This window comes from Streptomyces sp. NPDC107559, from assembly GCF_055657365.1.
Map to the genome: position 1 here is coordinate 57,672 of NZ_JBVKBD010000021.1, position 55,960 is coordinate 113,631.

Here is a 55,960-nt window from a genome sequence, read left to right on the forward strand (position 1 = left end):
TCTCGGTCGGTTCCATTCCCGTCCCTCTCACAGCCGGCAGTGCCCACACCGCACGGCCCGATGCCCGACAACCTGCGACGGCGCCGGGCTGGAAAGCCCTTCCCCGTACCCACCAGGAGCAGGGGGATGCCCCGGCCGCAGCCGGGCACGGCAGGCGCACATCCCAACAGTAGGCCGCAGAAGGCATCCACGGGCAGCGGTCGTCGACGGTTGCCCGATTGAACCCCCGCCACCCCTATGCATCTGGTATGCGCCGATCGGGTGGCCTTCCACCGCTACTCCGCGGCCGGAAGGGCGACTTCGGCGGCCGCCTCCGGCCCTTGTTCCAGCAGCACACCGAAGCCGTCCTCGTCCAGGACGGGCACCTTCAGCTGCATCGCCTTGTCGTACTTCGATCCAGGGCTTTCACCCACAACGACGAACGACGTCTTCTTCGAGACCGAACCGGTCACCTTCGCACCCCGGCTCTGCAGCGCGTCCTTGGCACCGTCGCGGGTGAAGTTCTCCAGGGTGCCGGTGACCACGACCGTCAGTCCCTCCAGCGGGCGCGGGCCCTCGTCCTCGCCGGACGACTCCTCCTCGAGCGGGACTCCGGCCGCCTTCCACTTGCGGACGATCTCGCGGTGCCAGTCCTCGGCGAACCAGTCCTTGAGAGCTGCGGCAATGATGGGCCCGACGCCCTCGGTGGCGGCCAGCTCCTCCTCGGTGGCCTGTTCGATGCGTTCGACGGAGCGGAACTCGCGCGCGAGGGCCTGCGCCGCCACCGGACCGACGTGCCGGATGGACAGCCCGTTCAGGAAGCGGGCGAGCGGCCGCCCCTTGGCCTCCTCGACGTTGGCCAGCAGGGCAAGCGTGTTCTTCTTCGGCTCCCCCTTCTGGTTGGCGAAGACCGTGACGACCTTCTCCTCGCCCGTCTTGGGATCCCGCTTGGGCAGGCCGCTGTCCGCGTCGAGGACGTAGGCCCTGATGGGCAGCAGCTTCTCCACCGTCAGGTCGAACAGGTCACCCTCGTCCACGAGCGGCGGGGCGGTCGGCTCCAGCGGGCGGGTCAGCGCCGCGGCGGCCACCGCGCCGAAGTTCTCGATGTCCAGGCACTCACGGCCCGCGAGGTAGGCGACGCGCTCGCGCAACTGGGCCGGGCAGGTACGCGCGTTGGGGCAGCGGAGGTCGATGTCGCCCTCCTTCATGGGCCGCAGCGGCGTCCCGCACTCGGGGCACTCGGCCGGCATCACGAACTCCCGCTCGGTGCCGTCCCGCAGGTCGGCCACCGGGCCGAGGATCTCCGGGATGACGTCACCGGCCTTGCGGATCACCACGGTGTCGCCGATGAGCACGCCCTTGGCCTTGACGACCTCCTGGTTGTGCAGGGTGGCGAACTCGACCTCGCTGCCCGCGACCGTGACCGGCTCGACCTGCGCGTACGGCGTGACGCGGCCGGTGCGGCCGACACCCACCTTGATGTCGACGAGCTTGGTGTTGACCTCTTCCGGCGCGTACTTGTAGGCGATCGCCCAGCGCGGGGCCCGAGCGGTGGACCCGAGTCTGCCCTGGAGCCGGATCTCGTCCAGCTTGACGACGGCGCCGTCGATCTCGTGCTCCACGGAATGGCGGTTCTCACCGTCGTAGTGGGCGATGAACTCGCGTACGCCGTCCAGGCCGTCGACCACCCGGTTGTGCGTGGAGGTGGGCAGGCCCCAGGTCTTCAGCAGGTCGTAGGCCTGGGAGAGACGGGTCATGCCCGTGAAGCCCTCCAGGGCGCCGACGCCGTGGACGACCATGTGCAGCGGGCGGGTGGCGGTGACCCGCGGGTCCTTCTGGCGCAGCGAACCGGCTGCGGCGTTGCGGGGGTTGGCGAAGGGCTTGTCGCCGGCCGCGACCAGCCTGGCGTTCAGCTCCTCGAACTTCTCCATCGGGAAGTAGACCTCGCCGCGGATCTCCACCAGGTCGGGGACGTCATCGCCCCGGAGGCGGTCGGGGATCTCCGCGATCGTGCGCACGTTCGGGGTGATGTCCTCGCCGGTGCGGCCGTCGCCGCGGGTCGCCGCGCGGGTCAGGCGGCCCTGCTCGTAGGTGAGGTTGACGGCGAGGCCGTCGACCTTCAGCTCGCACAGGAAGTGGTACGCGGAGGCGCCCACGTCCCGGTGGACGCGCTCCGCCCAGGCGGCGAGCTCCAGGTCGTCGAAGGCGTTGTCCAGGGAGAGCATCCGCGAGCGGTGCTCGACCGCCGTGAACTCCGTCTCGTACGCCCCCGCGACCTTCTGCGTCGGCGAGTCGGGCGTGCGCAGCCCGGGGTGCTCCTCCTCCAGTGCCTCCAGCGCGCGCAGGAGTCGGTCGAACTCCGCGTCGCTGACGACGGGAGCGTCCTTCACGTAGTACCGGAAGCGGTGCTCCTCGATCTGCTCGGCGAGCTGCGCGTGCTGCTCCCGTGCCTCGGCGGGCACCGTCGTCTCCGCCTGCTGGTCGCCGGCCACCGTGTCGTCCTCCCGTTACTCTGGGTTGTCCGCGAGGGATCTCGCCGCCGAAACGCAGTGGGCGAGCGCCCTGCGGGCGTACGCGGGGGACGCCCCCGCGAGGCCGCAGGACGGAGTGACCGTCACCGCCTCCGCGAGCAGCCCCGGTTGCAGTCCCAGCCTGCGCCACAGCGTTCTGACACCCATGACGCTACCGGCAGGGTCCGACAATGCGGAGTCCGTGCCGGGCACGACACCGGCGAACAGCCGCGTGCCCGCCTCCACCGCCTCACCGATCACGTCGTCGTCACGCTCGGTGAGCAGCGAGAAGTCGAAGGACACGGCCGCCGCTCCGGCCCGGCGCAGCAGCGCGAACGGGACGTCCGGCGCGCAGGAGTGGACCACGACCGGGTCCTCGCCGTGCACCGCGACGACGTCGCGCAGGGTGGCCTCCACCAGCTGCCGGTCGACGGCGCGGTGGGTGCGGTAGCCGCTGGCCGACTTCACCTGGCCGCGCAGCACGGCGGTGAGGGAGGGCTCGTCGAGCTGGAGGACGAGCCGGGCGCCGGGGATACGGCGGCGCACCTCGGCGAGGTGCAGCCGCAGTCCCTCGGCGAGCGAGGCGGCCAGGTCGCGGCAGGCGCCGGGGTCGGAGAGCGCGACCTCGCCGTTCCTCAGCTCCAGCGCGGCGGCCAGCGTCCAGGGGCCCACCGCCTGCACCTTCAGCGGACCCGTGTACTCCTGGGTGAACTCCTCCAGCGCGTCCAGGTCCTCCCCCAGCCAGGACCTGGCCCGTCTGGTGTCCCGCCCGGGCCGGTCCCCGAGCCGCCAGCCGCTGGGCTCCACGCGCGCGTACAGCTCGACGAGCATCCCGGCGGTCCGCCCGATCATGTCCGCGCCGGGGCCGCGGGCCGGCAGCTCGGGCAGGAACGGGAAGTCCTCGAAGGACCCGGCGACGGTCTTGGCGGCCTCCCGGGCGTCACCGCCGGGCATCGAGCCGATCCCGGTCGCGGGGCCGAAGCCGGCCTGGCTGTTTTCGCTCACCCCGGAAGCCTACGTAACCCGCGGGCAGCCCCCGCCACCGCTGGTCGTCGCGCACCGCCGCCACCGGTCACCGCGCACCGTCACCGGTCACCGCGCACCGCCGCCGGTCACCGCGGGCTCACCGTCCCGGCCGTACCGTCAGGTCGTTGACCTCCGCGTCCCGGGGCAGGTCGAGGGCCATCAGGATCGCCGTCGCGACGGACTCGGGGTCGATCCACCGCTCCGGGTCGTACTCCTTGCCCTCCTGCTGGTGGACCTTGGCCTGCATCGGGCTGGCGGTGCGGCCGGGGTAGACGGAGGTGACCCGGACGCCGTTCGTGTGCTCCTCGTGGCGCAGGGAGTCGGCGAGGGCCTTCAGGCCGTGCTTGGAGGCCGCGTACGCCGACCAGTCGGCGTGGGCGTTGAGCCCGGCACCGGAGTTGACGAAGATCACGTGCCCCTGGGCGACCCGCAGCTGGGGCAGGAAGTGGCGGGTCAGCTCCGCGGGGGCGATCAGGTTGACGTTCAGCTGGTGGCGCCACGACTTGGGGGTCAGGTCGCCGACCGGCCCCAGGTCGACCACGCCCGCGATGTGCAGCAGGGAGTCCACCCGGTCCGGCAGGCTCTGGTGGGAGAACGCCCAGCTCAGCTTGTCGGGATCCGCCAGGTCACCGACCAGCGTCCGCGCCCCGTCGAACTCGGCCGCCAGTTCCTTCGCACGGCCGGCGTCGCGCGCGTGCAGCACGAGTTCGTCCCCGCGCGCGTGCAGACGGCGGGCGACGGCCGCGCCGATGCCCGACCCCGCCCCGGTGATCACATGAGTAGCCATGCCGCCATGCTCGCATCACTCCAGGTCGGCGCCCGCGGCGGGAGCCGCCGGTGTCGCCACCTCCAGGTAGGCCAGCGCGGCGAGCGGCTCCTGCGCGAAGAACACCAGTTCGGCGAGGGGGCGGGGCAGGAAGCCCTCGGCATCCATGCGCCGGAACTGCGTCTCCAGGCCGTCGTAGAAGCCCGCGGTGTTCAGCAGCACGACCGGCTTCTCGGTGTGCCCGTGCTTCTTCAGCTCCAGGATCTCGGTCGCCTCGTCCAGCGTCCCGGTCCCACCGACCATCACCACGACCGCGTCGGCCTTCTCCAGCAGCAGCCGCTTGCGCTCGGCGAGGTCGCGCGCGATCACCATCTCGTCGGCGCCCGGGCGGGTCTTGGCCGCCAGGAAGTCCACGGAGACCCCGACGAGCCGCCCGCCGGTCTCCTGCACGCCATCGGCGACCACCTTCATCAGACCGACGTCGGAGCCGCCCCACACCAGCGTGTGGCCGCCCTTGCCGAGCAGTTGCGCGAACTCGCGCGCGGGGCGGGTGTAGCGGTCGTCGAGGTCGGCGGCGGAGAGGAAGACACAGATACGCATACGGGACACGGTACGCGGGAAGAAGCGGCGCCCGGCGGGCGCTGTCCCCGGTATGGCTGAAGGACACACGATCACCATCGAGCAGGGCACGCAGCGCGTCCGGGTCGTCCACGACGGCCGGACCCTGGCGGAGAGCGACCGTCCCCTGGTGCTGCGCGAGACGGGCTGTCCCGCGCGGTACTACATCCCGGCCGAGGACGTCCGCCTCGACCTGCTGACCCCCTCCGACACGCACACGTACTGCCCCTTCAAGGGCACGGCCTCGTACTGGTCGCTGCCGGACGCGGCGGACGCCGTCTGGTTCTATCCCGACCCGAAGCCGGACGTCGCCGAGATCAAGGACCACCTCTGCTTCTACGAAGTGGAGGTGTTGTGAGCGACTAATCCGGTGCCGAGTGGCAGTCTCGTCAGACATGGACAACAAGACCATCTCGCGCGACGGGACCTCCCTCGCCTACGAACGCACCGGACAGGGCCCGGCGGTCGTCCTGGTGAGCGGTGCCATGTCCACGGGCGGCACGATGGCGCCCCTGGCCGCGGCCCTCTCGGACCGTTTCAGCGTCGTCGTGTACGACCGCCGGGGCCGCGGCGGCAGCGGTGACACCGCTCCGTACGCGGTGGACCGTGAGGTCGAGGACATCGCCGCGCTGATCGAGGCGGTGGGCGGCGAGGCGCGGCTGTGCGGTGTCTCCTCGGGTGGCGCGCTGGTCCTGGCGGCGGCCGCCGCCGGGGTGCCGGCGCGTCAGGTCGCGGTGTACGAGACGCCGTTCGCCGACTTCGGGGGCGGCGGTGCGAAGGAACGCGCCGAATACACCGAGAACCTGGACCGGGCACTGGCCGAGGGGCGGCGCGGGGACGCGGTCACGCTGTTCCTGCGGCTGACCGGCCTGGCCGAGGGGATGATCGACAGCGCCCGGCAGTCCCCCATGTGGCCCGCCATGGAGGCGGCCGCCCCGACCCTGGCCTACGACAACACCGTCATGGGCGACGGCCTGGTCCCCCGCGAGCGGCTGGCCTCGGTCGGCGTGCCGGTGCTGGCCGTCGCGGGCGGGGCCAGCCCGGCGTGGCTGCGCGAGGCGACCCGGGCGGTCGCCGAGTCCGTGCCCCGGGGCGCCTACCGCGTCCTGGAGGGCCAGACCCACATGGTGGACCCGACCGCGCTCGCGCCGGTGCTGGCTGAGTTCTTCGGCGAGTAGCCCGCGCCGAGTGGGCTCGCGCCGCCCTCGCGGTCCCGAGTGGGCTCGCGCCGCCGTCGCGGTCCCGAGTGGGCTCGCGCCGCCCTCGCGGTCCCGAGTGGGCTCCGGACGCCCGCGCGATGCCGAGTGGGCTCCGGACGCCCGCGCGATGCCCCGGGAGGGCTCGCGCCGCCCTCGCGCGCGCCGAGAAGGCTCAGGCCGCCCCGGCCGTCGCCCGTACCGTCGTCGCGATCGTGGCCGAGCCCACCACGCGGGTGCCGTCGTACAGCACGATCGCCTGGCCGGGCGCGACACCGCGGACCGGCTCGGTGAACGTGACCCGCAGCTCGCCGTCGACGAGGTGCGCGCTCACCTGCGTCTCGCCGCCGTGGGCGCGCAGCTGGGCGGTGTAGGTGCCGGGGCCGGCCGGGGCTGCGCCGCACCAGCGGGGCTTGATCGCGGTCAGGGCGGACACGTCGAGGGAGGCCGCCGGGCCGACCGTGACCGTGTTGTTCACCGGTGAGATGTCGAGGACGTAGCGCGGCTTGCCGTCCGCGGCCGGGACGCCGATGCGCAGTCCCTTGCGCTGGCCGATGGTGAAGCCGTACGCGCCCTCGTGGGTGCCCAGCTTGGCGCCGGACTCGTCGACGATGTCGCCCTCGGCCTTGCCCAGCCGGTCGGCCAGGAAGCCCTGGGTGTCGCCGTCGGCGATGAAGCAGATGTCGTGCGAGTCGGGCTTCTTGGCGACGGCCAGGCCCCGGCGCTCGGCCTCGGCGCGGATCTCGTCCTTCGTGGTGAGCGTGTCGCCGAGCGGGAAGAGGGCGTGCGCCAGCTGGCGGTCGTCCAGCACACCGAGGACGTACGACTGGTCCTTGGCCATGTCGGAGGCGCGGTGCAGTTCGCGGGTGCCGTCCTCGCGGACCAGCACCTTCGCGTAGTGGCCCGTGCACACCGCGTCGAAGCCCAGCGCCAGCGCCTTGTCCAGCAGGGCGGCGAACTTGATCTTCTCGTTGCAGCGCAGGCACGGGTTCGGGGTGCGTCCCGCCTCGTACTCGGCGACGAAGTCCTCGACCACGTCCTCGCGGAAGCGGTCGGCGAGGTCCCAGACGTAGAACGGGATACCGATGACGTCCGCCGCGCGCCGGGCGTCGCGCGAGTCCTCGATCGTGCAGCAGCCACGCGCGCCGGTACGGAAGGACTGCGGGTTGGCGGAGAGCGCGAGATGGACTCCGGTCACGTCGTGGCCCGCTTCGGCCGCGCGGGCGGCGGCGACTGCGGAGTCGACGCCACCGGACATGGCGGCGAGGACGCGGAGGGGGCGGGAGCGCGGGGTGTCAGTCATAGCGCTTCAAGGGTAAGGGGACGCGGGAACCGGAGCTCGCGGGTTTGCGTTGACGATCACATGGGGGAGAAGCGGGCGGGAGCGAAGAGCGGCGACGCGGATCAGCGGATCGGGCGGCGCGGGCTGCTGATCGGCGGGATCGTGGCCGCGGTGGGCACCGCCGCGCTCGCGCGCCGGGAGCTGGGGCACCTGTGGTGGCGGCTGCCCGGGGTGGAGAAGCCGCGGGTGGCGGGGGCGGTCGACTTCCGGGGTGCGCGGTGGGTGGCGGCCTCGCCGACGAACTACCGCCGGGCGGACCGGCCGGACGACTACGCGATCGACCGGGTGGTCGTCCATGTCACCCAGGGCGGTTTCGACAGCGCGGTGAAGGCGTTCCAGGATCCGCGGCACGGTGCGGCGGCCCACTACATCGTGCGCAAGGACGGGCACGTCACGCAGATGATCCGTGAGCTGGACGTGGCGTTCCACGCGGGCAACCGGTCGTACAACGAGCGCAGTGTCGGCATCGAGCACGAGGGCTTCGTGGAGCGGGCCTCGTCGTTCACCGAGGCGATGTACGAGGGCTCGGCCCGGCTGACGGCGGCGATATGCGCGCGGTACGGGATACCCGTCGACCGTGCGCACATCATCGGGCACGTGGAGGTGCCGGGGACGGACCACACGGATCCCGGGCCGCACTGGGACTGGCCGCGGTACCTGCGGCTGGTGCGGGCGGCGGGCGCCGCCTCGGCGCGGCCGCACGCGACGGCGTGAGCGTCCCGCGGCCCGGTCCGCGCGACAGCCCGGCCGAGGGTCACGTGACGCACATCACGCCCTGACGCCCGTGCGGCGGCCCCCTGGTGACGGCGGACCAGGTCCTCCCTGGGCTCTACGTCAGTCCTGGCCCTACGTCAGTCCCGCCGCCCGCGCGCGTTCGACCGCGGGCCCGATCACCTTGGCGACCGCGTCGACGTCCGCCTGGGTGGAGGTGTGGCCGAAGGAGAAGCGCAGGGTGCCGCGGGCCAGGTCCGGGTCGGTGCCGGTGGCGAGGAGGACATGGCTGGGCTGGGCCACGCCCGCGGTGCAGGCGGAGCCCGTGGAGCACTCGACGCCCTGGGCGTCCAGCAGCAGGAGCAGGGAGTCGCCCTCGCAGCCCGGGAAGGTGAAGTGCGCGTTGGCCGGGAGGCGGCCGGCCGGGTCGGGGTCGCCGCCCAGGATCGCGTCGGGCACCGCGGCGCGGACCCTGGTGACCAGGTCGTCCCGCAGGGCGCCGATCTCGCGCGCGAACCGCTCGCGCCCCTCGGCCGCCAGTCGGCCGGCCACGCCGAAGGAGGCGATCGCCGGGACGTCGAGGGTGCCGGAGCGGACATGACGCTCCTGGCCGCCGCCGTGCAGCACGGGTACGGGGGTGTACTCGCGGCCCAGGAGCAGGGCGCCGATGCCGTACGGGCCGCCGATCTTGTGACCCGAGACCGTCATCGCGGCGAGGCCGGAGGCGGCGAAGTCGACCGGGACCTGCCCGAAGGCCTGGACCGCGTCGGCGTGCAACGGGATGCCGGACTCCGCCGCCACTTCGGCGAGTTCACGGACCGGAAGGATCGTGCCGATCTCGTTGTTGGCCCACATCACGGTGGCCAGGGCGACGTCGTCCGGGTCGCGGGCGATGGCCTCGCGCAGGGCCTCGGGGTGGACCCGGCCATGGGAGTCGACCGGGAGGTACTCGACGGTGGCGCCCTCGTGCTCGGCCAGCCAGTGCACGGCGTCGAGGACCGCGTGGTGTTCGACGGGGCTGGCGAGGACGCGGGTCCGGCGCGGATCGGCGGCCCGCCTGGACCAGTACAGGCCCTTGACCGCGAGGTTGTCGGCCTCGGTGCCGCCGGCGGTGAAGACGACCTCGCTGGGGCGGGCGCCGAGCGCCTCCGCGAGGGTCTCGCGGGACTCCTCGACCGTACGGCGGGCTCTGCGGCCGGATGCGTGGAGGGAGGAGGCGTTGCCGGTGACACCCAGCTGGGCGGTCAGTGCCTCTGCCGCCTCCGGGAGCATCGGGGTGGTCGCGGCGTGGTCGAGGTATGCCATGGTGAGCCCGATTCTACGGGCCCTGCCGATCGGTACGTGGCTGCGGGCCCCCGCCCGCAGCCACGTCGGCGTCGACCGGTCCCCGGGCTCAGAAGCCCCACGACACCGTGCTGTCCGCCTGCATGAACGCCACCAGGAGCAACAGGTCGGCGACGCCCAGGGCCAGCCCCAGCCAGGCGCGGCCGCGACGGGCGGTGCCGCGCCACAGGGCGACCGCCGCCAGGGTGATGGCGATCGGGCCGAGGAAGAGGTTGAGGGCGAGGAGACCGAGCAGGCCGAGGACGAAGGACGCGACGGCCATGCCGTCGGTGTCACGGGTGCGGGTGCGGCGCGTGGCCGGTGCGGTGAGTTGCATGACGGTCAGCTCCCGGCGGTCGGACGGGCGGAGGTGGGCCGGTGGGCCGAGGCGCGGCGGCGGCCGTGCAGCTCGCGCAGGGCGAAGATGCCGAGCCAGGCCGCGACGAGGACGGCGACGGCGGCGGTGAAGGTCAGCGGCGCGTGGGCGACGGTGCCCATGACCACGCCGAGCAGCAGGAGTGCGGCGACGAGGAACAGCATGTGTTCGGATCCCCCTCCGGGATACCTCTCGCGGATGCGTCTTGCGGCTCGTGATACGCCTCAAGGCGGCTTGGTGAACGGTTGTGGTTACAGTTGTTCACTGACTCTTGAGTCTAACGTGCGCGACGGCTTTCCAATTCCAGAGAACAGTTGTTAACTAGGTGTCATGAGTCACACTCCCGGCATCCGGCAGGCGCAGAAGCAGAAGACCCGGCAGGCGCTGCTGGAAGCGGCTCTGGGCCTGCTGGAGGAGCAGAGCCTGAGCAGTCTCGGCCTGCGTGAGGTGACCCGCGCCGTCGGTGTCGCGCCGACGGCCTTCTACCGGCACTTCCGCTCCACCGCCGACCTGGGCGTGGCCCTGGTCGAGGAGGCGCTGGGCAGCCTGCACCCGATGATCCGCACGACGGTCACCGCCGCCGACACCGGTGACGAACGCATCGCGCGGGCCGTGCAGTTGATCGCCGGCCATGTTCAGGCCCATCCGGCGCACGTCCGCTTCATCGCGCGTGAGCGGCACGGCGGGGTGCAGCCGGTGCGGGAGGCGATCCGGGACCAACTGGTCCGGTTCGCCGAGGAGGTGCGGGACGAACTGGCCAAGGACCGCGTGTCCGAGGGGTGGAGCGACGCGGACCTGCTGATGCTCGCGCAGCTCTATGTCGACCAGATGCTCATCACCGCCTCGCTCTTCCTGGAGAGCCTGGACGCCCCGCAGGAGGAGCAGGAGCGCATCAGACAGGTCGCCACCCGGCAGCTGCGGCTCATCGGCATCGGCCGACGGCACTGGCTCGACTGACCGGCGGCGGAGCACGCAGAGGCGCCGCACCCGACGACCGGGTACGGCGCCTCGCGTCTTACGGCGCGTACGGCTCGTACGGCGTGACGGTTCAGCCCTGCTGGGCCTGCTGCTGCCCCTGGCCGGCGCCCGCATCGCCACAGCCGCCGGGACCGCCCTGCCCGCCGCCCTGCGCACCGCCGGGACCGCCGCTGGGCATCCCGCTCGGCATTCCGCTCGGCATCCCCGACGGGATGCCCGTGGGGGTGCCGCCGGGCATCCCCGACGGGGCGCCCGAGGGGCGGCCGCTCGGCATGCCGGAGGCGTTCCGGCCCGGCATGCCGGACGGCGCCTGGCACGCCTGCTGCCCGGAGCTGCCGCTGTCCGACGACGAGTCGCCCGAGCCGCAGGCCGCCAGGACCAGAGGCGAGATCGCCAGCAGGGCCACGGCGGGGACGAGACGCGCACGCTTCATGAGAGACAACTCCAGGGAAGATGAGGGGTCGTTGAGAGGGCACTCAACCAACGGCCCATGAGGCTTCCTTGGGGCTCCGCTGTCCCTGGCCTGTCAATCGGGCAAAGCACGCCTCAAAGCACCGCGCCGGCCTGCGCGTTCACAGATCCCCGGCCGATCCGTCCGGTACGGGGCCGTGACAGAACCCGGCCGGCGCGGGCCCCGCTCAGCCGAGCCTGACCCGGGCCAGCTGCCGGGACTGCGCCACCAGCCGGCCGGCGCTGTCCCAGACCTCGGCGTCCTCCTCCAGGAAGCCGCCGGCGAGGTTGCGGGTGGTGATGGCGACGCGCAGCGGACCCGGGGCGGGGCGGCAGCGGACGTGGACGGTGAGCTCGACCGTCGGGACCCAGCCGGACAGGCCGATCTCGAAGGCGGTGGGCGGCAGCGCGTCCACCGCGAGCAGCAGGGAGAGCGGATCGGCGTCCCGGCCGTCGGCCAGGCCGAACCAGGCCCGCATCTCCCCCTTGCCGGACGGCTTGCCGAGCGCCCACCCCAGGGTCGACGGGTCCAGCTTGAGGAACAGGCGGTCGGTGATGGCCGAGCTGCCCGGGAGCGGGGCCGGCGCGTCCTGGGGCCCGAAGCACTGCTCCGGCGGCGGCATCTCGGGCGGCCGGGCCGCCGTACGGACGTCGTCGGGCAGGGCACCGAGGTCGCCGTAGGAGGCGAGGACGCGGATCCGCTCGACCTCGTTGCCCTGGTCGTCGAGCTGGAAGAGCGAGGCCTGGCCGGTGGAGAGGGTGCGGCCGGTGCGAACGGTCTCGGTGCGCACGACCGCCGGACCGGGCTGCGATGCCGTCAGATAGTGCGCCGAGATCGTGAACGGGTCCGGGTGCGGCAGGGCGTCGGCGAGCGCGCGGCCCAGGACGGCCAGCAGATAGCCGCCGTTGACGGCGCTGATGATGGTCCAGCCGGCCGAGAGCTCGATGTCGTAGACACCGGGTTCGCGGCGGGTGAGCGCGGTGTCCCGGTCGAACTCGCTGTCGCCGATCGCGGCCCGCGACGGGGACGCCCCGGTGCCGGCGGAGCCGAGAGTGGCGGACGGTACGGTAGCTGCTTCTGACATGCCTGAACCGTACAAGAAGAAATTACTAAGCGGTAGCTTTGGGGTGCTTCCACAGGGCAGCCGGATACGCAGTCGGGTGAGGTTCCGGCAATTTCTTGGTAAGTGTCCGTACTCGTCCGTAACCTCGAGGCCTTCATCGCCCTCTATGAGGACATGAGCCTCACCGGGACTGCATTCCTCATCACCTTGATCGTGCTCGCCGCCGTCGCCGTCGCCCTGCCACTGCTGCTGTGGTCACGGACGCCGGGGCCGTGGGCCGCGCGCGCGACCGCCCGGGTCCTGATGCTGCTGTTCGCCCAGGGCACCGCCGTCGCCCTGGTCTTCACCCTGGTCAACAACGCCAACAACCTCTACGACAACTGGGCCGACCTGCTGGGCACCGGCAGCCATGTCCAGCAGGCCGCCGACCTCGGCGCGGACGGCACCGGCGGCATAGCGCTGGAGCAGCTGCCCAGAGTCAAGCAGCACTTCACCCTCGCCGACGGACCGGGCATGCACGCGGCCGGCGGTGTGCGGGTCACCCAGGTCAAGGGCCGGGTATCCGGCGTCGACGCGGAGGTCTACGTCTGGCTGCCGCCGCAGTACGACGAGCCCGCCTACCGGCACCACAGGTTCCCCGTCGTCGAGTTGCTGCCGGGCTACCCCGGCTCCGCCAAGGCGTGGTTCGGCGCGCTGCACGCGCACGAGCAGCTGCTGCCGCTGATGCGCTCCGACCGGATCGCGCCGTTCATCCTGGTCGCCCCGCGCACCACCCTGCTGGCCGGGATCGACACCGGCTGCGCCAACATCCCGGGCACGGTCAACGCCGACACCTGGCTGAGCATCGACGTACCGAAGATGGTCATGGACAACTTCCGGGCCGAGCCCGCGCCGGCCGGCTGGGCGCTGGCCGGCTACTCGGCCGGCGCGCACTGCGCCCTCAAGCTCGCCATCGCGCACCCGGACCGCTACCGGGCCGCGGTGAGCCTGTCCGGCTACAACGACCCGCTCGTCGAACGCGACTCGCTCACCGCCCAGAGCCCGGCCCTGCGCGCCCGCAACAACCCGTTGCTGCTGCTGCGCCGGGCGGCCGCCCCGCCGCCGCTCTCGCTCTACGTCTCCGGGCAGCCGCACGACGGCTACGAGGCCGGGGTCGCGCTGCGCCGGGCCGCGCACGCGCCGACGAACGTGCAGGTGGTGTTCATCCCGACAAGCGCGGGCGGGCACACCATGGCGCTGTGGCGGCCGCAGGTGGTGCCGGCGTTCCGCTGGCTGTCCGCGCGGGTGGGGCGCCACCCCGTCACCGTCCCCGGCGCTACTCCTCGCGTACGGTCGACCGCCGGTTCCACGCACGCGGCGCTCGCCAGTGGTACTTCATCGCGAGCAGGCGCAGCACGAAGGCAGTGAGCGCGGCGAAGCCGCTGGCGGTCGGGGTGAGGACGTCGTAGCGGATGCACACCGCGACCATGGCGGCGCCGACCATGGCCGGCACCGCGTACAGGTCGCGGTCCCAGCGCAGCAGCGAGGGGACCTCGTTGGCCAGCACGTCGCGCAGCACACCGCCGCCGACGGCGGTGGCCAGGCCCAGGGCCGCCGACTGCGGGAGGCCGAGCCCGTAGGCGTACGCCTTCGTCGTGCCGGTGACGCAGAACAGGCCCAGGCCGGCCGCGTCGAAGACGTTCACCCCGGTCTGGATGCGCTCCACGTGGGGGTGCAGGAAGACGACCAGGAGGGCGGCGAGCAGCGGGGTGACGAAATAGCCCAGGTCGGTGAAGGCGGCCGGCGGCACCGCGCCGATGACGATGTCCCGGAACAGCCCTCCGCCCAGCGCGGTCACCTCGGCGAGGACGGCGATGCCGAAGACGTCGAAGTTCTTGCGGACGGCCAGCAGCGCACCCGAGATGGCGAAGACGAAGATGCCGATCAGGTCGAGGCGATGCTGGACGGAGGGACTGAACAGTTCTTGGAGCACCCTGCCATTCTCACTCAGATGACACCCTGAACCTTACAAAGCTAGGCTCACAGGGCTCAAAGAGTTGGTTTCCCTGCCGTGAACACCCAGGTCTGGAAGAGATCATCGAGCTGCCGCCCGGAGATCCGCTCCGCCAGCCGGATGAAGTCGGCCGTGTTCGCGTTGCCGTAGCGGTGCAGTTTCGTCCAGGCCGGAAGCAGCCGGAAGAAGGCCTTGTCCCCGATGCGCTCACGCAGCACCTGGAGCGTCATCGCGCCGCGCTGGTAGACGGCCGAGGCGAACATCGTGTCGCGCTGCGGGTCGGCGACGACCGTCTGCCAGAAGGCGGAGTCGGCGGGGCGGGCGTCGTAGCCGGCCAGGAAGGAGTCGTGCGCCGAGCGGGTCCCGCGGTGCTCGGCCCACAGCCACTGGGCGTACGTGGCGAAGCCCTCGTTGAGCCAGATGTCCTTCCACCGCTCGACCGAGACCGAGTCGCCGAACCACTGGTGGGCCAGCTCGTGCACGATCGTCGACTCGCTGCGCACGGCCGAGTAGACCGGCTTGGACTGCACCTCCAGGGAGAACCCCGCCTCGGGCATGTCGTCGACGATCGCGCCGGTCTCCTCGAAGGGGTACGGCCCGAAGATCTGCGACCAGTAGTCGGTGGCCTCGGCGGTGACGGCGTACACGTCGACGTTGTTGCTGTTGGCCAGGACCGGGTCGATCGCCACGTAGACGGGGATGCCGCCGGGGGTCTTCCCGGTGCGTACGTCGAACTTCCCGACCGTCGCGGTCGCGAGGTAGGTCGCCATGGGCTTCGTCTCGCGCCAGTGGGTGTACGTCGAGCCGCCCTTGTCGTACGTCCCGACGAGCCGGCCGTTGGAGACCGCGGTCAGGCCCTTGGGGGCCCGGATCCGGATGTCGTAGGTCGCCTTGTCGGCGGGGTGGTCGCTGGAGGGGAACCAGGTGGAGGCGGCGTTGGGCTCGCAGGCGACGAACACGCCGTCGGTGGTCTTCATCCAGCCGTAGTTCGAGCCGAACACGATGGGCCCGCCCAGGGGTTCGGGAACGCCGCCGTAGGTGACGGTGACCGTGAAGGTGCGGCCCTTGCGCAGGGCGTCGTGCGGGGTGATCCGGATCTCGTCGGCCTCGCGCGTGAACCGGGCGCGTCTGCCGTTCACCTCGACGCTCGTGACCGTCAGCTTCTGGAGGTCCAGGTCCAAGGACGAGAGGTTCTGCGTGGCGCGGGCGGTGAGGGTCGTACGGCCGTCCAGGCGGCCGGTGGCCGGGTCGTACGCCACGTCGAGGTCGTAGTGGCGGGCGTCGAAGCCGCCGTTGCCGAGCTGCGGGAAGTAGGTGTCGCCGATGCCGTCCGCGCCGGGGGTGGGGGCGGGAGAGGCAGCGATGACGAGGAGGGAGGCCGCCGCGGTCGCGAGGGCCCCCAGTCGTGCCGAACGGGAGAGCGCCATAGGTCGTCCCTTCGGGTCATGTTCCGATCAAACGGACATGACCGACTCTGCGGGCTCCCGGTTGAGCATGTCCATGACTTTGCCAACTCGTCACGTGTCACCGCGAGTTGAGACCTGACGGCCCTTCATCGCGTGGTGCAGGTCACACGTCGTCAAGGGATTGACCGTTTCGGGGCGAAGAGGGACCCTTTCGCCCACCCCACAGGTCGGAGAAATCCGGCATACCAGGAGTGCCGCCGAGAGTCTCGAAAAACAGAATTGAGGATTCCTTGAGACTGAATCCCCGACATTCACGAGAAGCGCTTGTGGGTACCACTCCCGCTGAGTAATTTCTGCTTCGCCGGCGCGAAGCGCAATGAGGCGCGAGCGCCCACAAGAAAACACGGGGTAAAAGAATGAACAAGTTCGGAACAGCCGGCCGGGTCGTCGCGACCACGGCACTCCTGGTCGGCGCGTCCGTGGCGATTCCGGCGGCCGCCTCCGCCGCTGCGAACGCACCGCAGAGGAACTGTGGAACCGACTCCTTCATCACCATCGAGAAGTACGGCACGCCGTACTACAGGAACATCGGCTCCACCGCCGGCAAGTACAACGCCGGTGCGACCTCGACGCTCAAGTACGCGCTCAAGACCACCACGAGCCGCTCGACCAGCTGGACCGTGGGCGGCAGCGCCAGCGTGAGTTGGGGAATCGGCAAGGTCGAGGCGAAGTTCGACCACAACGTGACCAAGACGACCACCAAGGGCATCACCGTCACGGACACCCTGAGGGTCAAGTCCAAGAACTACGGCTACGTCACGCCCAAGGTCGAGTACCGCCGGTTCAACATCCGCAAGGAACACTACGGCGCGAACTGCAGGATCGTCGTGAACAAGGACTACGGCGTCATCGACGTCATCTGGACCAACCCGTTCTTCGCGGAGTGCGTGGCCAAGCACCCCTGCACTCCGAAGCCGTAATTCACCGATAAACAAACGGGAATTTGACGGCTGAACCATCGGACCGCAATTCCACGGGGGAAACGGGGGAACGCGGAAACGGGGAAAACCGAAAGGGGCCCTTCCTGCTGCGCGTGCAGCAGGAAGGGCCCCTTGAGGTTGCGTCAGTCCTGGGCGCCCTTGGGCGCCTCGGACTCGCCGGCCTCCGCCGTCGGTGCCTCGGACTCCGGGGCGGCCGCCTCGGCCGTCTCGGCCACCTCGGCCGCCACCGCCGCCGACGTCTCCGCCGACTCGGCGAGGACCTCGTCGGCCACCAGCTCGGCCGCCGCCTTGGCGACGGTCAGCAGCACGGTGTCCTGCGGTGCCTGGTCCTCGAAGTTCTCCGGGTGGTGGCAGGCGACCCGCTGACCGGGCTTCAGCTCGACGAGCTTCGGCTCGGTGGTCTTGCAGACCTGCGTCGCCTTCCAGCACCGGGTGTGGAACCGGCAGCCGGTCGGCGGCGAGATCGGCGAGGGCACGTCGCCCTGGAGCAGGATGCGCTCGCTCTTGGCCGACTTGCGCGCCGGGTCCGGGATCGGCACGGCCGACATGAGCGCCTTGGTGTACGGGTGCATCGGCGCCTTGTACAGCGCGTCGCGGTCCGACAGCTCGACGATCTTGCCGAGGTACATCACCGCGATCCGGTCCGAGACGTGCCGGACGACCGAGAGGTCGTGCGCGATGATCACGTACGTCAGGCCCAGTTCCTGCTGGAGGTCGTCCAGCAGGTTGACGACCTGCGCCTGGATCGACACGTCGAGCGCGGAGACCGGCTCGTCGGCCACGACCAGCTTCGGCTTGAGCGCGAGCGCGCGGGCGATGCCGATGCGCTGGCGCTGGCCGCCGGAGAACTCGTGCGGGTAGCGGTTGTAGTGCTCGGGGTTGAGGCCCACGACCGACAGCAGCCGCTGCACTTCCTTCTTGATGCCGCCCTCGGGCTCGACGCCCTGGAGCTTGAAGGGAGCGCCGACGATCGTGCCGATGGTGTGGCGCGGGTTCAGCGACGAGTACGGGTCCTGGAAGATCATCTGCACATCGCGGCGCAGCGGACGCATGCCGCCCACGCCGAGGTGCGTGATGTCCTTGCCCTCGAACTCGATCTTGCCGCCGGTCGGCTCCAGCAGCCGGGTGATCAGCCGGCCCATCGTCGACTTGCCGCAGCCGGACTCGCCCACCACGCCGAGCGTCTCACCAGCGCGGACCTCGAAGTCGAGGCCGTCGACCGCGTGGACCGCACCGACCTGCCGCTGGAGCAGGCCCTTCTTGATCGGGAAGTGCTTCTGGAGCCCGGTCACCTTCAGCAGGACCTCGCGGTCGCCGGACTTGCCGGCGGCCTCGCTGCCCGTGCTCTGCGCGGGAATCGTCACCGCTGCGTCCTTCGGATTCTCGCTCACAGCTTCGGCGCAATCTCTTCGGTCCAGATACGCTCCCGCTGCTCCTGCGACATGTGGCAGGCGGCCCAGTGCTGGCCGCCGACCTCGGTCAGCTCGGGGCGGACCGTGCGGGTGACGTTGTCCTTGGGGACGTCCGCGTACGGGCAGCGCGGGTTGAAGGCGCAGCCGGACGGGATGTTGATCAGGGAGGGCGGGGAGCCCTTGACCGGGATGAGGCGCTCCTGCTGGTCACGGTCGAGACGCGGCATCGAGCCGAGCAGACCCCAGGTGTAGGGGTGGCGGGGCTCGTAGAACACCTTCTCGGCCGGACCGCGCTCGATGCAGCGGCCGCCGTACATCACCAGGAGGTCGTCGGCCAGCTCGGCGACGACGCCCAGGTCGTGGGTGATGACGATGACCGCGGAGCCGAACTCCTTCTGGAGGTCACGGATGAGGTCGAGGATCTGCGCCTGGACGGTCACGTCCAGGGCGGTCGTCGGCTCGTCCGCGATCAGCAGCTCGGGGTTGTTGACCAGCGACATCGCGATCATCGCGCGCTGACGCATACCGCCGGAGAACTCGTGCGGGTAGCTGTCGACACGCTTGTCCGGCTGGGGGATGCCCACCCGGTCGAGCATCTCGACGGCCCGGCGCTTGGCGGTCTTCTTGTCCACCTTGTGGTGGGTGCGGTACGCCTCCACGATCTGCTGACCGATCGTGTAGTACGGGTGCAGCGCGGACAGCGGGTCCTGGAAGATCATCGCCATCTGCCGGCCACGCAGCTTGCGCACGTGGTCGGGGTCGGCGGACAGCAGCTCCGTGCCGTCCAGCCAGATCTCGCCGGAGATCTGCGCCTTGCGCTTGCCGTACTGGCCCGCGGTGTGCAGACCCATGATGCCGAGCGAGGTGACCGACTTGCCGGAGCCCGACTCGCCCACGATGCCGAGCGTCTTGCCCTTCTCCAGCTTGAAGCTGAGCCCGTCGACGGACTTGACCAGTCCGTCGTCGGTCGGGAAGTGCACCTTCAGGTCGCGCACTTCGAGGAAGGAACTCGGAGCGGGCGAGGCGGACGTGGGCTCGCCCACGGCCGCGCCGCTCTTGCTGAGTTCGGTCATGAAAGCCTCACTCGAGGGTCGATCACGGCATACAGGACGTCCACCAGCAGGTTGGCGATCAGCACAGCCAGCGAGGTGACCAGGGTGACGCCCAGGATGATGGGCAGGTCCTGGTTCTTGATGCCGTTGAGCACCGCCTGGCCGAGGCCGGGCAGGCTGAACGTGGTCTCGGTCAGGATCGCGCCGCCGATGAGGGCGCCGAGGTCCATGCCGAGCATGGTCAGGATGGGGGTCATCGTCGAGCGCATGGCGTGCTTGCCGATGACGGTGCCCTCACGCAGGCCCTTGGCGCGGGCGGTGCGGATGTAGTCCTCGCCGAGGATCTCCAGCATGGTGGCGCGGGTGATCCGGGCGTACATCGCCGCGTAGAGGAAGGCGAGGGTGATCCAGGGCAGGATCATGCCGCCGAACCAGCCGGTGAAGCTCTGGTCGAGCGGTACGTACTCGCCGTCGAACCACTTCAGTCCGAAGACGAAGACGGCCAGGGCGAGCATGCCCGTGAAGTAGATGGGGAGGGAGACACCCGCGAGGGCGACGACCATCGCGCCGCGGTCCCACAGGGTGCCCCGCTTGAGCGCGGAGAGGACACCCGCCGAGACACCGAGCACCAGCCACAGGACGGCGGCACCGAGCGCGAGACCCAGGGTCACCGGGAAGCGGTCGGTGAGCACCGGCCAGACGGCCTGCTCGCTGCGGAAGGAGTAGCCGAAGCACGGGGCGGCGCAGTGGGTGACATCGCCGCCGGCCGCGTAGGTGCGACCGGTGAAGATGCCCTTGAAGAACTCCCAGACCTGAAGGTAGATCGGGTCGTCCAGGCCCAGCTTCACCCGCACGGCTTCGACGGCCGCGGGGTCCGCCTGCTTGCCCACGAAGCTCGTGGCGACGTCGACGCCTGCCCACTTGGGGACAAGGAAGAAGATGCCGAAGACCACCATGATGATGACCACGAGCATCACTGCGGCGGCGAAGAGCCGCCTGATGAGGTAAGCGAGCACAGCTCTCGGCCCGCTGCGGACCGCGGGCCACCGGAGGTCGTCCGGTGGCCCGCGATCACGCCGCGCCGGCCTTCACCTGCCTTTCGTGCCGTTCGGCGGGTGTGCCGGGTTTACTTCGTGGACTTCAGGCCGAGGTTGACGAAGTCGTACATACCGCTGTAACCGTCGGTGGTGTACACGTTCGCCAGGTTGCTACCGCGCCAGTTGATGAACTTCTCGAACACGAAGGGCAGGTAGTACGCGCCCTCCATGACCTTGTGGTTGATCTCGGTCGAGATCTTGGTCTTGCCGGCGTCGTCCAGCGTCGTGACGTACTGGTCGAACAGGCCGTCGATGGCCTTGTCCTTGATCAGCGCGTAGTTCGAGTTACCGCTGTCGAGGATGTACTTGCTGTCCCACAGCGGCAGACCGAAGCCCTGGACGGACGGGAAGTCGGGACCCCAGCCCATGATGATGATGCCGTAGCCCTTCTTGGCCACGTTGGCGGGGCTGCCGATGATACCGGTGGTCTGCGAGCCGTCGTACTGGTCGATCTCGGCGGTGATGCCGATCTTCTTCAGCGACGCCTGGAGCGACTGGGCGGTGGCCACCTCGACCGGCTTGTTGTTACGCACCGCGATGGTGGTGGAGAAGCCGTTCGGCTTGCCGCAGGCCTTCAGGGCCTCCTTGGCCTTGGCCTCGTTGCCGCTCTTGTTCGCACCGTTGAGCTCGTACGGGTCGTAGCTCTGACCCTCGGCGCCCGCGACGGACGGCGGGAGCATGTTGGTGCCGATGTCGCCACCGGCGACCGGGCCGCCGCGCGCGGTCTGCAGCGAGACGTGGTCGGCGCCGTAGATGACGGCCTTGCGGCACTCGACGTTGTCGAACGGCTTCACGCTCTGCGGGAAGACCGCGTAACGGACGTAGCCGGAGACCGGGTTGTCCAGGTTGTCCTTGTGCTGCTTCAGGGCGGTGGTGCGGCCCTGCGGCGACATGCCGGTCTGGTTCAGGTCCAGGTCCAGGTCACCGCTGATCAGACGCTGGTCCAGGTCGTTGGCGTTCGAGAAGAACTTGACCGAGATCTTGTCCGGGTAGGCCTTGCGGATCGGGTCCGAGGCCTGGTCCCAGGAGGTGTTGCGGACCAGGGTCAGGTCCTTGCCCGGGGCGTAGGACTCGAACTTGTACGGGCCCGAGGAGAACGGGTGCAGGCCGTACTTGGACTTGGTGTCCATGTCCTGGCGGACCGGGGAGGCCGACACCAGGGCCAGCATCTCCTCGAAGTCCGAGTTCGCCGTCGGCAGGTGGAAGACGATGGTCTTGTCGTCCGGCGTGTCGATCGCCTTCAGGCCGAGCTTGTCCGCGGAGGTGTCCTTGTAGGGGCCCTTGTAGGCACCCTTCGGGTCCAGGACGTCCTTCAGGTACACGGGGCCGCCGGACAGCACGTCCTGCGCCCACACGCGCTCGATGCCGTACTTGACGTCCTTGGACGTGATCGGCTTGCCGTCCTCCCACTTCACGCCGTCACGCAGCGTGTAGGTGTAGGTCTTGCCGGCGTCCGTGACCTTGGCGAGACCCGTGGCGAGGTCCGGGGTGACCTCGGCGCCGGCCTTGCCGGGCTCCGTCTTGCCCGTGACGAGCTGGCGGCTGTAGTAGCGCGCGAAGTTCCACATGAAGCCGTAGTAGCCACGCGTGGTGTCCCACGAGTCGGCGTCCTGGGCTCCACCGAACTTCAGCGTGCCGCCCTTCTTGGCGAGCGAAGCCTGAGCGATCTTGTTGTTCGCGGCGTCGAAGCCGGCGGCGCCGTTCTTGGAACCGCCGTTGTCGTCGGTGCCGCCACCGCCGCCGCACGCCGCCGTGGTCAGCAGCGCAGCCGCCGCGGCGACAGCGGCCAAAGCCTGCTTACGCCGCCCTGAGGTGCGTTGGGTAGTCACGATCTCGGATCCTCCGGATTTGATGAGAGACCCCGTGTGAGGCCACGGGACGCTTGGGGTACGGCGGTTCAGCGGGACGCCTTCGGGTCCAGCGCGTCACGCACGCCGTCACCGAAGAGGTTGAAGGCCAGAACGGTGATGAAGATCGCTACGCCGGGCACGACCATGTACATGGGGTCCGAGTCGTAGTAGTCGATCGCGTTCGAGAGCATCTGGCCCCAGGAGGCCGTGGGCGGCTTCACGCCCACGCCCAGGAAGCTGAGCGCGGCCTCGGTGAGGATGTTCGTGGGGATCATCATCGTCGTGTACACGATGATCGGCGCGACCAGGTTGGGCAGCAGTTCCTTGAACAGGATGTAGAACTGGCCGGCGCCCAGCGAGCGGGCGGCCTCGACGTACTCGCGCTCACGCAGCGAGAGGGTCTGGCCGCGCACCACGCGGCCGATGTAGGGCCAGCCGAAGAAGCCGATGACCAGGATCATCACGAAGACGCGCACGCCGGTGCCGTGCAGGCCCAGCATGTCGTTCGGCATGACCGAGACCAGGGCGATGATGAAGAGCAGCTGCGGGAAGGCCAGCAGACCGTCCATGACCCGGCTGATGAGCGAGTCGACCCAGCCGCCGAAGAAACCGGCGAGGATGCCGAGGACGGTGCCGAGGACGACGGCCACGACGGCCGACAGGAAGCCCACCAGGAGCGAGATCTGGGCACCGTAGAGGATGCGGGCGAAGATGTCGCGGCCGTTGACCGGCTCGACGCCCAGCAGGTGGTCGCCGCTCAGGCCGCCGAGAGAGCCGGTGGGCGTGCCGAACAGCGGGTCGATCAGGTTCTCGTGGTACGCGTCGGGGTCCTGCCCGACCAGGCTCGTGATCACCGGAGCGAGCAGGGCTATCGCGATGAGCACGAGCACCACGATGCCGCCCGTCAGAGCGAGCTTGTCCCGCTTGAGGCGCTCCCAGGCGATCCGGCCCAGGGAACGACCCTGTACGGCCTTGGCGTCGGCGGTGGCGACCGCCGCTTCTTCGGCCGCGCTCGGGGCCGCATCCGCGGTCGGCTCGTGCAATGGTGCCGTCATCTGGCAGGGACCCCTCTCAACCGGCGGTAGCCGGCCCACACTTGCCGCGGTAGCGGCGTGATCAGTCCGTCGTACACAGGGGCGAAACTCCCCTGGTCTGGGAGTCTTCAATGCCCGGGCGATCGGTCGCCAGACTTGGCGGCCAATGGATGCGTAAACGTGATGCCACCAAGAGGGTTCCGTTATCCGGACAGTGGGTAACGGGGGTCGGACGCGGACGAGTTCAGAAAATTGGGACACTTCACGCTTTTACGCCCTGATCTACGCGCGCAGACGAGACCCTTCCACTGCGCGCCACCGCGGCCTTGAGATGACGGCCCGTCAGTAGCGGCCGGGTGCGGGCGGGTATCCGTACCCGCCCGCCGGTGCCTGCACGTGGGCCTCACGGTCGTAGAAGGGGCGCGCGCCCGCCCGCATCCACATCACGACCGGATCGTGCTCGTCGGACATCGCCACCGTGGACACCGGCAGCCCGTCCGGCACCGCACCGATGGACTGCTGCATCATCGCCCGCACCGAGTCGACGGCGGCCGGCGAGGTGTCGTACACGTCGAGACCGATGACCAGGTACGGAGCCCCGAGCGTCGGCTGCACCCAGGCGCGGCGCAGCGCGCGCACCGCGGGGGTGCGATGGGCGTTCTGCGCGAGCAGGGCGTAGAACTGCGGGATCTCGATGCCCGGCTCCGACAGCCGCAGCGGACCGGCCGGCTGGCGCTCCAGACCCGTGGCGATCCGCCGCAGGTCGAGCCAGGGGATGCCGAGCCCGCCGCCGGGGGCGTGCGGGTTCAGCCAGAGGCCGAAGTGGTCGGGGTAGAGGGTGCGGGCCACGTCGAGGCCGTCCACGACCTCGTACGAACGGTTCCAGCCACTGGCCGAGAGCTCCTGGGCGGAGGTGACGCACGGCGCGTAGCCGTAGCCGTCGACCTCCATGTTCCCGTACTGGGCGTCGGGCGAGCCGGCCTGGCCGTGCCACAGCAGCATCCAGACCTGGCCGGAGGACGGGGTCGCGAGCGCACGCAGCAGCGCCTCGTAGGCGTCGTAACGCCCGGGCGTCACCTGGCGCAGCATGTGCTCGACCTGCCCGGTCGCGGCAGTGCCGCTCGCGCTCACCCTTTACCGCCCCTTCGAGAAACGTGGCCTTGGATATGAAACCACCTTAGGCGGCGGAGTCGGCAACAGCCGCCCAGGAGTTCGGAGGTTGTTGCGGAGCGGCCGGGACGGCCGGGGGACATCGGGGCCGGTGGCCGGTCGTCGGTGTCCGGTGGGCGACAGCCGCTGTCCGGTGGCCGGTGTCCGCGTCCGCCGTCAGTGGCCGCGCTGGTAGAACGGGCGCACCCGCTCCCGCATCCACTCCGTCACCGGGTCCTCGACCACGTCGAGCAGGACGAGGTTGACCGGCCACCGGACGGCGGCCCGGGCCAGTGCCCGGCCGAGCGCGTCCATCGGCAGGACCCGCAGGTCGCCCTCCCACCGGGACAGCTCGACCCCGACGAACAGCACGGGGTCGCCGGTCTCGACCTCGGCCAGGGCGCGGCGGGCCGTCAGCACGACCCCGGTCTCCGCGAACTCGGCCGATGCCGCGGCGAGGAAGTCCACCGGGTCGTCCTGCCAGTCCGGCTCGAACAGCCGCACCCGGCCGCCGCTCGCGAACCCGTCCAGCGGGGTCCGCCCGCTGCGGCACAGCTCCGCCACGGCCGGCGGCGGCAGCGGGATGCCCACCACGCCGTCGGGGTTCACCATGAGGCCGGCCTGCGGCGGCAGCCCGCGGGCGAACTCCACGGCGGGCGCGACGGTGTACGACATGTGCGGCCCGACGACCTGACGGAACTGCTCCTCGGAGCTGAAGACCGGCACGTACACCTGGCCCTCGATCTCCAGTGTGGGCAGGTCGAGGGGGCCGCTGTGCGGGCCGCCGCCGTTGGGCAGCGGCACCCAGACGAAGCTGCGGCCGAGGACCTCGACGATCCGCCCGCCGGCCGTCGGGACGCCGACCGAGGCGGAGAGCACCTCCTCCAGTTCGTTGCCGGGCCATCCGCCGTGCGGATGGGGGTGCGCCTGTGCGGGAAAGCCCGCGGGAAGGTCCGCGGGAAGGTCCGCCGGGAAGTCCATCGCTCTACCGCCTGCTGGGAACCACTGCTGTGGCTGAAAGGCTAACCGGTACGGGCCCCCGCACGGGATCGTCCCCGGGACGGATCGGCGGCGGCACCGGTCAGGGGGCGAAGTCGATCCGGCGCAGGACGTCCGCCGCGTCCCGGTCCAGCAGGACGGCCGAGGCACAGCCCCGGGGCAGTTCGCCCCGCTCCACGGCGCGCAGCAGTCGGGCGGCCGCGCGGCGGTGGCGCAGGAAGGCGTAGCGCGACACACCGCGGCCCCGGTCGCGCTGCCCGGCCAGCGCCGCGGACGGGGTGACGTCGAGCAGCAGCAGGTGCAGGGCGCCGCCCCGGCGGCCGGCCGCGCGGGCCAGCCAGTCGCGCACCCAGGCCTGGGTGCCGCAGTCGTGCACGACGACTCCCCCGCCCGCGCGCAGCGCCCTGCGCAGCCCGGCGTAGTGGGCGAGGCGGACGAGCGGGCGGTAGACGGCGTACGGCAGGAAGCGCGGCGTCCGGTCGTCCCAGCGGTCGCGGGTGTCCTGGGAGTCGACGCCGACCCCCCGTACCGCCCGCCGCATCAGCGTGGACTTGCCGCTGCCGGGCAGGCCGGTGACCACGACCAGGTCGTGGGGGCCGAAGACCAGGCCGTGCGGGCTGTGCCCGGAGCGCTCGCGCAGATCGCGGACGACCGGTGCGGGCCGCGGGGCGCGCGTCTCGACCGCCGGGGCGGCGCTCTGCTCGGGCAGTGCGGCGGCCGAGCCGGCCACATACGCCGTGATCCTGTTCACCGTGATCGTCCTCCCCTGGGGTCAGGTAAGTCCTTTCCCCACTGAGCGTAAAGAGAAGGTAATGCGTGGCGCTTCGGGATTTCGTGCGCGTTCCGCCACAAGCCGGTGACAGCGGCGGCCCGCCCCCCGGCCGGGCGCGCCGGGCGCACCCCCGGGGCGCGGGCACGGCGGGCCCGTGCCCCGGCGAGGCGAGGAGGGCCTGCCCCCGGCGCGACGAGGCGTGCAATGATGTGCGCGCCAACTGCATACCGGCCGTTTGAATCCGCGCGGGAGAGTTCCCGGGCAGCCGTGCTGCCCGGGGCGCCGAAGGAGCAAGTCCCTCCCTTGAATCTCTCAGGCACCGTTACCGCGTGGGCGAGGCACATCTGAAAAGCGGACCGCTGTGACAGCGGTCCCACCCAAGGTGCAAGTCGTGTCCCCGAGTGGTCACGACGAACCTCTCAGGTTCCGATGACAGATGGGGAGGAACGACCTCGCCCTTCCCCGTGCTCGGATTCGCTCCCGCGCGGGGGACCCATCGCATTGGGAGACGACCGTCCGATGAGCAGCACGCCACCCCGTCACACCGCGCTCGACGCCCTGCACCGTTCGCTCGGCGCGACCATGACCGACTTCGCCGGCTGGGACATGCCCCTGCGCTACGGCTCCGAGCGCGACGAGCACACCGCGGTGCGCACGAAGGCCGGTCTGTTCGACCTCTCGCACATGGGTGAGATCACGGTGACCGGCCCGCAGGCCGCGCAGCTGCTGAACCACGCCCTGGTCGGCAACATCGCCTCCGTCGGCGTCGGCCGCGCCCGCTACACCATGATCTGCCAGGCCGACGGCGGCATCCTGGACGACCTGATCGTCTACCGGCTGGCCGAGACCGAGTACATGGTCGTCGCCAACGCCTCCAACGCGCAGGTCGTGCTCGACGCGCTGGTGGAGCGGGCGGCCGGCTTCGACGCCGAGGTCCGCGACGACCGCGACGCCTACGCGCTGATCGCCGTGCAGGGCCCGGAGTCCCCCGGCATCCTCAAGTCGCTCACCGACGCCGACCTCGACGGCCTGAAGTACTACGCGGGCCTGCCCGGCACCGTCGCGGGCGTCCCCGCGCTGATCGCGCGCACCGGCTACACCGGCGAGGACGGCTTCGAGCTGTTCGTGGCCCCGGCCGACGCGGAGCGGCTGTGGCAGGCGCTGACCGAGGCGGGCGCGCCTGTCGGGCTGGTCCCGTGCGGTCTGTCCTGCCGGGACACGCTGCGCCTGGAGGCGGGCATGCCGCTGTACGGGCACGAGCTGACCACCTCCCTGACGCCCTTCGACGCCGGTCTCGGCCGGGTCGTGAAGTTCGAGAAGGAGGGTGACTTCGTGGGCCGCGAGGCGCTGACCGAGGCGGCCGCCCGCGCCCAGGACACCCCGCCGCGGGTCCTGGTCGGCCTGGTCGCCGAGGGCCGCCGCATCCCGCGCGCCGGCTTCGCGGTCGTCGCCGGCGGCGAGGTGATCGGCGAGGTCACCTCGGGCGCGCCGTCCCCCACGCTGGGCAAGCCGATCGCCATGGCGTACGTCGACGCGGCGCACGCGGTGCCGGGCGCGCCGGGAGTCGGCGTGGACATCCGGGGCACTCACGAGCCGTACGAGGTCGTGGCTCTGCCCTTCTACAAGCGCCAGAAGTAGACACTGGGCGCGGTCCACATGTGACACCGCGCACTTTCCGCTGCTCAGCGGCGGTTCCCGTTGTCCCCCATTCAGCAGCACTTCCCCGCGTACAGGAGAATTCAGGCCATGAGCAACCCCCAGCAGCTGCGCTACAGCAAGGAGCACGAGTGGCTGTCGGGCGCCGAGGACGGCGTCTCGACGGTCGGCATCACGGAGCACGCGGCCAACGCGCTCGGCGATGTCGTCTTCGTACAGCTCCCGGAGGTCGGTGACACGGTGGCCGCGGGCGAGACCTGCGGCGAGCTGGAGTCGACCAAGTCGGTCAGCGACCTGTACTCCCCGGTCGCCGGCGAGATCACCGAGGTCAACGAGGACGTGGTGAACGACCCGTCGCTGGTGAACTCGGCGCCCTTCGAGGGCGGCTGGCTGTTCAAGGTGCGCGTCACGGGTGAGCCGGCCGACCTGCTCTCCGCCGACGAGTACACCGCCTTTTCCGCCGGCTGAGGAGTCACGGACACATGTCGCTTCTGAACACGCCCCTGCACGAGCTCGACCCGGACATCGCCGCCGCGGTCGACGCCGAGCTGCGCCGCCAGCAGTCCACCCTGGAGATGATCGCCTCCGAGAACTTCGCGCCGGTCGCGGTGATGGAGGCGCAGGGCTCGGTCCTGACCAACAAGTACGCCGAGGGCTACCCGGGCCGCCGCTACTACGGCGGCTGCGAGCACGTCGACGTCGCCGAGCAGATCGCCATCGACCGGGTCAAGGAGCTGTTCGGCGCCGAGTACGCCAACGTGCAGCCCCACTCGGGCGCCTCCGCCAACCAGGCCGCGCTGTTCGCGCTGGCCCAGCCCGGCGACACCATCCTCGGCCTGGACCTGGCCCACGGCGGTCACCTGACCCACGGGATGCGGCTGAACTTCTCCGGCAAGCAGTTCGACGTGGTCGCGTACCACGTGGACGAGGCCGGCCTGGTCGACATGGCCGAGGTCGAGCGGCTCGCCAAGGAGCACCGCCCCAAGGTGATCATCGCGGGCTGGTCGGCGTACCCGCGGCAGCTCGACTTCGCCGAGTTCCGCCGGATCGCGGACGAGGTCGAGGCCTACCTGTGGGTCGACATGGCGCACTTCGCGGGCCTGGTCGCGGCGGGGCTGCACCCGAACCCGGTCCCGTTCGCGGACGTGGTCACCTCCACCACGCACAAGACCCTCGGCGGCCCCCGCGGCGGCATCATCCTGGCGAGGAAGGAGTTCGCGAAGAAGCTGAACTCCTCGGTCTTCCCGGGCTTCCAGGGCGGTCCGCTGGAGCACGTGATCGCGGCCAAGGCGGTCTCCTTCAAGGTCGCCGCGAGCGAGGACTTCAAGGAGCGCCAGCAGCGTACGATCGAGGGCGCGCAGATCCTCGCCGAGCGCCTCACCGCGCCGGACGCCCGTGCGGCCGGCGTGAACGTCCTGTCGGGCGGTACGGACGTCCACCTGATCCTGGTCGACCTGCGCGAGTCCGAGCTGGACGGCCAGCAGGCCGAGGACCGGCTGCACGAGGTCGGCATCACGGTCAACCGGAACGCGGTCCCGAACGACCCGCGGCCGCCGATGGTGACGTCGGGCCTGCGCATCGGCACGCCCGCGCTCGCCACCCGCGGCTTCACGGCCGAGGACTTCACCGAGGTCGCGGACGTGATCGCCGAGACGCTCAAGCCGTCGTACGACGTCGCGTCGCTGAAGGCCCGGGTCGATGCCCTGGCCGCCAAGCACCCGCTGTACCCCGCCCTGGGGCAGTAGTACCGCAATACGGGGCACCGCGCGCACACTGAAGAGGTGAGCGCGGTGCCCCACCCCTTGTTCCACCCCCGTTCTGAGGAGTCACCGTGGCCGTCTCGGTCTTCGACCTGTTCTCGATCGGCATCGGCCCGTCCAGCTCCCACACGGTCGGCCCGATGCGCGCGGCAGGCATGTTCGCCCGCAGACTGCGTGGCGACGGCCTGCTGACCTCCGTCGCGTCCGTACGCGCCGAGCTGTACGGCTCGCTCGGCGCGACCGGCCACGGCCACGGCACCCCGAAGGCGGTGCTGCTCGGCCTGGAGGGCGACTCGCCGCGCACGGTGGACGTGGAGCGGGCCGACGCCCGGGTGGAGGAGATCAAGGAGGCGGGACGGCTCCGGCTGCTCGGTGAGCACGAGATCCCGTTCTCCTTCGACGACGATCTGGTCCTGCACCGCCGCGAGACCCTCGAGTACCACGCGAACGGCATGACGCTGTGGGCGTACGACGCCTCGGGCGCGGAGCTGCTGACGAAGACGTACTACTCGGTCGGCGGCGGCTTCGTCGTCGACGAGGAGGCGGTGGGCGCGGACCGCATCAAGCTCGACGACACCGTCCTGAAGTACCCCTTCCGTACCGGTGACGAGCTGCTGCGGCTGACGAGGGAGACCGGCCTGTCGATCTCCTCCCTGATGCTGGAGAACGAGCGCGCCTGGCGTACGGAGGAGGAGATCCGGGCCGGGCTGCTGGAGATCTGGCGGACGATGCAGGCGTGCGTGTCGCGCGGCATGTCGCGCGAGGGCATCCTGCCGGGCGGTCTGCGGGTACGCCGCCGGGCGGCGAAGACGGCACGTCAGCTGCGGGCGGCGGGCGACCCGTTGGCCCACTCCATGGAGTGGATCACGCTGTACGCGATGGCGGTGAACGAGGAGAACGCGGCCGGCGGCCGGGTGGTCACCGCCCCGACGAACGGCGCGGCCGGCATCATCCCCGCGGTGCTGCACTACTACATCAACTTCGTCCCGGGCGCGGACGAGGACGGCGTGGTCCGCTTCCTGCTCGCCGCCGGTGCCATCGGCATGCTGTTCAAGGAGAACGCCTCCATCTCCGGCGCCGAGGTCGGCTGCCAGGGCGAGGTCGGCTCGGCCTGTTCCATGGCGGCGGGCGCGCTGGCGGAGGTGTTCGGCGGCTCCCCCGAGCAGGTGGAGAACGCGGCCGAGATCGGCATGGAGCACAACCTCGGTCTGACCTGCGACCCCGTCGGCGGCCTGGTCCAGATCCCGTGCATCGAGCGCAACGGCATGGCCGCGGTGAAGGCGGTCACGGCCGCCCGGATGGCCATGCGCGGCGACGGCTCCCACCTGGTGTCCCTGGACAAGGTCATCAAGACGATGAAGGAGACCGGCGCCGACATGAGCGTCAAGTACAAGGAGACGGCCCGCGGCGGGCTCGCGGTGAACATCATCGAGTGCTAGGGCGTGCTTGAAGGGCCTTTGCCGGGGTCTGTCCGAAGGGCCGTGGCCAGCCGGGCGTCGAGGACGGGGGCGAGGGCTTCGGCGTAGGCCTCCGCCAGGTGGCTGTCGTCGCGGTAGACGAGCGTGTTGCCCACCAGGACCGGGCAGGTGCCGGTCGGGGTGCACAGCCAGGGCACCGGGTCGATCAGCGTGGCGTGGGCCGAGCGGGCCGCGTCCGTGACCGCCTGCCGCCGGGACGGGTCGCGGATCGCCTCGGGGAGCCGGTTCGCGCACCGGTCCAGGCGCAGCGGGTAGCGGGCCGCGCAGTCGACCGCGTCTTTCCTCGGCCAGGGCGTGTCGAGCAGTACGGCGACCCGGGCCCCGGACGCCGCGAGCGCGTCGAAGGTCGTACGGAAGCCGTCGCTCCACTGCCGGACCGGGTCGGCCGCCGGACGGACGGGGGTGCCCGCGTCCGAGGACGAGACGAGCACCAGCGCGGGCCGCAGGGCCCTGATCCTGGCGATCGCCCGGTCGCGCCAGACGTCGCAGGAGCTGTACGGCCGGCCGCCGCGGACGGTGGTCACCGCGGCTGCCTTGCACGACGACTTCGTCAGCGTCACCAGCTTCCAGTGGTGGGCCCGTGCGAGCCGGTCCAGCGCCGGGAACCACTGGGCCGCGTGGGAGTCGCCGAAGAGCACGACGACCCGGTCCGAGGCGCGGTCCCCGTACACGCACGATGGGATCCGGGTGCTGTCGTAGCCCACGTGGCAGCCGTCCCGGTAGAGCGCGGACCTCGTGCCCTTGACGTCGGCCAGGGCGGGCCGGAGGTTGCCGGGCAGGCTCGTGCCGGACGTCCCGAGCAGCTGCCGCAGCCGCAGCGCCGGATCCGCCGCGGCCGCGATCTCGGACCGGGAGTCGACCGCGTCCCGGCCGGAGTCGACCGGCGGCGGGAACAGGGACGCCGTCAGGGCGAGCACCGCGGCGCCCGCCGACAGCCCGCCGCCGAGCGCCAGCGCGCGGCCCGGCCGGCCCCGCAGCGCCGGATGGAACCGTACGGGGTTCTCCACCAGGCGCAGGGTCGCCCAGGCCAGGGGCAGCGCGAGCAGACAGAGCCCGAGCGCCCACGCGCCGCCCAGCGGGCGGCCCAGCGCCTCGGGCGCGATGATCAGCACCGGCCAGTGCCACAGGTACCAGCCGTACGACAGCCCGCCGAGCCGGACCAGGGGCCGGGTGGCCAGCAGCAGCCGGGCGTCGCCGCGTGCGGGTGCGCAGCCGCCGGCCAGGACGAGCCAGGCCCCCAGGACCGGCAGCAGCGCGTGGTAGCCGGGGAAGGGGGTGGTGGTGTCGAAGCGGACCGCCGCCAGGACGACACAGGCCAGCCCGGCCCAGGTCAGGGGTGCGGCGGCCGCGGCGGGCAGTCGCGTGAGCCGCTCGGCGGCCAGGGCGAGCAGGGCGCCGGCGCCGAGCTCCCAGAAGCGGGTGTGCGAACCGAAGTACGCCCAGGGCGCCGAGGACGCCGTCACCTCGACGCTCAGCCAGAAGGAGACGAGGCAGCCCACGACGAGCGGCAGCGCCGGCCCCCGGCGGCGGCGGCGGGCCAGTCGCCAGCCGGCCAGCAGCAGCAGCGGCCAGAGCAGATAGAACTGCTCCTCGACGGCCAGCGACCAGAAGTGCTGGAACGGCGAGGGGGGACTTCCCTCGGCGAGGTAGTCGGTGCCGCCGACGGCCAGCCGGATGTTGACCGCGTACAGCGCGCTGGCGACCGCGTCGCCGGCGTACTCCTCGAAGCGGATCTTCGACAGGAACAGCCAGGAGCCGGCCAGGGTGGCGAGGACGACGAGGGTCGAGGCGGGGAGCAGCCGCAGGGCCCGGCGGGCATAGAACTTCCGGATCGATATAACACCCGTGGTCGACAATTCGCTCAACAACAAGGAGGTGATGAGGAAACCCGAGATGACGAAAAAGACATCGACGCCGACATAGCCGCCACTGAACCCCCTTACGCCTGCATGGGACAGGACGACCAGGGACACCGCCACGGCGCGCAGTCCCTGGATGTCGAGCCGCACCGGGTGCGGCGTCCTGGAGGTCTTCTCGATCGCGGGCCCGGTACCCCGGACCTCGCGGAATGACGTCTTCACTTTGTTTCCCTGCGTCCGGCCGACGGAATTCGACGCTGCAACAGACCAGCGAATTGCGCCGACGGTTGCATCCGGCCGTGTTCCGCCGTTCCGCGCGCCGTCCCGCACGCGGGCGAGCGGAGTTCCGCCGGAGGCTACCGCGCAGTAATCCCGTCCCCCTAGGCTGCCGTCAACTCCACGACGAGCAAGGGGACTTGACACATGCGCACGGTGAGACGAGTGGCCGCGCTGCTGGGTGCGGCGGCGATGCTGACGGCGGTCCCGGCCCATGCCGAGGCGGCCTCGGCGACCCTCTCGGGGACGACGGCGATCGGCACGCACAACGCCTACGAGAAGGACAAGTACACGTACTTCGCGCAGGCGTTGGATTCGGGGGCCTCGCTCCTCGAACTCGACGTCTACACCGACCCGCTGTTCAAGAGATGGCGGGTCAGCCACAGCAATCCGTTCGGCAACGACAACAACTGCGAGAAGGCGACCAGCCCCGGCCAGCTGTACGGGCAGAGCCGCAATCAGGATCTCGGCAGCTGCCTCGACAACATAGCGGCCTGGCACCAACTCCACCCGGACCACCGCCCGATCATCTTCAAGGTGGAGATGAAGAACGGATTCAACAACACCATCGGTCTCGGCCCCGACGAATTCGACACCCTGGTCGCGCAGAAGCTGGGCAGCATGGTCTACAAGCCGTCGGACCTGCTGGGCGGGACGTACCCGACGGCGGACGCGGCCGCGAAGGCCGACGCGTGGCCCTCCCGGGACGCCCTCAAGGGCAAGGTGCTCCTCGAGCTGATCCCCGGCACCGTGGAGCAGGCGAACCCCTTCGACCACTACTGGACGGACCAGGAGTACGGCGACCACCTGCGCGACCTCGCCGCGGCCGGCACCCTCTCCGCGGCACAGGCCTTCCCCGCGGTGCTCGGCGCGGAGAACGGCGACCCGCGCACCGGCCGCTACGACGCCTCCATCCGGCCCTGGTTCGTGTTCTTCGACGGTGACGCGGCAACCTATGTGAACAACGGCTACGACACCTCGTTCTACTCGGCGAACCACTACGTCCTGATCATGACGGACGCGGCCGGGGTGTCACCGGCCATCTCGTCGACCGCGCCCACGGACGCGGAGGTGGCGGCCCGGCTGTCGCTGCTCGCCGCAAACCACGCGAGCGTCATCACCTCGGACTGGTCGACGAAGTCCGCGACGGTGCTCGGATCGGTGGCCGCCCGGGGCTGAACCCCGGCCTCCGGTGAGGGATCGAACGTGCCGAAACGGGGCATAAATCAACTCCAACTCCTGTCCCCCCACCGGCAGTCAAGGGAGTCCCTCACATGCTGCGCGGCATCGACGTGAGTGCGTACCAGCCCTCCTCGTACGACACGGACGGCCTCTCCTTCGTCTTCGTCAAGGCGTCGGAGGGCCGTTCCTACGTCAACCCCAGGCTCACCGCCCAGACCAAGCGCGGCCGCGACGCCGGACTGGTCGTGGGCTTCTACCACTTCCTGTGGCCCGGCGACATCAACGCCCAGGCGGCCTACTTCGTCGCCAACGCCCCGGAGCGGGCGGGTGACATCCTCGCCGTCGACTGGGAGACGACCGGCGACGGCACCCACGCGAGCAACGCGGAGAAGGACCGGTTCATCCGCCGGGTGAAAGACCTGCGACCGGACCACCGGGTCGTCCTGTACTGCAACCGGAACTTCTGGCTGAACATCGACACCACCTCGTACGCCGGTGACGGCCTGTGGATCGCGGACTACGTGACCGCGGGCAAGCCGCGGATCAAGGCGAAGTGGCTCTTCCACCAGTACACGGACGACCCGCACGACCGGGACGTGGCGGACTTCGCCGACCGCGACGAGCTGCGCGAGTGGGCCGCGGGCGACTGAGCGGGGTCCGGCGCCTGCGGGACCGCGGGCCGCGCGACCGGGCGCACGGGGCACGGTCGGCCGGACACGACGAAGGGGCGCCCGCCGGCGAGCCGGCCGGGCGCCCCTTCTCCTCGCGTCACTTGCTGAGGTAGGTCCAGAACTCGTCGAACGACAGAACCTTGTCGCCGTCGAGGTCACGGGTCTTGATGATGGCCTCCGCGACCGACTCCGTGACGTTCCAGTCGCCACCCTGGGCGAGGGCGACCTTGAACTCGGCGGCGGTGATGAAACCGTCACCGTCCGTGTCGATCCGCTGGAACTCCTTGCGTGCTTCCTCGATGTCGGCCATCGGTCCGCCCCTTTTCGTCGTACCTTGCTGTCGTCCTGACGCAGGTCAGATTAACGGCCCGCGCGAACGCGCAGAGCGGCGACCACCCAGGCGAACTCGTCCCGGTGCGCCGACGGGCATCCGACGCCGTTCACGACGGCCGACAGCTCGCGGTAGCGGGCGACCCGCTCGTTCGAGGCCGCGGTCAGCCGCTCCAGGACCGCGGCCCGGTCGGCGTCGCCGAGCACCTCGCGCAGCACGTCCTCGGCCTCCGGCGCCTCGGGCGCGACCCCCCGGCGCAGCGCCTCGCCGGCGAGCTGGACGAGCCGGCTCATGAACCACAGGGAGGTGCCCGGCGGCACGTCCGGCCCCCGGTCCGCCGCGTTGAACTCGATCATCTGCCGCATCAGGGCACGGAAGTCCGGGTCCTGGATCAGCTCGGCGAGCTCCACCCAGGCGTCCACCTGCTCGGGCGTGGGGTCCTCGGGCAGCTCCGCCGCGCCGAACCGCAGCCTGCGGCGGATGTCGGGGTCGGCCGTGTCGATCCCCTCGAAGATCTCCGTCATGAAGTCCTCGACGATCCGCCTGCGTTCGGCGGCCGACAGTCGCGCCAGTTTGTTCATCAGGGTCATCTCCTCGGCGGTCGAGCCGCGTCGCGCCACGGTCGACAGCACCGCGCGGGTCACCCGTAGCGACCGGATCTGCGCGTCCAGCGCCTTCACATGCGCGGCCGCGACCTGGGCGACGGTCGTCTCGCCGGTCAGCACCCGGTGGACGTCGCTCAGCCCGAGGCCCAGTTCGCGCAGGGTGCGGACCAGTTCCAGGCGGGCCACGGACGCGGCGTCGTAGAGGCGGTAGCCGCCCGCGGAGCGGCCCACCGGGGGCAGGGCGCCCTCGTCGGACCAGTAGCGGATGGTGCGCACGCTCAGGCCGGTCGCTCGGGCCAGCTCACCGATGGTGAAAAGGCCGGTGCCGTCTTCGATCATGTCTGCGAGTCTGGGCCTTCCAGTGGGTGGAGACTCAAGCGGGGAGAGGGGACGCGATGACGCGGAACCTGCGGGACATTCTGGAGGCGGCGGCCCGGGGTGTGTTCCCTGCGGCGGACGGCGCCACCACGGTGGTGCCCCAGCACTCCCCCCGGGACGCCGGGGTCATCGCCTTCACCGCGCACTCCGTGGTCTTCACCGACGAGGATCCGCGGTGGGTGCGCGAGACGCTGGCCGCGATGGACTGCGACGCGCTCGCCGCGCCCATGAACGCCCGGTTCCTGGCGGCGCTGCTGGAGCGCACGGGCCGTCGCCACGACACGATCGACCTGCTCCTGGTGGGCTCCCCGCTGCCGGGCGAGCCGGCGCTGCCCCTCACCGAGATCGAGGACCCGGACCATCCCCGGGTCGTCACCTCCCGCCGGCGCCGGGACGGCGTGCGGGTGTGGACCGCCGAGGGGGGCGTGCTGGTGCTGGGGCGCGGGGTCGCGGGGCGGCTGGAGGTGGCGGTCGAGGTGGCCGAGGGGCTGCGGCACCGCGGGCTGGGCCGGCGTCTGGTGACTGCGGCGCGGCAGCTGGGCGGGGGCGAGCCGGTGTGGGCCCAGGTCTCGCCGGGCAACGCCCGCAGTCTGCGGGCGTTCCAGGCGGCCGGTTACGTTCCGGTGGGGTCGGAGGCGCTGCTGGGGTCCTGCTGACGGCCCCGGGCGCCCGGTGGCGGGCCCGGCGTCAGCGGAAGACCCCGGTGTGGCCGAGCGAGTAGCGGCCGGGCTGGGGGTAGACCGCGAGGCCGTGCGGTCCGTGGCCGACCTTGATGCGGGCCAGTTGCCGTCCGGTACGGGTGTCGATGGCGTACACCTCGGAGTTGTACCGGCCCGACAGCCACAGCACCTTGCCGTCGGCGGAGACGCCGCCCATGTCGGGGCTGCCGCCCTGCGGCAGGTGCCACTTACTGGTCAGCCGCTTCCGCGTGAAGTCGAAGACGGAGACGGTGCCCTCGCCGCGGTTGGAGATGTACATCTCGCGGGAGTCGCGGCTGACGTACAGACCGTGGCAGCCCTTGCCGGTGGGCAGCAGGGTCGGCCGGGTGAACCGGTCGCCGTCCAGGACCCACACGCCGTCGGCCTTCATGTCGGCGATGTAGAAGGTCTTGCCGTCCGGGGAGATCTTGACGTCCTGCGGCATCGCGCCCCGGTACGGGAGCTTCTCCTGCCCGATCACCTTCATCTTTGCGGTGTCGACCTTGAGCAGTTCGCCGCTGAACTCGCAGGAGACGATGAAGTACCGGCCGTCGGTGGAGAAGTCGGCGTGGTTGACGCCGTAGCAGGTGACCGGCAGGGACTTGATCCGCTTCATGGTGTGGGGGTCGCGGAAGACGAGTTCGCGGTCCTGGGAGGCCATGACGACGGCGTACTTGCCGTCGGGCGTGAAGTAGAGGTTGTACGGGTCGTGCACCTCGACGGGGGTGCCCGCGGTGCCGGTCCGCGGGTCGATGGGGGTGAGGGTGTTGCCGAGGTCGTTGTTGACCCACAGGGTCTTCAGGTCCCAGGAGGGCACGACGTGCTGGGGCTGGTGGCCGACCGGGATCGTCCCGATGACCCGGTACGTCTTCGGGTCGATGACGGTGACGGTGTCGGACTGGGTGTTGGGGACGTAGACGCGGGAGGGGAAGTCCTTGACCACCGGGGAGAGCTGGTTCGGGCGGTCGGCGGCGTAGACGTCGTTCGGGTCGAGGACGGGGGGCATGCCGGGCAGGTTCCGGTCGTCGGCCTGCTGCTCGGGCCGGGGCTGCCGGATCTCCGCGGCCTTGGTGGCGGCGCTCTCGTGCGCCTGGTCCCCGGAGCCGGAGCCGGAGCCGCAGGCGGCGAGAAGGGTGACGGAGGCGAAGGCGGCGGCGGTCAGGAGGGCGCGCCCGAGCGGTTTCGCGTGCATCAGCTGAACAGCTCCGTGGTGGTGACCGCGTGCAGTCCGCGGCGGCCGAGTTCGTCGAGTACGGCGGGGAGCGCGGCGACCGTGCCCGGGTAGCCGAAGTGCAGGCTGACCACGGATCCGTTGCGGATCTCGCCGAGCACCTTGCGGGTGACGGCGGCCGCGCCGGGCTGGGTGAAGTCGAGGGAGTCGACGTCGTAGGAGAGGACGTGCGGGTATCCGGCGCGGGCCGCCAGCCGTTCGACGAGCGGCGAGGCGCGCGGGGAGCGGGAGGGGCGGAACCAGGTGCCGATGGAACCGGTGAGGCGCTTGAGCCGGTCGGCGCAGGCCTGGATCTCGGCCCGCGCCGCGGACTCGGACATCGCGTTGATGTCCAGGTGGCGGTGGGTGTGGTTGCCGAGGTCGTGACCGCCGTCGAGGATGCGGCGGGCGAGGTCGGGGTGGTCGTCGAGCCAGGTGCCGACGGCGAGAACGGTCAGCCGGGCGCCGCGTTTCTCGGCCGCGGTGAGCAGGGAGCGGGCGATGGCCGGGTCGCCCTGGCCGTGGAAGGTGAGGGCCACGCGGGGCCGGGTACGCGGCCCGTGGGTGAGCTCGGAGGGCTGGCCGGGCAGGCGGCGCGGGGCCGGGGCGACGGCCGGGACGGGGGTGGCGGCGCGCGCGGAGGCGGGGCGCGCGGACGCGGCGCCCGTGGGAGTGGTGCTCGCCGGGGCGGGGTGGGCTGCGGCACCGGTCGTGGCGCATCCGGCGGCCAGTGTTCCGCCGGTCACGAGCCCGGCGCCCGCCCGCAGTGCCGTGCGACGGTCGGTATGGGTCATCCGCACCATTTAAAGGGTGCATTGTAAGAAAAAGAGCGATTGCCTCCACCGGCCACCGGCGCGGGTCTCCGGCCACGGGAGGGACACCCGGCCACCTGACCGCCCAGGCCGGTGGGCCACCCAGGCCGTCGGGGCGGCGGTCACCCGGGACGCCGGGCCACCCGGACCGACGGGCCGCCCAGGCCGCCGGGGCGGCGGCCACCCGGGCCGAGGCGGTCGCCCTGGCCGAAGCGGAGGTCAGGGCCGAAGCAGAGGTCAGGACCGAAGCAGAGGTCAGGACCGAAGCAGAGGTCAGGACCGAAGCGGCCGTCAGGGCCTCAGCGTTCGGCCACTCGCATCTCGAACCAGGTCGTCTTGCCGCGCGGCAGGAGGTCGACCCCCCAGCGGTCGGAGAGCTTGTCGACGAGGAACAGGCCCCGGCCGCTGATGTCCGTCTCCTGGACCGGCATCAGACAGGGCAGGCCCCGGGAGGGGTCGCGGACCTCGACCCGGATCCAGCCGCGGCGGCGGCGCATCCGTAAGCCGAAGACCCGGGCGCCGGTGTGGCGTACGGCGTTGCCGACGAGTTCGGAGACCAGCAGGACCGCGTCCTCGGCCATCTTGGGAGTCAGGCCCCACTGGCGCAGGACCACCACCTGCGCCAGCCGGCGTGCCGTCGCGGCGGACTCGGGGCGGGACGGCAGCGGGACCTCCGCGTCCGTCGGATTGCCGAACAGCTCCAGCGCCTTCAGTGCTCGTTCGTCCTCGACCGCAGGCGACCAGCGCGCCGCCGTCGGACGACCCTGTCCCCGCGGCTGCTCGATGCCCTCCAGCCCCGCCATGCCCCCCATCATGGCCGTCCGTAGGGCCCTTCGGGGTCGTTCTGGAGGAATACGCCCCCCGGAACACAATATTCCGCCCGATTCGGTCGGCATATGCCAGCGGCAGTTCGGCGTCCGCGACAGCCCCTCCGACCTGCGCCGGAGGCAAGATCCGAGGCAATCGACAGGCCACCTCGACAAGGCGGGCTTAAGGCTTGTTTAAGGTTTCCATAAACCGCCCCATCGAGGGACCCGGATCAGACACAGCGTCAATTGCAAGTGGTTCGGGCGAGTTTCACCGAGCCGGTTTCACCGGAACGTTCTCACCGGAACCTCACCCTGCGTCCGGCGCGCCGTCACTGGAACTTGGCCTTGCCGGGCCCTTCCTCCACAAAGCTGCGCATGCCGCGCTCGCGGTCCTCGGTGGCGAACAGGCCCGCGAACCAGGTGCGTTCCACGGCCAGTCCGGTCTCGATGTCCGTCTCCAGGCCGGCGTCGACCGACTCCTTCGCCGCGCGCAGCGCGAGTGCCGGGCCCTGGGCCAGCTTCGCCGCCCAGGCGTGCGCCTGCGGGTAGACCTCGGCGGCCGGGACGACCCGGTCCACCAGGCCCAGCGCCAGCGCCTCCTCGGCCTTCACCATGCGGCCCGTGAAGATCAGGTCCTTGGCCCGGGAGGGGCCGATCAGACGGGCCAGGCGCTGGGTGCCGCCCGCGCCCGGGATCAGGCCGAGCAGGATCTCCGGCTGGCCGAGCTTGGCGTTGTCCGCCGCGATGCGGTAGTCCGCGCACAGCGCCAGCTCGCAGCCGCCGCCCAGGGCGTAGCCGGTGACGGCCGCCACCACGGGCTTGGGGATGCGGGCCACGGCCGTGAAGGAGTCCTGGAGGGCGCGCGAGCGCAGGACCATCGCGGTGTGGTCCATCGCCTGCATCTCCTTGATGTCCGCGCCCGCCGCGAACACCTTCTCCCCGCCGTACAGCACCACCGCGCGGATGTCCTCGCGGCGGGCGGCCTCCTCGGCCAGCTCCTTGATGCGGTCCTGGACGGCGACGTCCAGCGCGTTCATCGGCGGGCGGTCCAGACGGATGGTGCCCACGCCTTCGGCGACTTCAAGATGCACAGTCATGAGGGCAGGTTAACGGGGACTAACGCGTACGGCCCCGGTGCAGTACCTCACACCGGGGCCGTACGCGTCAGTCGGCGCTCAGGCCTTCCACTTCTCCCAGGACATGTTCCAGCCGTTGAGGCCGTTGGCCGGGTCTACCACCGGGTCGGTGGAGTGCTTGACCTCCACCACGTCACCGACCATCGAGTGGTTGAAGAACCAGGCGGCCGGCACCCCGCTGTCGTAACCGCCGCGCACGTCGCGCAGGCCGACACAGCCGTGGCTGGCGTTGTAGTTGCCGAACGCGTCGCCGCCCCAGTAGTTGCCGTGCACGAAGGTGCCGGAGTCGGTCAGGCGCATGGCGTGCGGGACGTCCTTGATGTCGTACTCGCCGTCGTAGCCGACGGTGTCGCCGTTCATCCGGGTGACCTTGAACTTCTCGCTGATGACCATGCTGCCGTTCCAGGTCGCGTAGCCGGCCTTGCCGGTGGTGACCGGGATGGTCCGGACGGTCTTGCCGTCCTGCATGACCTTCATCGTGTGCTTCTTGGCGTCCACGACGGACACCTGGTTGCGGCCGATGGTGAAGGAGACGGTCTTGGACTGCTTGCCGTAGACGCCCTTGCGGCCCTCGACCCCGTCGAGGTTCAGCTTGACGGTGACCTTGGTGCCGGACTTCCAGTAGTCCTCGGGGCGGAAGTCCAGGCGGTCGTTGCCGAACCAGTGGCCCTCGACGTCCACGGCGGGCTCGGTCGTGATCTCGATGGCCTTCTTCACGTCGTCCGGCTTGGTGATGCCGCGCGTGAAGCGGACCGAGAACGGCATGCCGACACCGACGGTGGAGCCGTCCTCGGGGGTGAAGGTGCCGATGAAGGTGTTCTTCGGGCTGAGCGTGGTGAAGGAGGAGTCCTCCGCGGCCGTGCGGCCCGCGGCGTCCTTGGCGACCGCGTGCACCTCGTACTTGGTGGACGCCGCCAGGTGCGTGGTGGGCGTCCAGCCCGCGCCGTCCGCCGAGATCGTGCCGTCGACCTTCGTGCCCTTGGCGTCCTTGACGGTGACCTCGGTCAGCTTGCCCTTGGTGGCGCCGACCTTGAGGACGCCGCTGGTGTCGACCTCCTTGGCCCCGGTCTTGGGGGAGATGGTGACGACCGCCTCCGACTGCGCGCTCTGGGTCGCGGACGACTGCTTGCCCTTGTCCTTGCCGTCGCCGCCGGATCCGGCGTCCGCCCCGCCGCCGCAGGCGGTGACGGAGACCAGCAGCACGCCCAGGGCGGCCGCCATCAGGCCGCCACGGCCCCGCTTCCGCGTTCCGCCCACGCGTGCGTCAACCGACGCCCCCGATATCGGTCGCACGTTCAACTCTTCTCCCCTCGCCGGACCCCGGCCCGGCCACCCCAGCGCATCCCATGCGCACTCTGGCGCATATTAACCACATGATCAGTGCGGTCGACGCCCGCCGATTGTCACCGTTCAGTCCCAACTGAGGTCCCTCCCCCTTCGTCAGGTCCCGCGCCCCGCCCGCTCACTTGACCGCGCTCCCCGCCTTCCACTGCTTCCACCCCATGTTCCAGCCGCCGAGCCCGTTGTCGGGGGCGACCTTCTTGTCGTCGCTGTGGACGACCTCGATGACGTCACCGACCAGGCTGCGGTCGAAGAACCAGCCCGCGGGGGTGTCCGAAGCGCCGCCCTTCACGTCCCGCAGACCCACGCAGCCGTGGCTGACGTTGGCGTGCCCCGGGGCTGCGGGCGCCCAGTAGTTGCCGTGCAGGAAGGTGCCCGACTCGGTCAGCTGCATGGCGTGCGGCACGTCGGGGATGTCGTACTCGCCGCCGAAGCCGACCGTGCGGCTGTTCATCCGGGTGACCTCCAGCATGTCCATCACCACCATCTTCCCGTTGTAGGTGGTGGTCTTGGGGGCGCCCGCGGTGATGGGCACGGTGGCCACCAGTGCGCCGTCGCGCCGCACCTGCATGGTGTGCTTCGCCGCGTCGACCAGCGAGACCTGGCTGCGGCCGACGGTGAAGGAGACCGTCCGGTACTGGAGTCCGTAGACCCCGCGTGCTCCCTCGACGTCCCGCAGACGCAGGCTGACGGTGACCCGGGTGCCGGGCTTCCAGTACGCCTCGGGGCGGAAGTCCAGGCGGTCCTTGCCGAACCAGTGCGGGCGGATCTCGACCGCCGGCTGCGCGGTGACGCGGACGGCGCGCTCGACGGCGGCCCGGTTGTCGATCTTCCGGCTGAAGGCCAGTGAAACGATCATTCCGGTGCCGACCGTGGAACGGTTCTCCGGGGTCACGTACCCGATGAACCGCTCGGCGGGGACGTAGGTGGTGAAGGTGGTGTGCCGCGCCGAGCGGCGGCCGTCGCCGTCGACGGCGACCACGTCGACCGTGTACTTCGCCGCGAGCGCCAGCTTCTCCGTGGGCTCCCAGCGCCGCCGGTCCGAAGAGACGCGTCCGGGCACCGGGGTCTCCTGCGCGTCCTGCGACTTGACGACCCGCACCGACTCCAGCCGCCCGTCCGTCACCTGGACCCCCAGCGCCCGGCCGGGACGGACCTCCTTGGTGCCGTCGTCCGGCGAGATCCGGATGACCTCCTCGGGGTCCGGCGCCCTGCCGTGCGCCCCGCCGGCGCCGATCACCCCCGTCGGGTCCGTGTCGCAGCCGGCGGCGCCCGCAAGCAGCCCTGCCCATGTCAGTACGGCGGCCAGCGCGGCCCCCGCGCGCCGTGCGCGCCCGTGTACGTGCCTCACATGGATGCCAACGACCGGCCCGCCCCCGGGAAACGTGAGTGCGAGCCATGAGCTGGGCAGAACAGTGGGGAGGACGACGCGACAGGTGACCGCGGCCGGGACGCCGCGGGCCCGTCACCCGTTGTTCCACGTCGTGCCATGAGCCGCGGGAGGCCGAACCGTGTCCAGCGCAGCCGAGCAGGAGGCGGTGGCGGAAGAGCGCGCCACCGGGGACGGGCGTCCGGCCGCCGCCGCGAACGGGGCACGGCGCAGGACGCCCGGGGTGCCGGTGTGGCCGGGTGCGCCGACGCCGCTGGGGGCCCGCTTCCGGGTCGGCCCGGACGGGGTGGCGGGCACCAACTTCGCGCTGTGGGCGGGCGGGGCCGAGGCGGTCGAGCTGTGCCTGTTCGACGGGCGCGGCCCGGACAGCAGGGAGACCCGCGCCCGGCTGACCGAACTGACGCACGAGATCTGGCACGGTTTCGTCCCGGGGGTGATGCCGGGTCAGCGGTACGGCTTCCGGGTGCACGGCCGCTGGGACCCGTGGACCGGCGCCCGCTGGAACCCGGCGAAGCTGCTCCTCGACCCGTACGCGCGCGCGGTGGACGGCGACTTCCGGCTGCCGCCCGAGGTGTACGGGCATGTCCGCGACTGGCCGCAGCAGCAGGTCGCCGACACCGTGCGCGACGACCGGGACTCGGCGCCGTACGTCCCGAAGGGCGTGGTCGTGCACGACGACGCGCCGGACGACGAGTGGACGGACGACCGCCGCCCGAAGACGCCCTGGGCCGACTCGGTGATCTACGAGCTGCATGTCAGGGGCTTCACCAAGCTGCACCCCGGCATCCCGCCGGAGCTGCGCGGCACCTACGCGGGCCTCGCGCACCCGGCGGCGGTCGAGCATCTGGTGCAGCTGGGCGTGACGGCCGTGGAGCTGCTGCCGGTACACCAGTTCGCGCACGAGGACCATCTGCTGCGGCGGGGGCTGCGCAACTACTGGGGCTACAACTCGATCGGCTACTTCGCCCCGCACGCCGGGTACGCCGCCTCCGGTACGACCGGTCAGCAGGTCGGCGAGTTCAAGGACATGGTCCGGGCGCTGCACGCGGCCGGCATCGAGGTCATCCTCGACGTGGTCTACAACCACACCGCGGAGGCCGGCGAGCTGGGCCCGACGCTCTCCCTCAAGGGCATCGACAACCGCGGCTACTACCGGCTCCAGCCGGACGCCCGCCGCTACGCCGACTACACCGGCTGCGGCAACACCCTGCACGTGGTCCAGCCGCAGGTGCTGCGGCTGATCACCGACTCGCTGCGCTACTGGGTGACGGAGATGGGCGTCGACGGTTTCCGTTTCGACCTCGCGGCCGCGCTGGCCCGCTCCATGCACGACGTGGACATGCTCTCCCCGTTCCTGGCCGTCATCGCCCAGGACCCGGTGCTGCGCCGGGTGAAGCTCATCGCCGAGCCGTGGGACGTCGGCTCCGGCGGCTACCAGGTCGGCGCGTTCCCACCGCTGTGGACCGAGTGGAACGACCGCTACCGAAACGCCGTACGGGACTTCTGGCGGCACGCGCTGCCGGACGTCCGCGAGATGGGCTACCGGCTGTCGGGCTCGAGCGACCTGTACGCCTGGGGCGGGCGGCGGCCGTACGCCTCGGTCAACTTCGTCACCGCGCACGACGGTTTCACCCTGCGCGACCTGGTGTCGTACGAGCGCAAGCACAACGAGGCCAACGGCGAGGGCAACCGGGACGGCACGGACGACAACCGGTCGTGGAACGGCGGCGCGGAGGGCGAGAGCGAGGACGAACGGGTACGGGCGCTGCGGCGGCGCCAGCTGCGCAACCTGCTGACCACGCTGCTGCTGTCCACGGGGGTGCCGATGCTGGTCGCGGGCGACGAGCTCGGGCGCACCCAGCGCGGCAACAACAACGCCTACTGCCAGGACAACGAGATCGGCTGGCTGGACTGGAGTCTGCTGGAGGACCCGGGCTGGCGCGCCCTGTTCGAGCTGACCTCGCGGCTGATCGCGCTGCGCCACCGCCATCCGGTGCTGCGCCGGCGGGCGTTCTTCTCGGGGCGGGCGCACTCGGCGGACGGGCTGCGGGACCTGGCCTGGTTCACCGCGCGGGGCGCGGAGATGACGGAACGGGACTGGTACGCGCCCGCCGCCACGCTCGGCATGTACCTCTCCGGGCGGGACATCCCGGGCCGCGACGAGCGGGGCGCGCCGATCGTCGACGACAGCTTCCTGGCCGTGCTGCACGCCGGGGACCGGCCGGTGAGCTTCGTGCTGCCGGGGCCGCCGTGGGCGGAGCGCTACGAGGTGGTCGTGGACACCTCGCGGGAGGAGCAGGCACAGGCGCCCGGGGTGACGCACCGGGCGGGGGCGGCGATCACGGTGCCGGCCCGGTCCGTGCTCCTGCTGAAGGTCGGCTGAGCGGGGCGGGGCCGGCCCGGGTCAGCCGAGGATCCCGCGCCGGTACGCCGTCGCCACCGCGGCCGCCCGGTCCTTGACGCCGAGCTTGGCGTACAGGTGGGTGAGGTGGGTCTTCACGGTCGCCTCGCTGATGAACAGCTCCCGGGCTATCTCTCGGTTCGGCGTGCCCCGGGCGACCAGGGCCAGGACCTCCCGCTCGCGGGCGGACAGCGGCTCGCCGCCGGGCGCGCGCACGGCGCTGACCAGACGGGAGGCGACGGTCGGGGACAGGACCGTACGGCCCTCGGCGGCGGCCCGGACGGCGGTGAACAGTTCGTCGCGGGGCGCGTCCTTCAGCAGGTACCCGGTCGCGCCCGCCTCGATCGCGGGCAGGGTGTCGGAGTCGGTGTCGTAGGTGGTCAGCACCAGGACCCTGGCGCGGGCCCGGCGGCGGGTCAGCTCGGCGATGGCGTCCACTCCCCCGCCGCCCGGCATCCGCAGGTCCATCAGGATCACGTCCGGGTCGAGGGCGGCGGCCAGTTCGACGGCCTGCACCCCGTTCACCGCCTCGCCGACGACGGTGAAGCCGGGCGCGGAGTCGAACATGCCGCGCAGGCCGTCGCGTACGACGGGATGGTCGTCGACGATCAGCAGCGAGATGGCGGTGTCATCGGTCATGGCGCACCAACGGTACGCGAGCCGACAGCGCGGTGCCGTGGCCCGGTTCGGACTCCACGGCCAGGGAGCCGGCGATGCGTTCGGCGCGGGCGCGCATCCCGTCGAGGCCGAACCCGCCGGTGCGGGTGCGCCGCGGCAGGTTCTCGGGGTCGAAGCCGCTGCCGTCGTCGCGGACGTCGAGGGTGACCTCGTCGCCCATGAAGCTCAGGGTGACGCCGACGCGGGTGGCGGCCGCGTGCCGGGCCGCGTTGGACAGGGCCTCCTGGGCGATGCGCAGCAGGGTGGCGGAGACCTCGTCGTGCAGTTGCTCCGCGGTGCCGGTGACGGTGAACTCGGCGCGCAGTCCGGTGCGTTCGCCCCATTCTGCGACCGTCTTCTTCAGCGCCTCCGGCAGCCCGTCGTCGGCCAGCGCGACCGGGGCGAGGTTGTGCACGCTGCGTCGTGCCTCGCCGAGGCTGTGCCGGGCCAGGTCGGCGGCCCGGCCCAGGTGGGTGCGGGCCACGTCCAGGTCGGGGGCGCTCGCCACGACCTGGAGCTGGGCGATGATGCCGGTCAGGCCCTGGGCGATGGTGTCGTGGATCTCGGCGGCCAGCCGTCGGCGCTCGTCGGCGACCCCGGCCTCCCGTGCCTGGACGAGGAGTTGGGCGTGCAGCGCGGCGTTTTCGTCGAGGGCCTGCTGCAACGCGGCGTTGGTGCGGCCGAGTTCGGCGATGGTCTCGGCCTGGGTGCGGGCGTGCGCCTGCTCCTGCACGTTGAACCGGTTGAAGAGGGCGACCAGTGCGAGGTTGGCGCCGAACACCACGAGGAAGCCGAACCACCACAGCAGACCGCGCGGCGGCATGCCGCCGATCTCGCTGCCCGCCATGGTGACGGCGGTCAGGAACAGTCCCGGCAGCGTCAGCCGCCGGGTCAGCTGGCGGGCGGCGCTGTAGTAGCCGGTGACGGCGTAGAAGGCGAAGAAGGGGTTGAGCCAGGTCAGCACGAACCCGAGCGCCCAGCGGACGAAGTACAGCGCCGAGCTCGCCCGGTTGGGCCCCGACCACCTCCGGGCCGCCCGCCCCCAGCCCAGCTGGAGCAGCAAGGACGCGGCCACCAGCAGGCCGGCCGCCCACATCGCGGCCGGTGTCATCCCGACCGCCCGGGCCGAGCCGGCCGCCGTCAGCACGCCCACCGCGAGCAGGGCGTAGGGCCCCCAGAGGTCGAAGAAGGCCCTGCGCTCGGGATGTTCGGCCTGGGTCATGCCATCAGTGTCGGGCACGGCCGGCTCACTCCCAACGGAACCAGCGCGCCGCGCCCGCCGTCAGCAGCACCGCCCAGGCCGTGAGCACACCGAGGTGGTCCCAGCCGGGCCAGTGGCCCGCGGCGGCCTGGTCCAGGGCGCGGGCCGCCGCGCCGAACGGGGTCAGCCGGACCACCTGGGCCAGTGTGTGCGGCATCGCCCGCACCGGGATCCACACGCCCGCGCAGAACATCATCGGGAAGAACACCGCCGAGCCGATCGCGCCCGCGATCTTCGTGGTGCGCGACAGCGCCGAGACGACCGCGCCGAGCGCGAGGGCCGCGGCGGCCGCGAGCAGCAGCGCCAGCAGGTATCCGGCGGGCTGTCCGGGCAGCCGTACACCGAAGGCGAGCCGGCCGACGGCGAGCGCGAGCAGCGCCGAGCCCAGCGCCACCGTGCCCTGCACGGTCATCTGCGCGGCCAGCAGGGCGGTGGGCCGCACGGGGGTGAGCCGCATCCGGCGCAGGATGCCGCGCTCCCGGTAGCCGGTCAGCGCCTGCGGCAGGGTCTGCACCCCGGACATGATCAGGGCGATCAGTACGGCGATGGGCACATAGGCGTCGACCGGCCGCAGCCCGCCCAGGGAGTCGTCGGCGTCCCGGAAGGACGGGATCGAGCCGAGGATCGCCAGGAGCAGGGCCGGGAACAGGAAGACCCAGAAGACGGCCCCGGGTTCGCGGCGGAACAGCCGGAACTCGGCGCGCAGGACCGCGGTGTTCATATCGCCTTCTCCTTCTCCTCGGTGAGATCGAGGAACGCGTCGTCGAGCGTGGCGTCGGTGACGCGCAGCTGGTGGGCGGTGACCCGGTGGCGGGCGAGCAGGGTGATGACGGCGTTGACCGTCTCGTCGGTGCCGGACAGCGTGAGGCGGCCGTCCTTGTGCTCGACGGACGCGAGCGCGGGGAGCGCGTCCAGTTCCCGGTCGTCCAGCGGGGCGGACGGGGTGAAGCTGATGACGGTGGCGCCCGCGGAGCGCCGGATCAGTCCGGCCGGGGTGTCCAGGGCGGCCACCCGGCCCTTGTCGATCACCGCGATCCGGTCGCAGAGCCGCTGGGCCTCCTCCATGAAATGGGTGACGAGCAGGACGGTGACCCCGCCCGCCCGTACGTCCTCGATGAGCTGCCAGGTGTCCCGGCGGGCCCTGGGGTCCAGGCCGGTGGTCAGTTCGTCCAGGACGACGATCCGCGGGTTGCCGATCAGGGCGAGCGCGATGAGCAGGCGCTGCTTCTGGCCGCCGGAGAGTTTCCCGAACCGGGTGGTGAGCCGGTCGGCCAGCCCCAGGCGCTCGGCGAGCGGGCGCCAGTCCAGCGGGTCGGGATAGAAGGCGGCGTAGAGCTCCAGGGCCTCGCGGACGGTCAGTTTCGCCTGGAGCTCGCTCTCCTGGAGCTGGGCGCCCAGGACGCGGGCGACCCGTTCGTGGTCGGCGACCGGGTCGAGGCCGGTGACCCGGACCCGGCCGGCGTCGGGGACGCGCAGGCCCTCGACGCACTCGACGGTGGTGGTCTTGCCGGCGCCGTTCGGGCCGAGGACGCCGAAGATCTCGCCCTCCTCCACGGCGAAGGAGACGCCGTCCACGACGGCACGGCCCCCGTAGACCTTGCGCAGGTCGGTGACTTCGATGACGGACATGGGTCGAGCGTGCCGCGGGGAGCGGCGCGGGCACATCGGCCGTCTCGCTCGTACGCGCATCGGCCGATCGGATGACGCCGGTGTACGACCTCTCGAACACGCAGGTCGTAGGACCTGCGACCGAGCCGGGTCCGGCCAAAACTCGGTGGGCGATGTCAGTGGCGATCCGTAGGCTCGCTCCTGATGTCCACTACACCTGCCACCGCCGAGAACCGCTCCGCCGTGCGCACTCTGCTGCGACTGTGGCCGTATGTGCGCCCGGTGCGGGTGCGCCTGTTCACCGCCGCCTTCGTCGCGGTCGTCGCCTCCTGCGTGGGGCTGGTGATACCGCTTGTGCTGAAGTGGATGGTCGACGGGCCGATCGCCGACCGGGACTCCGCGGGCGTGTGGCGGGGCGCGCTGTACCTGCTGCTGCTGGGGGTCGCCGAGGCGCTGCTGTTCGGACTGCGGCGCTGGCTGGTCGCGCGGCCGCTGTCGCATGTCGAGGCGTCGATGCGGGCGCGGCTGTACGGGCACCTCCAGCGGCTGCCGGTGGCCTTCCACGACCGGTGGGCCTCCGGACAGTTGCTGTCACGGGCGACCACCGACCTGATGCTGCTCCGGATGTTCCTCGCCTTCCCGCTGACGTTCCTGCTGGTCAACGCGGTGACCATCATCATCGGTGTGATCATCATGCTGCTCCAGGACTGGACGCTGGGCCTGGTGATCCTGGGCCCGACGGTGCCCCTGATGGTCATGTGCGTGGTCTTCGAGAAGCGGTACGCGCACGCGGCGCGGCTCGCGCAGGACCAGGTCGGCGATCTGACCACGGTCGTCGAGGAGAGCGTGCTGGGCATCCGCATCGTCAAGGGATTCGGGCGCCACCGCAGTCAGGCGCGGGCGTTCCGTGAGCTGGCGCGGACGCTGCGGGGCACGGAACTGCGCAAGGCGCGGCTGCTGGCGGCGATCTGGGCGGTGATCGTGACGCTGCCGGAGCTGGCCATCGGGGCGGCGCTGGTGGTCGGGGCGGTGCAGGTGGCGGACGGCACGCTGTCCGCGGGCACGCTGGTGGCCTTCCTGTCGACGGCGCTGGCGCTGCGCTGGCCGGTGGAGTCCATCGGTTTCCTGCTGGCGATGAGCCAGGAGGCGTCGACGGCGACGGAGCGGTACTTCGAGGTGATGGACGCACCGCCGGAGTCGGCCGACCCGGACGCCCCGCCCGCACCTGCCGGGGACGCCTCGCCCGCCGCGAGCGGCTCACCTGCCGGGAACGGCGGACCGCACAAGCCCGTACCTGCCGGGGACGGCGGGCTGCGCTTCCACGGTGTCCGGTTCCGCTATCCGGACGCCCCGCCGGACTCCCCGCCACTGCTCGACCACATCGAACTGCACGTCCGCCCCGGCGAGTCGATGGCCCTGGTCGGGGCCACCGGAAGCGGCAAGACCACGCTCACCGCGCTCGTCCCCCGGCTGCACGAGGTGACGTCCGGGCGGATCACCCTGGACGGCGAGGACATCACCGCGATGCCCCGCGAGGAACTGCGCGCGAAGGTCGCGGTCGCCTTCGAGGAGCCCACGCTCTTCTCGGCGAGCGTCGGGGACAACGTCCTGATGGGCGCCGACGGCGACGCCGGCGCGCCGGAGCTGGAGCGGGCCCTGGCCGTCGCCCAGGCGGCCGGCTTCGTGCACGCGCTGCCGCAGGGGACGCTGACCCAGGTCGGCGAACAGGGCCTGAGCCTGTCCGGCGGCCAGCGGCAGCGCCTCGCGCTGGCGCGCGCGGTGGTCGGCCGGCCGCGGTTCCTGGTGCTCGACGACCCGCTGTCGGCCCTGGACGTGCACACGGAGGCCGCCGTCGAGGCCGCCCTGCGCCGGGTGCTCGTGGACACCACGGCCCTGATCGTCGCCCACCGGCCGTCCACGGTCCTGCTCGCCGACCGGGTCGCCCTGCTCGCCGACGGACGCATCCAGGCCGTCGGCACCCACCAGGAACTGCTGCGCACCAGCACGGAGTACGCCCGGCTGATGTCCGGGGACGATCCCGAAGAGCCGTCCGGCCACGAGGAGGGCGACCGATGACCGCCGCCACGACGTCCGCCGCCGTCACCGAGGGAGAGGACCGGCCGGACCCCGACGAGCAGGCCGCCGACCCCTTCGACCGCGACGTACTGCCCACCCCGCCCGGTGCCACGGCCGCGCTGCTGCGCTCCCTGCTGGCCCCGATGAAGGGGCGGGTGGCGCTGACCACGGCCCTGCTGCTGCTCCAGCAGGCGGCGGTGCAGACGGGTCCGCTGCTGGTGGCCTACGCCATCGACCGGGCCGTACCGGCACTGCGCGGCGGCGACCACGGGCCGCTGATCGCGGTGGCCGTCGCCTATCTGCTGTGCGCGGTGGCCTCGGGCGGGATGCAGTACGCGTTCACCGTGGTCTCCGCCCGGGTGAATCAGGACGTCCTGCTCGATCTGCGCGGCCGGATCTTCCGTCACGCCCAGGCGCTCAGCGTGGACTTCCACGAGCGCTACACCTCGGGCCGGCTGATCTCCCGCTCCACGACGGACGTCGAGTCGCTGCGCGAGCTGCTCAGCGAGGGCTTGCAGGAGCTGGTGACGGTCCTGCTGTCGTTCGTGTACATCGCGGCGATGCTGCTCTGGCTGGACCTCGGGATCGGCGCGGTCGCGGTGGCCTCGGCGGTGCCGCTGTACCTGCTCGTACGGCTGTACCAGCGGCGCGCGGGCGAGGTGTACCGGGAGCGGTCCACGGCGATCGCGGGGGTGATCGTGAAGTTCGTGGAGACGATGAACGGCATCCGGCCGGTGCGCTCCTTCCGCCGCGAGGCCGCCAACGACGCCGAGTTCGCCGTCCTCAACCGGCGGCACGAGCGCACCAACGGCGACGCGCTGCTGGAGATGGCCCGCTATGTCGTCGGCTCCCGGCTGGTGTCCAGCACCGCCCTGGCCCTGACCGTGCTGTGGGGGGCCTGGCGGGTGGCGGACGACTCGCTGGCGCTGGGCGTGCTGGCGGCGGCGGTGCTCTACCTGCGGCGGCTGTACGACCCGATCGACCGCCTCGGCATGTTCCTCAACTCCTACCAGTCGGCGGCCGCCTCGCTGGAGAAGATCGCGGGTCTGCTGGCGCAGACGCCGTCCGTGCCCGAGGCCGCGAAGCCCCGGGAGCTGCCCGCGCGCGAGGGCGCCCACCCGGGCCGCACGGTCGTCTTCGACGGCGTCCGGTTCGCCTACCGCACCGGCGGCGAGATCCTGCCCCGCTTCGACCTGACCCTGCCGGCCGGACAGACGGTCGCGGTCGTCGGCTCCACCGGCGCCGGCAAGTCCACGCTGGCCAAGCTGCTGGCCCGGTTCTACGACCCCACCGCGGGCCGCGTCACGCTGGACGGCGTCGACCTGCGCGACCTCGCGCTGCCCGAACTGCGGCGCGGAGTGGTCATGGTGACCCAGGAGGCGTTCCTGTTCTCCGGCACGGTCGCCGAGAACATCGCGATCGGCCGTCCGGACGCGAGCCGGGAGGAGATCGAGCGGGCGGCGAAGGCGATCGGCGCGCACGAGTTCATCAGCGCCCTGCCGGACGGCTACGACACGGACGTCCGCAAGCGGGGCGGGCGGATCTCCGCCGGTCAGCGGCAACTCGTGGCCTTCGCGCGGGCGTTGCTCGCCGACCCGGCGGTGCTGATCCTCGACGAGGCGACCAGCTCGCTGGACATCCCCGGGGAGCGGGCGGTGCAGCAGGCGATGACGACGGTGCTGCGCGGCCGTACCGCGGTGGTGATCGCGCACCGGCTGTCGACCGTCGAGATCGCCGACCGGGTGCTGGTCATGGAGCACGGACGGATCGTGGAGGACGGCAGCCCGGCCGAACTGACCGCGGGCACCGGCAGGTTCTCCGACCTGCACCGGGCCTGGCGGGACAGCCTGGTCTGAGCGGGGGACCCGGAAGTGATCGACGCGTACGAGGACCCCGGCACGCCCGATGCCCGCGGCGGCCGGCGCTATCTGTGGTGGCTGGTGACCCGGCAGCCCTGGCGGTCCGTCGCCGGGGCGGTGATCGCCAGTGTCTGGATGGTGCTCGGGGCGGCGACGCCGTATCTGATGTCCCGGGCGATCGACGACGGTCTCCAGCCGGGCGACCGGGTCGCACTCGCTGGCTGGACGGCCGCGCTGTTCGCGGTCGGGGCGTTCAACGCCTGGCTGGGCATCATGCGGCACCGCACGATGACCCGGGTGCGGATGGACGCCAACTTCCGCACGGTCAAGGTGGTCGTCGGGCACACGGTGCGGCTGGGGGCCTCGCTGGCCCGCCGGACCGGGGCCGGCGAGGTGGTCACGATCGGCGTGGGCGACGTGCAGACGATCAGCACCTCCCTCACGGTGGTCGGACCCGGGGTCGGCGCGCTCGTCGCCTACGCCGTGGTCGCCGGGCTGCTGCTGTCGGTCTCGGCACGGCTGGCCGTGGTGGTGCTGCTCGGGGTGCCGGTGATCGTCGTACTGGTGGGACCGCTGCTGGGGCGGTTGCAGGGCGCGGAGTCGGAGTACCGGGAGCGGCAGGGCGTGCTGACCGCGCGCATCGGCGATCTGGCGGGCGGTCTGCGGGTCCTCAACGGCCTGGGCGGCAAGGAGCTGTTCGCGGACGCCTTCCGCCGGGACTCACGGCGGCTGCGCGAGCAGGGCTACCGGGTCGGTGCGGTGACGAGCTGGATGCAGGCGCTCGGGGTCGGGCTGCCGACGCTGTTCCTCGGCCTGGTGACCTGGCTCGCGGCCCGGTCGGCCGCCCAGGGCGAGATCACCGTGGGCGAGCTGGTGGCGGTGTACGGCTATGTCGCGGTCCTGGTGGTTCCGGTGGCGTTCCTGATCGAGTGCGGCCACCAGCTCGCCCGGGGCGTGGTGGCCGCCCGGCGGGTGGTGGGGCTGCTGCGGCTGGAGCCCGAGCCGGACGGCGGTGCGTGCGCCGCCCCGGCCGAACCGGCGGTGCTGTACGACCCGGAGTCCGGGGTGCGGGTGGCACCGGGACGGCTGACCGCGCTGGCCGGGGCGCGGCCCGCCGACACGGCGGCCGTCCTCGACCGGCTCGGCCGGTACGCGCCGTCGGCGGCGACCTGGGGCGACACGCGCCTGGACGAGATCCCGCTGCCGCAGGTCCGGGCGCGGATCCTGGTCGCCGACCACGAGGCCGAGCTGTTCGCGGGCACGCTGCGGGAACTGGTCGGCGGCCACCGGGAGCCGGCCGAGCGGAACATCCGGCGGGCGGTGCACTCGGCGGTGGCCGAGGACATCGTGCAGGGTCTGCCGGACGGGCTCGACTCGGCGATCGACGCGCGGGCCCGCAATCTGTCCGGCGGGCAGCGGCAGCGGGTCCGGCTGGTGCGGGCGCTGCTGGCCGACCCGGAGGTGCTGCTGGCGGTGGAGCCGACGTCGGCGCTCGACGCGCACACCGAGGCGGCGGTGGCGGCCCGGCTGCGGCCGGCCCGCAGCGGCCGTACGACCGTGCTGACCAGCACCTCCCCGCTCGTCCTCGACCACGCCGACACCGTGCACTTCGTGGTGGACGGCAAGGTCGCCGCGACGGGCACGCACCGGCAGCTGCTGGCCCGCGAGCCGGACTACCGGGCCCTGGTCGCACGGGGCGCCGAGGCGAACGCTGACACCGGGACGAACGCGGGCACCGAGACGAACGCTGACACCGAGACGAACGCGGGCACCGAGACGAACGCGGGCACCGGGACGGGCGCGGACGCCGGTGCCGGTGCCGAGGGGGTCGTGGCATGAGCCGAGGGCAGCTTCCCGTCGCCGGACCCGCCGAGGTCCGGCGGGCCGCGGTACGGCTGGTGCGGGCCGACGGGCGCGGGTTCGGGGCCGTGCTGGCGCTGAACGCGGCGGCCGCCGCGGCCGGGCTGGCCGGGCCCTGGCTGCTGGGACGGATCATCGACACGGTGCGGGCCGGGGGCGGGGTCGCGGCGGTGGACCGGCTCGCGGCCGGCATCGTGCTGTGCGCGCTCGGGCAGCTGCTGCTGGCGCGCTGGGCCCGGTACGCGGGACACCGGTTCGGGGAGCGGACGCTGGCGCGGGTGCGCGAGGAGTTCGTCGACCGGGCGCTGGCGCTGCCCGCGTCCGTGGTGGAGCGGGCCGGCACCGGCGATCTGACGGCGCGCGGCACGGCGGACGTGACGACCGTCGGCACCACCCTGCGCGACGCCGGGCCCGAGCTGCTGATCAGCTCCGTGCAGGCGCTGTTCCTGCTGGGCGCGGTCTTCGCGCTCGACCCGCTGCTCGGCGTGGTCGGACTGGGCTGCCTGGCCCCGATCGGGGTGGCGCTGCGCTGGTATCTGCGC

At 71.6% G+C, this 55,960-nt stretch carries 52 protein-coding genes and 2 riboswitches (2 of these 54 only partly in view); of the genes, 18 read left to right on the forward strand and 34 right to left on the reverse strand.

The window, feature by feature from the left end; translation table 11 throughout:
* From ACZ7OY_RS38110 to ACZ7OY_RS38130, 5 genes are all read right to left on the reverse strand, one after another.
* Positions 1-16 carry the 5' end (the start) of a putative bifunctional diguanylate cyclase/phosphodiesterase gene (locus ACZ7OY_RS38110; protein WP_472250160.1) on the reverse strand. The gene continues 2,219 nt to the left of window position 1, outside the view, so only the first 16 of its 2,235 coding nucleotides appear in the window; it begins with the start codon at positions 14-16; the stop codon falls past the left edge of the window.
* A gap of 259 nt (positions 17-275) precedes the next feature.
* The gene (gene ligA / locus ACZ7OY_RS38115; RefSeq protein ID WP_472250161.1) at positions 276-2,471 is read right to left on the reverse strand and encodes an NAD-dependent DNA ligase LigA; all 2,196 of its coding nucleotides are present in this window, start codon (positions 2,469-2,471) and stop codon (positions 276-278) included.
* A gap of 15 nt (positions 2,472-2,486) precedes the next feature.
* A complete protein-coding gene (locus tag ACZ7OY_RS38120) occupies positions 2,487-3,494 on the reverse strand; it encodes a methionine synthase (RefSeq protein ID WP_472250162.1) in 1,008 nt (335 codons plus the stop codon).
* Positions 3,495-3,612: 118 nt separating this feature from the next.
* Entirely contained in the window at positions 3,613-4,302 is a 690-nt protein-coding gene (locus ACZ7OY_RS38125) for an SDR family oxidoreductase (RefSeq protein WP_472250163.1), read from the reverse strand.
* A 15-nt stretch (positions 4,303-4,317) separates the two neighbouring features.
* Positions 4,318-4,881: an LOG family protein gene (locus ACZ7OY_RS38130; protein WP_472250164.1), complete on the reverse strand. Its 564-nt coding sequence runs from the start codon at positions 4,879-4,881 to the stop codon at positions 4,318-4,320.
* Between the two features lie 52 nt (positions 4,882-4,933).
* Here ACZ7OY_RS38130 and ACZ7OY_RS38135 point away from each other — a divergent pair, with 52 nt between their 5' ends.
* Complete coding sequence (locus tag ACZ7OY_RS38135) at positions 4,934-5,257, forward strand: DUF427 domain-containing protein (RefSeq protein WP_384721761.1); 324 nt, start codon at positions 4,934-4,936, stop codon at positions 5,255-5,257.
* A 37-nt stretch (positions 5,258-5,294) separates the two neighbouring features.
* A complete protein-coding gene (locus ACZ7OY_RS38140) occupies positions 5,295-6,077 on the forward strand; it encodes an alpha/beta fold hydrolase (RefSeq protein ID WP_472250165.1) in 783 nt (260 codons plus the stop codon).
* Positions 6,078-6,270: 193 nt separating this feature from the next.
* Here ACZ7OY_RS38140 and mnmA read toward each other — a convergent pair whose 3' ends face one another.
* The gene (gene mnmA / locus ACZ7OY_RS38145; protein ID WP_472250166.1) at positions 6,271-7,398 is read right to left on the reverse strand and encodes a tRNA 2-thiouridine(34) synthase MnmA; all 1,128 of its coding nucleotides are present in this window, start codon (positions 7,396-7,398) and stop codon (positions 6,271-6,273) included.
* Between the two features lie 60 nt (positions 7,399-7,458).
* Between mnmA and ACZ7OY_RS38150 the strand changes: the two genes are divergently transcribed.
* Positions 7,459-8,151, forward strand: a complete 693-nt coding sequence (locus ACZ7OY_RS38150) for an N-acetylmuramoyl-L-alanine amidase (protein WP_472250167.1) — start codon at positions 7,459-7,461, stop codon at positions 8,149-8,151.
* 132 nt (positions 8,152-8,283) lie between these two features.
* Here the strand turns inward: ACZ7OY_RS38150 and ACZ7OY_RS38155 are convergent, their stop codons facing one another.
* From ACZ7OY_RS38155 to ACZ7OY_RS38165, 3 genes are all read right to left on the reverse strand, one after another.
* Positions 8,284-9,453 (reverse strand): cysteine desulfurase family protein, encoded by a 1,170-nt coding sequence (locus tag ACZ7OY_RS38155; RefSeq protein WP_472250168.1) that lies wholly within the window; start codon positions 9,451-9,453, stop codon positions 8,284-8,286.
* Between the two features lie 88 nt (positions 9,454-9,541).
* On the reverse strand, positions 9,542-9,808 hold the full coding sequence (locus ACZ7OY_RS38160) for a DUF4190 domain-containing protein (protein ID WP_472250169.1): 267 nt from the start codon (positions 9,806-9,808) through the stop codon (positions 9,542-9,544).
* A gap of 5 nt (positions 9,809-9,813) precedes the next feature.
* Positions 9,814-10,011, reverse strand: a complete 198-nt coding sequence (locus ACZ7OY_RS38165; RefSeq protein ID WP_472250170.1) for a hypothetical protein — start codon at positions 10,009-10,011, stop codon at positions 9,814-9,816.
* 166 nt (positions 10,012-10,177) lie between these two features.
* On the opposite strand from ACZ7OY_RS38165, the gene ACZ7OY_RS38170 reads away from it, so the two are divergent.
* Positions 10,178-10,804, forward strand: a complete 627-nt coding sequence (locus tag ACZ7OY_RS38170; RefSeq protein WP_472250171.1) for a TetR family transcriptional regulator — start codon at positions 10,178-10,180, stop codon at positions 10,802-10,804.
* 91 nt (positions 10,805-10,895) lie between these two features.
* Here ACZ7OY_RS38170 and ACZ7OY_RS38175 read toward each other — a convergent pair whose 3' ends face one another.
* Together ACZ7OY_RS38175 and ACZ7OY_RS38180 are read right to left on the reverse strand one after the other, a co-directional pair.
* The gene (locus ACZ7OY_RS38175; protein ID WP_472250172.1) at positions 10,896-11,258 is read right to left on the reverse strand and encodes a hypothetical protein; all 363 of its coding nucleotides are present in this window, start codon (positions 11,256-11,258) and stop codon (positions 10,896-10,898) included.
* A 205-nt stretch (positions 11,259-11,463) separates the two neighbouring features.
* Entirely contained in the window at positions 11,464-12,360 is an 897-nt protein-coding gene (locus ACZ7OY_RS38180) for a thioesterase family protein (protein WP_472250173.1), read from the reverse strand.
* 153 nt (positions 12,361-12,513) lie between these two features.
* Here ACZ7OY_RS38180 and ACZ7OY_RS38185 point away from each other — a divergent pair, with 153 nt between their 5' ends.
* Positions 12,514-13,746, forward strand: a complete 1,233-nt coding sequence (locus tag ACZ7OY_RS38185; RefSeq protein WP_472250213.1) for an alpha/beta hydrolase — start codon at positions 12,514-12,516, stop codon at positions 13,744-13,746.
* On the opposite strand, the gene ACZ7OY_RS38190 is transcribed toward ACZ7OY_RS38185, so the two are convergent.
* Together ACZ7OY_RS38190 and ACZ7OY_RS38195 are read right to left on the reverse strand one after the other, a co-directional pair.
* Positions 13,655-14,311 (reverse strand): trimeric intracellular cation channel family protein, encoded by a 657-nt coding sequence (locus ACZ7OY_RS38190; protein WP_351600745.1) that lies wholly within the window; start codon positions 14,309-14,311, stop codon positions 13,655-13,657. The two genes, ACZ7OY_RS38185 and ACZ7OY_RS38190, sit on opposite strands and share 92 nt — an antisense overlap.
* Positions 14,312-14,367: 56 nt before the next feature.
* Positions 14,368-15,759: a M1 family metallopeptidase gene (locus ACZ7OY_RS38195; protein ID WP_472250174.1), complete on the reverse strand. Its 1,392-nt coding sequence runs from the start codon at positions 15,757-15,759 to the stop codon at positions 14,368-14,370.
* A 395-nt stretch (positions 15,760-16,154) separates the two neighbouring features.
* Here ACZ7OY_RS38195 and ACZ7OY_RS38200 point away from each other — a divergent pair, with 395 nt between their 5' ends.
* Positions 16,155-16,718: a hypothetical protein gene (locus tag ACZ7OY_RS38200; RefSeq protein WP_472250175.1), complete on the forward strand. Its 564-nt coding sequence runs from the start codon at positions 16,155-16,157 to the stop codon at positions 16,716-16,718.
* Between the two features lie 143 nt (positions 16,719-16,861).
* Here the strand turns inward: ACZ7OY_RS38200 and ACZ7OY_RS38205 are convergent, their stop codons facing one another.
* The 8 genes from ACZ7OY_RS38205 to ACZ7OY_RS38240 form a co-directional block, all read right to left on the reverse strand.
* The gene (locus ACZ7OY_RS38205) at positions 16,862-18,103 is read right to left on the reverse strand and encodes an ABC transporter ATP-binding protein (protein ID WP_472250176.1); all 1,242 of its coding nucleotides are present in this window, start codon (positions 18,101-18,103) and stop codon (positions 16,862-16,864) included.
* 23 nt (positions 18,104-18,126) lie between these two features.
* Positions 18,127-19,224 carry an ABC transporter ATP-binding protein gene (locus ACZ7OY_RS38210; protein WP_472250177.1) on the reverse strand — a complete coding sequence of 366 codons (1,098 nt, stop codon included), beginning with the start codon at positions 19,222-19,224 and terminating at the stop codon, positions 18,127-18,129.
* Positions 19,221-20,219, reverse strand: a complete 999-nt coding sequence (locus ACZ7OY_RS38215; protein ID WP_162469498.1) for an ABC transporter permease subunit — start codon at positions 20,217-20,219, stop codon at positions 19,221-19,223. The genes ACZ7OY_RS38210 and ACZ7OY_RS38215 overlap by 4 nt, the downstream gene beginning before the upstream one ends.
* 110 nt (positions 20,220-20,329) lie before the next feature.
* Positions 20,330-22,129, reverse strand: a complete 1,800-nt coding sequence (locus ACZ7OY_RS38220; protein ID WP_472250178.1) for an ABC transporter substrate-binding protein — start codon at positions 22,127-22,129, stop codon at positions 20,330-20,332.
* Positions 22,130-22,197: 68 nt separating this feature from the next.
* Entirely contained in the window at positions 22,198-23,205 is a 1,008-nt protein-coding gene (locus ACZ7OY_RS38225; protein WP_384721722.1) for an ABC transporter permease, read from the reverse strand.
* 321 nt (positions 23,206-23,526) lie between these two features.
* A complete protein-coding gene (locus tag ACZ7OY_RS38230; RefSeq protein WP_351600764.1) occupies positions 23,527-24,315 on the reverse strand; it encodes an enhanced serine sensitivity protein SseB C-terminal domain-containing protein in 789 nt (262 codons plus the stop codon).
* A 195-nt stretch (positions 24,316-24,510) separates the two neighbouring features.
* On the reverse strand, positions 24,511-25,314 hold the full coding sequence (locus tag ACZ7OY_RS38235) for an enhanced serine sensitivity protein SseB (protein ID WP_472250179.1): 804 nt from the start codon (positions 25,312-25,314) through the stop codon (positions 24,511-24,513).
* A 100-nt stretch (positions 25,315-25,414) separates the two neighbouring features.
* Complete coding sequence (locus ACZ7OY_RS38240) at positions 25,415-26,089, reverse strand: AAA family ATPase (RefSeq protein ID WP_472250214.1); 675 nt, start codon at positions 26,087-26,089, stop codon at positions 25,415-25,417.
* Between the two features lie 251 nt (positions 26,090-26,340).
* Positions 26,341-26,442, forward strand: a riboswitch (glycine riboswitch).
* Positions 26,443-26,550: riboswitch (glycine riboswitch) on the forward strand.
* 73 nt (positions 26,551-26,623) lie between these two features.
* Here ACZ7OY_RS38240 and gcvT point away from each other — a divergent pair.
* The 4 genes from gcvT to ACZ7OY_RS38260 all read left to right on the forward strand — a co-directional run bounded on the left by gcvT (position 26,624) and on the right by ACZ7OY_RS38260 (position 30,959).
* The gene (gene gcvT, locus ACZ7OY_RS38245) at positions 26,624-27,742 is read left to right on the forward strand and encodes a glycine cleavage system aminomethyltransferase GcvT (protein ID WP_472250180.1); all 1,119 of its coding nucleotides are present in this window, start codon (positions 26,624-26,626) and stop codon (positions 27,740-27,742) included.
* 108 nt (positions 27,743-27,850) lie between these two features.
* The gene (gene gcvH / locus ACZ7OY_RS38250) at positions 27,851-28,228 is read left to right on the forward strand and encodes a glycine cleavage system protein GcvH (protein WP_472250181.1); all 378 of its coding nucleotides are present in this window, start codon (positions 27,851-27,853) and stop codon (positions 28,226-28,228) included.
* A 14-nt stretch (positions 28,229-28,242) separates the two neighbouring features.
* Positions 28,243-29,505, forward strand: a complete 1,263-nt coding sequence (gene glyA, locus ACZ7OY_RS38255; RefSeq protein WP_472250182.1) for a serine hydroxymethyltransferase — start codon at positions 28,243-28,245, stop codon at positions 29,503-29,505.
* An 86-nt stretch (positions 29,506-29,591) separates the two neighbouring features.
* On the forward strand, positions 29,592-30,959 hold the full coding sequence (locus tag ACZ7OY_RS38260) for an L-serine ammonia-lyase (protein ID WP_472250183.1): 1,368 nt from the start codon (positions 29,592-29,594) through the stop codon (positions 30,957-30,959).
* On the opposite strand, the gene ACZ7OY_RS38265 is transcribed toward ACZ7OY_RS38260, so the two are convergent.
* Entirely contained in the window at positions 30,956-33,079 is a 2,124-nt protein-coding gene (locus tag ACZ7OY_RS38265) for an acyltransferase family protein (RefSeq protein ID WP_472250184.1), read from the reverse strand. The genes ACZ7OY_RS38260 and ACZ7OY_RS38265 overlap by 4 nt on opposite strands.
* 201 nt (positions 33,080-33,280) lie before the next feature.
* On the opposite strand from ACZ7OY_RS38265, the gene ACZ7OY_RS38270 reads away from it, so the two are divergent.
* A complete protein-coding gene (locus ACZ7OY_RS38270) occupies positions 33,281-34,312 on the forward strand; it encodes a phosphatidylinositol-specific phospholipase C domain-containing protein (protein WP_472250185.1) in 1,032 nt (343 codons plus the stop codon).
* Between the two features lie 95 nt (positions 34,313-34,407).
* Positions 34,408-34,965 carry a glycoside hydrolase family 25 protein gene (locus ACZ7OY_RS38275; RefSeq protein ID WP_472250186.1) on the forward strand — a complete coding sequence of 186 codons (558 nt, stop codon included), beginning with the start codon at positions 34,408-34,410 and terminating at the stop codon, positions 34,963-34,965.
* A gap of 118 nt (positions 34,966-35,083) precedes the next feature.
* On the opposite strand, the gene ACZ7OY_RS38280 is transcribed toward ACZ7OY_RS38275, so the two are convergent.
* Complete coding sequence (locus ACZ7OY_RS38280) at positions 35,084-35,296, reverse strand: EF-hand domain-containing protein (RefSeq protein WP_472250187.1); 213 nt, start codon at positions 35,294-35,296, stop codon at positions 35,084-35,086.
* A gap of 50 nt (positions 35,297-35,346) precedes the next feature.
* Positions 35,347-36,261 carry a helix-turn-helix domain-containing protein gene (locus ACZ7OY_RS38285; RefSeq protein WP_472250188.1) on the reverse strand — a complete coding sequence of 305 codons (915 nt, stop codon included), beginning with the start codon at positions 36,259-36,261 and terminating at the stop codon, positions 35,347-35,349.
* 56 nt (positions 36,262-36,317) lie between these two features.
* Between ACZ7OY_RS38285 and ACZ7OY_RS38290 the strand changes: the two genes are divergently transcribed.
* The gene (locus tag ACZ7OY_RS38290) at positions 36,318-36,956 is read left to right on the forward strand and encodes a GNAT family N-acetyltransferase (RefSeq protein WP_472250189.1); all 639 of its coding nucleotides are present in this window, start codon (positions 36,318-36,320) and stop codon (positions 36,954-36,956) included.
* Between the two features lie 31 nt (positions 36,957-36,987).
* Here the strand turns inward: ACZ7OY_RS38290 and ACZ7OY_RS38295 are convergent, their stop codons facing one another.
* The 6 genes from ACZ7OY_RS38295 to ACZ7OY_RS38320 form a co-directional block, all read right to left on the reverse strand.
* Positions 36,988-38,190 (reverse strand): YVTN family beta-propeller repeat protein, encoded by a 1,203-nt coding sequence (locus tag ACZ7OY_RS38295; RefSeq protein WP_472250190.1) that lies wholly within the window; start codon positions 38,188-38,190, stop codon positions 36,988-36,990.
* Positions 38,190-39,011, reverse strand: a complete 822-nt coding sequence (locus tag ACZ7OY_RS38300; RefSeq protein ID WP_472250191.1) for a polysaccharide deacetylase family protein — start codon at positions 39,009-39,011, stop codon at positions 38,190-38,192. Before ACZ7OY_RS38300 ends, ACZ7OY_RS38295 begins: the two co-directional genes overlap by 1 nt.
* A 308-nt stretch (positions 39,012-39,319) precedes the next feature.
* Complete coding sequence (locus ACZ7OY_RS38305; RefSeq protein ID WP_472250192.1) at positions 39,320-39,823, reverse strand: ATP-binding protein; 504 nt, start codon at positions 39,821-39,823, stop codon at positions 39,320-39,322.
* A 335-nt stretch (positions 39,824-40,158) separates the two neighbouring features.
* Positions 40,159-40,926, reverse strand: coding sequence for an enoyl-CoA hydratase/isomerase family protein (locus ACZ7OY_RS38310; RefSeq protein ID WP_385526326.1), 768 nt, complete (start codon positions 40,924-40,926; stop codon positions 40,159-40,161).
* Between the two features lie 78 nt (positions 40,927-41,004).
* Positions 41,005-42,264, reverse strand: coding sequence for a L,D-transpeptidase (locus ACZ7OY_RS38315; protein ID WP_472250193.1), 1,260 nt, complete (start codon positions 42,262-42,264; stop codon positions 41,005-41,007).
* Positions 42,265-42,427: 163 nt separating this feature from the next.
* A complete protein-coding gene (locus ACZ7OY_RS38320; protein ID WP_472250194.1) occupies positions 42,428-43,657 on the reverse strand; it encodes a L,D-transpeptidase in 1,230 nt (409 codons plus the stop codon).
* A 160-nt stretch (positions 43,658-43,817) separates the two neighbouring features.
* Here ACZ7OY_RS38320 and glgX point away from each other — a divergent pair, with 160 nt between their 5' ends.
* A complete protein-coding gene (gene glgX / locus ACZ7OY_RS38325; RefSeq protein WP_472250195.1) occupies positions 43,818-46,079 on the forward strand; it encodes a glycogen debranching protein GlgX in 2,262 nt (753 codons plus the stop codon).
* Between the two features lie 21 nt (positions 46,080-46,100).
* Here glgX and ACZ7OY_RS38330 read toward each other — a convergent pair whose 3' ends face one another.
* Genes ACZ7OY_RS38330 through ACZ7OY_RS38345 form a run of 4 tightly spaced genes read right to left on the reverse strand, consistent with a single transcriptional unit; the run spans position 46,101 to position 49,644 of the window.
* Entirely contained in the window at positions 46,101-46,736 is a 636-nt protein-coding gene (locus ACZ7OY_RS38330; RefSeq protein ID WP_472250196.1) for a response regulator, read from the reverse strand.
* Entirely contained in the window at positions 46,726-47,976 is a 1,251-nt protein-coding gene (locus tag ACZ7OY_RS38335; RefSeq protein WP_472250197.1) for a sensor histidine kinase, read from the reverse strand. The genes ACZ7OY_RS38330 and ACZ7OY_RS38335 overlap by 11 nt, the downstream gene beginning before the upstream one ends.
* 25 nt (positions 47,977-48,001) lie before the next feature.
* Entirely contained in the window at positions 48,002-48,736 is a 735-nt protein-coding gene (locus ACZ7OY_RS38340; protein ID WP_472250198.1) for an ABC transporter permease, read from the reverse strand.
* Positions 48,733-49,644, reverse strand: a complete 912-nt coding sequence (locus tag ACZ7OY_RS38345; protein ID WP_472250199.1) for an ABC transporter ATP-binding protein — start codon at positions 49,642-49,644, stop codon at positions 48,733-48,735. Before ACZ7OY_RS38345 ends, ACZ7OY_RS38340 begins: the two co-directional genes overlap by 4 nt.
* A 183-nt stretch (positions 49,645-49,827) precedes the next feature.
* On the opposite strand from ACZ7OY_RS38345, the gene ACZ7OY_RS38350 reads away from it, so the two are divergent.
* The 4 genes in view from ACZ7OY_RS38350 to ACZ7OY_RS38365 are tightly spaced (at most 15 nt apart) and all read left to right on the forward strand, a layout consistent with a single transcriptional unit that may run on beyond the window.
* Positions 49,828-51,699: an ABC transporter ATP-binding protein gene (locus tag ACZ7OY_RS38350; protein ID WP_472250200.1), complete on the forward strand. Its 1,872-nt coding sequence runs from the start codon at positions 49,828-49,830 to the stop codon at positions 51,697-51,699.
* The gene (locus tag ACZ7OY_RS38355) at positions 51,696-53,555 is read left to right on the forward strand and encodes an ABC transporter ATP-binding protein (RefSeq protein WP_472250201.1); all 1,860 of its coding nucleotides are present in this window, start codon (positions 51,696-51,698) and stop codon (positions 53,553-53,555) included. The genes ACZ7OY_RS38350 and ACZ7OY_RS38355 overlap by 4 nt, the downstream gene beginning before the upstream one ends.
* A 15-nt stretch (positions 53,556-53,570) precedes the next feature.
* A complete protein-coding gene (locus ACZ7OY_RS38360; RefSeq protein ID WP_472250202.1) occupies positions 53,571-55,397 on the forward strand; it encodes an ABC transporter ATP-binding protein in 1,827 nt (608 codons plus the stop codon).
* Positions 55,394-55,960: the start of an ABC transporter ATP-binding protein gene (locus ACZ7OY_RS38365; RefSeq protein ID WP_472250203.1), read on the forward strand. The gene runs 1,203 nt beyond the window's last position; 567 of the gene's 1,770 nt are visible here — the first part of the coding sequence; it begins with the start codon at positions 55,394-55,396; its stop codon lies off the right edge, out of view. Before ACZ7OY_RS38360 ends, ACZ7OY_RS38365 begins: the two co-directional genes overlap by 4 nt.

Bases quoted from the DNA above. Each gene is read 5' to 3' on its own strand.
- ACZ7OY_RS38125 (WP_472250163.1), bottom strand. From the start codon at position 4,302: ATGGCTACTCATGTGATCACCGGGGCGGGGTCGGGCATCGGCGCGGCC.
- ACZ7OY_RS38130 (WP_472250164.1), bottom strand. From the start codon at position 4,881: ATGCGTATCTGTGTCTTCCTCTCCGCCGCCGACCTCGACGACCGCTAC.
- ACZ7OY_RS38135 (WP_384721761.1), top strand. From the start codon at position 4,934: ATGGCTGAAGGACACACGATCACCATCGAGCAGGGCACGCAGCGCGTC.
- ACZ7OY_RS38140 (WP_472250165.1), top strand. From the start codon at position 5,295: ATGGACAACAAGACCATCTCGCGCGACGGGACCTCCCTCGCCTACGAA.
- mnmA (WP_472250166.1), bottom strand. From the start codon at position 7,398: ATGACTGACACCCCGCGCTCCCGCCCCCTCCGCGTCCTCGCCGCCATG.
- ACZ7OY_RS38150 (WP_472250167.1), top strand. From the start codon at position 7,459: ATGGGGGAGAAGCGGGCGGGAGCGAAGAGCGGCGACGCGGATCAGCGG.
- ACZ7OY_RS38155 (WP_472250168.1), bottom strand. From the start codon at position 9,453: ATGGCATACCTCGACCACGCCGCGACCACCCCGATGCTCCCGGAGGCG.
- ACZ7OY_RS38160 (WP_472250169.1), bottom strand. From the start codon at position 9,808: ATGCAACTCACCGCACCGGCCACGCGCCGCACCCGCACCCGTGACACC.
- ACZ7OY_RS38165 (WP_472250170.1), bottom strand. From the start codon at position 10,011: ATGCTGTTCCTCGTCGCCGCACTCCTGCTGCTCGGCGTGGTCATGGGC.
- ACZ7OY_RS38170 (WP_472250171.1), top strand. From the start codon at position 10,178: ATGAGTCACACTCCCGGCATCCGGCAGGCGCAGAAGCAGAAGACCCGG.
- ACZ7OY_RS38175 (WP_472250172.1), bottom strand. From the start codon at position 11,258: ATGAAGCGTGCGCGTCTCGTCCCCGCCGTGGCCCTGCTGGCGATCTCG.
- ACZ7OY_RS38180 (WP_472250173.1), bottom strand. From the start codon at position 12,360: ATGTCAGAAGCAGCTACCGTACCGTCCGCCACTCTCGGCTCCGCCGGC.
- ACZ7OY_RS38185 (WP_472250213.1), top strand. From the start codon at position 12,514: ATGAGCCTCACCGGGACTGCATTCCTCATCACCTTGATCGTGCTCGCC.
- ACZ7OY_RS38195 (WP_472250174.1), bottom strand. From the start codon at position 15,759: ATGGCGCTCTCCCGTTCGGCACGACTGGGGGCCCTCGCGACCGCGGCG.
- ACZ7OY_RS38200 (WP_472250175.1), top strand. From the start codon at position 16,155: ATGAACAAGTTCGGAACAGCCGGCCGGGTCGTCGCGACCACGGCACTC.
- ACZ7OY_RS38210 (WP_472250177.1), bottom strand. From the start codon at position 19,224: ATGACCGAACTCAGCAAGAGCGGCGCGGCCGTGGGCGAGCCCACGTCC.
- ACZ7OY_RS38225 (WP_384721722.1), bottom strand. From the start codon at position 23,205: ATGACGGCACCATTGCACGAGCCGACCGCGGATGCGGCCCCGAGCGCG.
- ACZ7OY_RS38235 (WP_472250179.1), bottom strand. From the start codon at position 25,314: ATGGACTTCCCGGCGGACCTTCCCGCGGACCTTCCCGCGGGCTTTCCC.
- gcvT (WP_472250180.1), top strand. From the start codon at position 26,624: ATGAGCAGCACGCCACCCCGTCACACCGCGCTCGACGCCCTGCACCGT.
- gcvH (WP_472250181.1), top strand. From the start codon at position 27,851: ATGAGCAACCCCCAGCAGCTGCGCTACAGCAAGGAGCACGAGTGGCTG.
- glyA (WP_472250182.1), top strand. From the start codon at position 28,243: ATGTCGCTTCTGAACACGCCCCTGCACGAGCTCGACCCGGACATCGCC.
- ACZ7OY_RS38270 (WP_472250185.1), top strand. From the start codon at position 33,281: ATGCGCACGGTGAGACGAGTGGCCGCGCTGCTGGGTGCGGCGGCGATG.
- ACZ7OY_RS38275 (WP_472250186.1), top strand. From the start codon at position 34,408: ATGCTGCGCGGCATCGACGTGAGTGCGTACCAGCCCTCCTCGTACGAC.
- ACZ7OY_RS38280 (WP_472250187.1), bottom strand. From the start codon at position 35,296: ATGGCCGACATCGAGGAAGCACGCAAGGAGTTCCAGCGGATCGACACG.
- ACZ7OY_RS38285 (WP_472250188.1), bottom strand. From the start codon at position 36,261: ATGATCGAAGACGGCACCGGCCTTTTCACCATCGGTGAGCTGGCCCGA.
- ACZ7OY_RS38290 (WP_472250189.1), top strand. From the start codon at position 36,318: ATGACGCGGAACCTGCGGGACATTCTGGAGGCGGCGGCCCGGGGTGTG.
- ACZ7OY_RS38295 (WP_472250190.1), bottom strand. From the start codon at position 38,190: ATGCACGCGAAACCGCTCGGGCGCGCCCTCCTGACCGCCGCCGCCTTC.
- ACZ7OY_RS38300 (WP_472250191.1), bottom strand. From the start codon at position 39,011: ATGGTGCGGATGACCCATACCGACCGTCGCACGGCACTGCGGGCGGGC.
- ACZ7OY_RS38305 (WP_472250192.1), bottom strand. From the start codon at position 39,823: ATGGCGGGGCTGGAGGGCATCGAGCAGCCGCGGGGACAGGGTCGTCCG.
- ACZ7OY_RS38310 (WP_385526326.1), bottom strand. From the start codon at position 40,926: ATGACTGTGCATCTTGAAGTCGCCGAAGGCGTGGGCACCATCCGTCTG.
- ACZ7OY_RS38330 (WP_472250196.1), bottom strand. From the start codon at position 46,736: ATGACCGATGACACCGCCATCTCGCTGCTGATCGTCGACGACCATCCC.
- ACZ7OY_RS38335 (WP_472250197.1), bottom strand. From the start codon at position 47,976: ATGACCCAGGCCGAACATCCCGAGCGCAGGGCCTTCTTCGACCTCTGG.
- ACZ7OY_RS38340 (WP_472250198.1), bottom strand. From the start codon at position 48,736: ATGAACACCGCGGTCCTGCGCGCCGAGTTCCGGCTGTTCCGCCGCGAA.
- ACZ7OY_RS38345 (WP_472250199.1), bottom strand. From the start codon at position 49,644: ATGTCCGTCATCGAAGTCACCGACCTGCGCAAGGTCTACGGGGGCCGT.
- ACZ7OY_RS38350 (WP_472250200.1), top strand. From the start codon at position 49,828: ATGTCCACTACACCTGCCACCGCCGAGAACCGCTCCGCCGTGCGCACT.
- ACZ7OY_RS38355 (WP_472250201.1), top strand. From the start codon at position 51,696: ATGACCGCCGCCACGACGTCCGCCGCCGTCACCGAGGGAGAGGACCGG.